36 protein-coding genes and 1 tRNA gene (1 of these 37 running past the window's edge) are annotated in these 57,671 nt (G+C 72.7%); 25 read left to right on the top strand and 12 right to left on the bottom strand.

What is annotated here, in order from left to right:
* Nucleotides 1-111 precede the first annotated feature (111 nt).
* Together AB0K18_RS47395 and AB0K18_RS47400 are read right to left on the bottom strand one after the other, a co-directional pair.
* Entirely contained in the window at nucleotides 112-1,698 is a 1,587-nt protein-coding gene (locus AB0K18_RS47395) for an MBL fold metallo-hydrolase (RefSeq protein WP_364928840.1), read from the bottom strand.
* A 30-nt stretch (nucleotides 1,699-1,728) separates the two neighbouring features.
* The gene (locus AB0K18_RS47400) at nucleotides 1,729-2,472 is read right to left on the bottom strand and encodes an AfsR/SARP family transcriptional regulator (protein ID WP_364928842.1); all 744 of its coding nucleotides are present in this window, start codon (nucleotides 2,470-2,472) and stop codon (nucleotides 1,729-1,731) included.
* Nucleotides 2,473-2,913: 441 nt separating this feature from the next.
* Between AB0K18_RS47400 and sbnA the strand changes: the two genes are divergently transcribed.
* The 12 genes from sbnA to AB0K18_RS47460 all read left to right on the top strand — a co-directional run bounded on the left by sbnA (nucleotide 2,914) and on the right by AB0K18_RS47460 (nucleotide 27,777).
* Nucleotides 2,914-3,951 (top strand): 2,3-diaminopropionate biosynthesis protein SbnA, encoded by a 1,038-nt coding sequence (gene sbnA, locus AB0K18_RS47405; protein ID WP_364928845.1) that lies wholly within the window; start codon nucleotides 2,914-2,916, stop codon nucleotides 3,949-3,951.
* On the top strand, nucleotides 3,939-4,859 hold the full coding sequence (locus AB0K18_RS47410; RefSeq protein WP_364928848.1) for an ornithine carbamoyltransferase: 921 nt from the start codon (nucleotides 3,939-3,941) through the stop codon (nucleotides 4,857-4,859). Before sbnA ends, AB0K18_RS47410 begins: the two co-directional genes overlap by 13 nt.
* Nucleotides 4,856-6,085, top strand: coding sequence for an MFS transporter (locus tag AB0K18_RS47415; RefSeq protein WP_364928851.1), 1,230 nt, complete (start codon nucleotides 4,856-4,858; stop codon nucleotides 6,083-6,085). Before AB0K18_RS47410 ends, AB0K18_RS47415 begins: the two co-directional genes overlap by 4 nt.
* Complete coding sequence (locus AB0K18_RS47420; protein WP_364928854.1) at nucleotides 6,085-7,308, top strand: FAD-dependent monooxygenase; 1,224 nt, start codon at nucleotides 6,085-6,087, stop codon at nucleotides 7,306-7,308. The genes AB0K18_RS47415 and AB0K18_RS47420 overlap by 1 nt, the downstream gene beginning before the upstream one ends.
* A gap of 86 nt (nucleotides 7,309-7,394) precedes the next feature.
* Nucleotides 7,395-8,087: a hypothetical protein gene (locus tag AB0K18_RS47425; protein WP_364928856.1), complete on the top strand. Its 693-nt coding sequence runs from the start codon at nucleotides 7,395-7,397 to the stop codon at nucleotides 8,085-8,087.
* Complete coding sequence (locus tag AB0K18_RS47430) at nucleotides 8,084-9,409, top strand: hypothetical protein (RefSeq protein WP_364928859.1); 1,326 nt, start codon at nucleotides 8,084-8,086, stop codon at nucleotides 9,407-9,409. The genes AB0K18_RS47425 and AB0K18_RS47430 overlap by 4 nt, the downstream gene beginning before the upstream one ends.
* 44 nt (nucleotides 9,410-9,453) lie before the next feature.
* Nucleotides 9,454-10,284 carry a hypothetical protein gene (locus AB0K18_RS47435; RefSeq protein ID WP_364928862.1) on the top strand — a complete coding sequence of 277 codons (831 nt, stop codon included), beginning with the start codon at nucleotides 9,454-9,456 and terminating at the stop codon, nucleotides 10,282-10,284.
* A 155-nt stretch (nucleotides 10,285-10,439) separates the two neighbouring features.
* Complete coding sequence (locus AB0K18_RS47440; RefSeq protein WP_364928865.1) at nucleotides 10,440-11,717, top strand: histidine kinase; 1,278 nt, start codon at nucleotides 10,440-10,442, stop codon at nucleotides 11,715-11,717.
* Nucleotides 11,702-12,346, top strand: a complete 645-nt coding sequence (locus AB0K18_RS47445) for a response regulator transcription factor (protein ID WP_364928868.1) — start codon at nucleotides 11,702-11,704, stop codon at nucleotides 12,344-12,346. The genes AB0K18_RS47440 and AB0K18_RS47445 overlap by 16 nt, the downstream gene beginning before the upstream one ends.
* Before the next feature lie 88 nt (nucleotides 12,347-12,434).
* Nucleotides 12,435-12,647, top strand: coding sequence for an MbtH family NRPS accessory protein (locus AB0K18_RS47450; RefSeq protein WP_364365569.1), 213 nt, complete (start codon nucleotides 12,435-12,437; stop codon nucleotides 12,645-12,647).
* Nucleotides 12,644-16,111, top strand: a complete 3,468-nt coding sequence (locus AB0K18_RS47455; RefSeq protein ID WP_364928872.1) for an amino acid adenylation domain-containing protein — start codon at nucleotides 12,644-12,646, stop codon at nucleotides 16,109-16,111. Before AB0K18_RS47450 ends, AB0K18_RS47455 begins: the two co-directional genes overlap by 4 nt.
* Nucleotides 16,108-27,777 carry an amino acid adenylation domain-containing protein gene (locus AB0K18_RS47460; RefSeq protein WP_364928874.1) on the top strand — a complete coding sequence of 3,890 codons (11,670 nt, stop codon included), beginning with the start codon at nucleotides 16,108-16,110 and terminating at the stop codon, nucleotides 27,775-27,777. Before AB0K18_RS47455 ends, AB0K18_RS47460 begins: the two co-directional genes overlap by 4 nt.
* Nucleotides 27,778-27,820: 43 nt before the next feature.
* On the opposite strand, the gene AB0K18_RS47465 is transcribed toward AB0K18_RS47460, so the two are convergent.
* On the bottom strand, nucleotides 27,821-28,822 hold the full coding sequence (locus AB0K18_RS47465; protein ID WP_364928877.1) for a methyltransferase: 1,002 nt from the start codon (nucleotides 28,820-28,822) through the stop codon (nucleotides 27,821-27,823).
* A 167-nt stretch (nucleotides 28,823-28,989) separates the two neighbouring features.
* Here AB0K18_RS47465 and AB0K18_RS47470 point away from each other — a divergent pair, with 167 nt between their 5' ends.
* From AB0K18_RS47470 to AB0K18_RS47505, 8 genes are all read left to right on the top strand, one after another.
* Nucleotides 28,990-30,003, top strand: coding sequence for a 3-oxoacyl-[acyl-carrier-protein] synthase III C-terminal domain-containing protein (locus tag AB0K18_RS47470; protein ID WP_364928880.1), 1,014 nt, complete (start codon nucleotides 28,990-28,992; stop codon nucleotides 30,001-30,003).
* Nucleotides 30,004-30,028: 25 nt separating this feature from the next.
* Entirely contained in the window at nucleotides 30,029-31,918 is a 1,890-nt protein-coding gene (locus AB0K18_RS47475; protein WP_364928882.1) for an HAD-IIIC family phosphatase, read from the top strand.
* Entirely contained in the window at nucleotides 31,911-32,150 is a 240-nt protein-coding gene (locus AB0K18_RS47480) for an acyl carrier protein (RefSeq protein WP_345397000.1), read from the top strand. Before AB0K18_RS47475 ends, AB0K18_RS47480 begins: the two co-directional genes overlap by 8 nt.
* The gene (locus AB0K18_RS47485) at nucleotides 32,147-32,575 is read left to right on the top strand and encodes a VOC family protein (RefSeq protein WP_364928884.1); all 429 of its coding nucleotides are present in this window, start codon (nucleotides 32,147-32,149) and stop codon (nucleotides 32,573-32,575) included. Before AB0K18_RS47480 ends, AB0K18_RS47485 begins: the two co-directional genes overlap by 4 nt.
* A 66-nt stretch (nucleotides 32,576-32,641) precedes the next feature.
* The gene (locus tag AB0K18_RS47490) at nucleotides 32,642-39,175 is read left to right on the top strand and encodes an SDR family NAD(P)-dependent oxidoreductase (RefSeq protein ID WP_364928885.1); all 6,534 of its coding nucleotides are present in this window, start codon (nucleotides 32,642-32,644) and stop codon (nucleotides 39,173-39,175) included.
* Complete coding sequence (locus tag AB0K18_RS47495; RefSeq protein ID WP_364928887.1) at nucleotides 39,172-40,680, top strand: condensation domain-containing protein; 1,509 nt, start codon at nucleotides 39,172-39,174, stop codon at nucleotides 40,678-40,680. The genes AB0K18_RS47490 and AB0K18_RS47495 overlap by 4 nt, the downstream gene beginning before the upstream one ends.
* Nucleotides 40,681-41,054: 374 nt before the next feature.
* A complete protein-coding gene (locus AB0K18_RS47500; RefSeq protein WP_364928890.1) occupies nucleotides 41,055-41,831 on the top strand; it encodes an AfsR/SARP family transcriptional regulator in 777 nt (258 codons plus the stop codon).
* A gap of 91 nt (nucleotides 41,832-41,922) precedes the next feature.
* Complete coding sequence (locus tag AB0K18_RS47505) at nucleotides 41,923-43,077, top strand: inositol-3-phosphate synthase (RefSeq protein ID WP_364928893.1); 1,155 nt, start codon at nucleotides 41,923-41,925, stop codon at nucleotides 43,075-43,077.
* On the opposite strand, the gene AB0K18_RS47510 is transcribed toward AB0K18_RS47505, so the two are convergent.
* On the bottom strand, nucleotides 43,050-43,982 hold the full coding sequence (locus tag AB0K18_RS47510; protein WP_364928896.1) for an aminoglycoside phosphotransferase family protein: 933 nt from the start codon (nucleotides 43,980-43,982) through the stop codon (nucleotides 43,050-43,052). The two genes, AB0K18_RS47505 and AB0K18_RS47510, sit on opposite strands and share 28 nt — an antisense overlap.
* Nucleotides 43,983-43,991: 9 nt before the next feature.
* Nucleotides 43,992-44,468 carry a carboxymuconolactone decarboxylase family protein gene (locus AB0K18_RS47515; protein ID WP_364928899.1) on the bottom strand — a complete coding sequence of 159 codons (477 nt, stop codon included), beginning with the start codon at nucleotides 44,466-44,468 and terminating at the stop codon, nucleotides 43,992-43,994.
* A 135-nt stretch (nucleotides 44,469-44,603) separates the two neighbouring features.
* Here AB0K18_RS47515 and sigJ point away from each other — a divergent pair, with 135 nt between their 5' ends.
* Nucleotides 44,604-45,506 (top strand): RNA polymerase sigma factor SigJ, encoded by a 903-nt coding sequence (gene sigJ / locus AB0K18_RS47520; protein WP_364928902.1) that lies wholly within the window; start codon nucleotides 44,604-44,606, stop codon nucleotides 45,504-45,506.
* Nucleotides 45,507-45,510: 4 nt separating this feature from the next.
* Here sigJ and AB0K18_RS47525 read toward each other — a convergent pair whose 3' ends face one another.
* Nucleotides 45,511-46,071: a TetR/AcrR family transcriptional regulator gene (locus tag AB0K18_RS47525; protein WP_364928905.1), complete on the bottom strand. Its 561-nt coding sequence runs from the start codon at nucleotides 46,069-46,071 to the stop codon at nucleotides 45,511-45,513.
* A gap of 81 nt (nucleotides 46,072-46,152) precedes the next feature.
* On the opposite strand from AB0K18_RS47525, the gene AB0K18_RS47530 reads away from it, so the two are divergent.
* The gene (locus AB0K18_RS47530) at nucleotides 46,153-46,923 is read left to right on the top strand and encodes an oxidoreductase (protein WP_364928907.1); all 771 of its coding nucleotides are present in this window, start codon (nucleotides 46,153-46,155) and stop codon (nucleotides 46,921-46,923) included.
* Between the two features lie 2 nt (nucleotides 46,924-46,925).
* Nucleotides 46,926-47,261: a VOC family protein gene (locus tag AB0K18_RS47535; RefSeq protein WP_364928910.1), complete on the top strand. Its 336-nt coding sequence runs from the start codon at nucleotides 46,926-46,928 to the stop codon at nucleotides 47,259-47,261.
* A 59-nt stretch (nucleotides 47,262-47,320) separates the two neighbouring features.
* On the opposite strand, the gene AB0K18_RS47540 is transcribed toward AB0K18_RS47535, so the two are convergent.
* On the bottom strand, nucleotides 47,321-47,713 hold the full coding sequence (locus tag AB0K18_RS47540; RefSeq protein ID WP_364365612.1) for a response regulator: 393 nt from the start codon (nucleotides 47,711-47,713) through the stop codon (nucleotides 47,321-47,323).
* A gap of 116 nt (nucleotides 47,714-47,829) precedes the next feature.
* On the opposite strand from AB0K18_RS47540, the gene AB0K18_RS47545 reads away from it, so the two are divergent.
* Nucleotides 47,830-47,901, top strand: a tRNA-Arg gene (locus tag AB0K18_RS47545).
* Nucleotides 47,902-48,018: 117 nt separating this feature from the next.
* Here AB0K18_RS47545 and drmC read toward each other — a convergent pair.
* From drmC to AB0K18_RS47565, 4 genes are all read right to left on the bottom strand, one after another.
* Entirely contained in the window at nucleotides 48,019-48,786 is a 768-nt protein-coding gene (gene drmC, locus AB0K18_RS47550; RefSeq protein ID WP_364928915.1) for a DISARM system phospholipase D-like protein DrmC, read from the bottom strand.
* Nucleotides 48,783-50,696: a DUF1998 domain-containing protein gene (locus tag AB0K18_RS47555; protein WP_364928916.1), complete on the bottom strand. Its 1,914-nt coding sequence runs from the start codon at nucleotides 50,694-50,696 to the stop codon at nucleotides 48,783-48,785. Before AB0K18_RS47555 ends, drmC begins: the two co-directional genes overlap by 4 nt.
* On the bottom strand, nucleotides 50,696-54,646 hold the full coding sequence (gene drmA, locus AB0K18_RS47560) for a DISARM system helicase DrmA (RefSeq protein WP_364928918.1): 3,951 nt from the start codon (nucleotides 54,644-54,646) through the stop codon (nucleotides 50,696-50,698). Before drmA ends, AB0K18_RS47555 begins: the two co-directional genes overlap by 1 nt.
* Nucleotides 54,647-54,821: 175 nt before the next feature.
* Nucleotides 54,822-55,166 (bottom strand): hypothetical protein, encoded by a 345-nt coding sequence (locus AB0K18_RS47565; RefSeq protein ID WP_364928921.1) that lies wholly within the window; start codon nucleotides 55,164-55,166, stop codon nucleotides 54,822-54,824.
* Between the two features lie 522 nt (nucleotides 55,167-55,688).
* On the opposite strand from AB0K18_RS47565, the gene AB0K18_RS47570 reads away from it, so the two are divergent.
* Complete coding sequence (locus AB0K18_RS47570) at nucleotides 55,689-56,816, top strand: hypothetical protein (protein ID WP_364928924.1); 1,128 nt, start codon at nucleotides 55,689-55,691, stop codon at nucleotides 56,814-56,816.
* 182 nt (nucleotides 56,817-56,998) lie between these two features.
* On the opposite strand, the gene AB0K18_RS47575 is transcribed toward AB0K18_RS47570, so the two are convergent.
* Nucleotides 56,999-57,671, bottom strand: partial view of a winged helix DNA-binding domain-containing protein gene (locus AB0K18_RS47575; protein WP_364928927.1) — the 3' portion only. Its footprint extends 440 nt past the window's final position; the window shows 673 of its 1,113 coding nt (coding positions 441-1,113); the start codon falls outside the window, past its right edge; the stop codon is at nucleotides 56,999-57,001.

Genomic DNA, 57,671 nt, shown 5'->3' on the forward strand with positions numbered 1-57,671 from the left:
CCGCCCCCGCGCCCCGCCCGCACCCCGGGGGCGCACAGGCGGGGCGCCCCGGCCCGCCGGGCGCCCGCCCGGGGGGCGCCCGCCGGCCGTCCGGCCGGCGGACCACACCGGTCACCAGCGCCATTCGCGCTGGTCGAGCAGGTGCTCGGCGGTGACGCCGTGCGCCTTCGCCCAGGTCAGGAACTCGTCGATCTGCTGCAGCTGGTAGGAGCTCTCGTTGTAGCTGGTCGCCATGACGTGCCCCAGCCAGCTCTCCTCGCCCATGGCGTAGATGTACGCCTCGCGGGTGCCCAGCTCGGTCACGATGTCGGCCGCCTGCGCGGCGTCGGAGCCGGAGAGCTTGCGCGAGTCGCTCATCCGCTTGGGCACCGGCCGGGTCAGCAGCGCCTGGTAGAGCCAGGTCAGCGGCGCGCCGTCGCACTCCATGCCGAGGAAGGCCATGTCGGCCGTCCCCAGGTGGGAGCGGACGTGCCGGTAGAGCGCCGGGTCCACGCCGGAGGAGTCGGCTCCGACGAAGACGGACCGGCCAGCCAGGCGGATCCAGTAGGTGGACTTGGCGCGGATGTCGAGGCTGGCGTGCTCGCCGAGGAACGGCGCGGCCACCACCTCGCCGCCGGGGAAGGCCACCTCGTCGAAGGTGTCGACCTCGGTGACGTCCATGCCGAGCTGCCGCAGGTAGAGCGCGAGCGAGGGGTCGGACAGGTTGCCGCCGGAGGAGCGCGGCACCACGACCGTGCCGATGCGGCCGCGCAGCTGCAGCAGCGACTCCAGCACGATGTGGTCCTGGTGGCCGTGCGTGATCAGCGCGAGGTCGATGTGGTCGGGCAGGTCGTCGTAGGTGTAGCGGCCGGACGCCGTGGAGTCGCCGCTGATGAACGGGTCGGTGATGATCGCCGCCTCCGGCGACTGCAGCACCAGGCAGGCGTGACCGAAGTAGCGGACCCGGCCGCCCGACTCGATGTGCCGCTCCGGCCGTCCGGGGGGCTCGGGCGCGAGCAGCCGGGCGAGGCCCGCCGCGGTCTCGTCGTCGGAGATCTCCAGCGCCTCGCGCAGCGCGGCCGGCGTGGTGGGCCGCAGCCGGGCGTCGAACAGCGCGTCGATGCCCCGGTGCCGGAACGGCAGCGGCAGGTCCACCACGCCCGGGTTCGGCAGGCGCGGCGTGCTGAGGATGAACGGCCGCTCGATCCCGGTCTCCAGCGACAGCTGCACCGACTGGCGCGCCTCGATGAAGGCCGGGCTGTGGTAGATCAGCGGCTCCAGGAAGCGCAGCGACGGCTGGTTGTAGGTGTCGTAGACCAGCTCGACCAGGCCCGACAGGGCGGGCGGCAGCTTGGCGTAGAGCGGGGTGAGGTCGAAGCCGGTGGCGTTCTCCTCCAGCAGCTGCTCGGCCTGCGCGATCGACTCGGCGAAGTCCAGCATCGCCGCGCGCTCCGACCTGATCGCCGCGACCAGCGCCTTCACCTCGTCCGCCCGGCTCTCCGGCACGTTGACGAAGTAACCGCCGCGCAGCTCAGGGTTGGCGCAGGCGGCGACGTGCGCGGGAGGCGACTCCAGGTACGACTCCAGCAGCGGCACCTGGAGGAAGGCCAGGTTCATCGACGCCTGGACCGGCGTGAACGTGTGCATCCAGGCGTAGAAGCGGTCCACCAGCGGTTCGATGATGGCGTTGGCGTGCAGATAGCGTAATTCGTGATCCATGTTGGCTCCTGGGTGACGTGTGATGATCCGTTAGGAGACTTCCGCGCCGGTGGGGACGGCGACCTTCGGGCTCTCCCCGGACAGCAGCGCCTGGTAGACCGAGCGCAGGGTGGGGCTCGGGTCCACGCCGAGCTCCTCGGCGAGCAGCCGCCGGCCCTCCTGATAGACCGACAGCGCCTCCTCGCGGCAGCCCTCCTGGTCGAGGGCCATCATGAGCTGGGCGCGGAAGCGTTCCTGCAAGGGGTGCTGGATGACCAGGTCGACGAGTTCGGGGATGAGCCGGGCGTGCCGGCCGAGCGCCAGCTCCGCGTCGATGAGCGAAGACAGCGCAGTCAGGCGGGCCTCTTCGAGGCGCGGGCGTTCGATCTGGATGAGGTGTTCCGTGACGTTCGACAGAGCGGGGCCGTGCCACAGGCGCAACGCCGAGCGGAACCAGTTGACGCTCTCCTCGTAGCCGCCCAGGCGCAGCGCGCTGTGCCCGAACCTGACCCTGGACTCGAACAGCTCCAGATCGAGGTGACCGTGACAAACCTGCAGCAGATAGCCGGGGTGGTGCCGCCGGATCGTCACGGCGGGCGAGAGTTGCTTGCGCAGCCGCGACGCGTAGGTATGGATCTGGGCGCTGGCGGTGGCCGGCGGCCGGTCACCCCACAGCAGCTCACCGAGCCGCAGATCCGACACCACCTGGCCCCGCTGGAACAGCAGGGCCGCGAACATCGTGCGTTGCTTCGACCCCTGCAGTGCGATCTCGCGATCCCCTTGCCACGCGGTCACGGGACCGAGAACCCTGAACTCCAGTCGTGAATTTTCCATGTCATGCAACCCACGTCGATTCGTGAACATGGATCCCCCTTGTCGTGGGTGGATGTACGGGCGGCCGCCGGTCTTGCGCGCGAACTCTGTTACGGTCTGCACGACCGCGATCGCGGGTTGTTTTTGACCGGCGCGACGCCCGGGCACCGGCAGTCGCCCCCGTTCGCCGCCCATGGCTTCCGAGACTAGGTGTGCGGCTCTGGCCTGTCCAGGGTCGCCGCAAATATAGACGCCATATAGCGGCGTGTCACATAATGTCGCTGCCATTTATCACATCCGGTTCTTTCCGAATCTGCCGGCGACGCGTCACCCCAGCTCGGCGCGGGGATCGCGCCGGAGATATAAGCCGCGTATAGCTCGCCCCGGCACGATGGAATTGTGCTGAGAGAGCAGAGTCGCGGGGTGAACGGAATACTCGGAACCATCGGGAACACGCCGCTGATCAGACTGGACCGATTGTCCGCGGACACGGGGGTGAACCTGTTCGCCAAACTCGAACGGTTCAATCCGGGCGGCAGCATCAAGGACCGCACCGCGCTCAACATGGTCGTCGGGAAGATATACAACGGAGAAATCGTGCCGGGCCGGTCGGTGGTCGTCGAATCCAGTTCGGGAAATCTCGGCATCGGGCTGGCGCAGATCTGCCGCTATTTCGGCCTGCGTTTCGTGTGCGTGGTCGATCCGAAGACGACCCGGCAGAACATCGAGATACTCAAGGCGTACGAGGCGTGCGTCGAGGTGGTCACCGAGCGCGACCGCGAGACCGGCGAGTACCTGCCCACGCGGCTGCGCAGGGTGCGCGAGATCATGGCCGCCGAGCAGCACGCCTTCTGGCCCAACCAGTACGCCAACCCGCTCAACCCGCAGGCTCACGCGACGACCATGCGGGAGATCGCCGAGGCGCTGGACGGGCGGGTCGACTACCTGTTCTGCTCGGTCAGCACCTTCGGCACGCTGCGCGGCTGCGCCGAGTACGCCCGCGGCAACGCGCTGGGCACCACCGTCGTCGGCGTGGACGCGGTCGGCAGCGCCATCTTCGACGGCGAGCCCGAGCCCCGGCTGATCTCGGGCCACGGCGCGTCCGTCGCGCCCGCGCTGCTGGACCGGCGGCTCGCCGACGAGGTCGTGCACGTCTCCGACCTCGAATGCGTGGTCGGCTGCCGACGGCTGATCCTGCGGGAGGCGATCCTGGCCGGCGGCTCGTCGGGGGCGACGGTCGCGGCGCTGGAGAAGCGCGGCCCGCACCTGCCGCGCGGGGCCAACTGCGTGCTGATCTTCCCGGACGGCGGCGACCGCTACCTGGACACCGTCTATTCGGACGAGTGGGTCACCGAGCACTTCGGCGAGGTGTCCCACCTGTGGAAGAGCCCAGACCGGGCGACCCCGGGCGCGGACGACGCGGTCGCCCCCGAAGGAGGGGAGGCCGCATGCGGCATCTGATCTCGATCGACGACCTCACCGACGACCAGCTGCGGCACATCGTCGAGCGCGGCGCCGGCTTCGCGTCCGGCCGCAACGGCGCCGCCCGGCCGCTGGCGGGCCAGGTGGTCGGCGTGTACTTCCGCCGCACCTCCACCAGGACCAGGACCGCGTTCTCCAGCGGCGCCCTGCGCCTCGGCGCGCACATCATCGCGTACGGGCCGGACGACCTGCAGACCAACACCGGCGAGACCACGCAGGACACCGGCAAGGTGTTCGCCCTGATGCTGGACGCCCTGGTGGCGCGCACGGCGGACGACCCGGCCGAGATGCGCGGCTGGGCCGACCAGGACCGCATGTCGGTGATCAACGCGATGAGCTCCGACGAGCACCCCACGCAGGCGCTGGCCGACCTGGTCACGCTGCAGCGCCGCTTCGGCGCCGTGGACGGCCTGCGCGTGCTGTACGTCGGCGAGGGCAACAACACCGCCACCGCCCTGGCGCTCGCGCTGGCCCGCTTCTCTGACGTCGAGCTGGAGTTCCGCACCCCGCCCGGCTACGGCCTGCCGGAGGAGCTGCTCGGCCGCGCGGCCGAGCGGGCGCGGCGCACGGGCTCGTCGGTGACCGAGCGGCACGACATGGACGAGGGCACCGCCAAGGGCTTCGACGTCGTCTACACCACGCGCTGGCAGACGACGGGGACCAGCAAGCCCGACCCCGACTGGCGGCGGATCTTCCAGCCGTTCCAGGTGACGGAACGCCTGTGGGAGGGCAACCCGGAGGCCGTCTTCATGCACGACCTGCCGGCGCACCGCGGCGAGGAGGTCACCGCCGAGGTGCTCGACGGCCCCGCCTCCATCGCCTTCGAGCAGGCCGCGGGCAAGCTGCACAGCGCGATGGCGGTGCTGGAGTGGTGTCGGGCGGGGTGAGCGCCCGCGGCGGCGTGCGCAACCCCGACTTCCTGAAGCTGTGGGCCGGAGCGGGCCTGAACCACCTGGCGGTGCGGGTGGGCGCCATCACGTATCCGCTGCTGGCGCTCTGGCACTCGGGCTCGTCCGGCGTGGCCGGGCTGGTGATGGCCGCCGTGCTGCTGCCCAACCTGGTCGTCCAGCTGCCCGCCGGGGTGCTGGTGGACCGGCTCGACCGGCGCCGGCTGATGCTCTGGTGCGACGTGGGCTGCGTCCTCGTGACCGGCTCCGTCAGCGGGGCGCTGCTGGCGGGCGCGTACTGGACGGCGCACCTCGCGGTGGCGGGTTTCCTGCACGGCGCGCTCTGTGTCGTCCACGCGCTGGCCGAGCAGGCGGCGGTGCGTCACGTGGTCAGCGCGGATGAGCTGCCCGTCGCGCTCGGCAGGAACGAGGCCAGGTCACGCGGCGCCGCGCTGCTCGGCCAGCCCGTCGGCAGCGTGCTGCTCGCGGCCGGGCGCACGCTGCCGTTCCTGTTCGCCGCCGCCGCTCATCTGGTCTCGCTCCTGCTGCTGCTGATGATCAGGCGGGACCTTCAGGAGAGCCGCGGCCCGGCGGCCGAGCCGCCGCTGCGCGCGGTGCGGGCGGGCGCCGCTTGGCTGTTCGCCCGGCCGTTCCTGCGCACGCTGGTGCTGCTGCTGTCGGCGTCCAACGTCGTCTTCCAGGCCGTCACGCTGGCGCTGATGGAGATCGTGGTGCGCGGGCACGGCTCGGTCGCGCTCGTCGGCGTGATCACCGCGCTGAGCGGGCTCGGCGGCATGGCGGGCGCGCTCACCGGAAGCTGGTGGGCGCGCAGGGCGGGCCTGCGCCCGCTGGTGATCGGCGCCTTCGCGCTGTGGTCCCTGGTGATCGCCGCGCTCGCCGTCAGCACGTCGCCGCCCGTGCTCGCGCTGCTCTACACGCTCATCGGGTACGCGGGCGGCGCGATCAACGTCTCCGGCCACGTCCGGCTGGTCCAGGTCACCCCCGACGCGCTGCTCGGGCGGGTGACCAGCGTCGCCCTGCTGGTCGGGATGGGCCCGGCCGCCGCCGGCTCGCTGGCGGCCGGCCTGCTCCTGGACGCGGCGGGGACCACGCGCACCGTGCTCGGCATGAGCGCGGTCATGGCGCTGCTCGCGGCGGTGGCCGCGCTGAGCCCTGCGCTACGCGGCGAGCCCACGGCTCGCGCACAGAACAGAAGGGGAAAGTGATGTCGGTAAGAACACCACGCGTCGCCGTCCTGGGGGCCGGGATCGGCGGGCTCACCGCCGCCGCGACCCTCCTGCGGCAGGGCTTCGACGTGGACGTCTACGAGCAGGCGATCACGCTGCGGGAGGCGGGCGTGGGCCTGCACCTGGGCTCCAACGGCAGCCGCATCCTGCACAGGCTCGGCCTGGCCGCCGGGCTTGACGCGGTCGCGGTGCGGCCGGCCGCGCTGGAGGTGCGCGGCTTCGACGACGGCCGGGTCTTCGCCAGGCAGCCGATGGGGGCGGCGTGGGCGGATGAGCACGGGGCCCCGTACTACACCGTCCAGCGCTCCGACCTGCTCGGGCTGCTCGCGGGGCTGGTCCCCGAGCGGCACCTGCACCTCGGGCGGCGCTGCACCGGCTTCACCGAGGACGCGGACGGCGTGCGGCTGAGCTTCGAGCGGGGGCCGGCCGCCGAGGCGGACGTGCTCATCGGCGCGGACGGCGTGCACTCGGTCGTCAGGCGCGCCGTCGCCGGGCGTGAGACGCCGGTCTCGTCGGGATCCGTCGCCTATCGCGGGGTCGTGCCGTTCGACGCGCTGCCCGGGCTGGCCCGCGACACCATGTTCGTCTGGCTCGGACCGTCCTCGCGGCTGCTCGGCTATCCCGTGGCCGGCGGGCGGCTGCTCACGTTCGTCTCGATCGTGCCCGAGGAGGGGGACGGCGAGGCCGAGTCGTGGAGCGCGTACGGCGACGCGCGGGCCGTGGCCCGGGCACTGACCGGCTGGGAGCCCGACGTGCGGCGCATCGTGAGCGCCATCGACGCGGTCGGCCGGTGGGTGCTGCGCGACAGGGCGCCGCTGGAGCGGTGGAGCACGGCGCGTACGACGCTGCTCGGCGACGCCGCCCACCCGATGCTGCCGCACCACGGTCAGGGCGCCAACCAGGCCATCGAGGACGCCGCCGCGCTCGCGCTCTGCCTCGGCCAGGCGCCGCGCGGCCCCGGCTGGCCCGAGACGGCCCTGCGCCGCTACGAGCAGGTACGCCGCCCGCACACCACCCGGGTGCAGCTCGGCTCGCGCGGCGGCGGCTCCCTGCGGCTGCACGCGCCCGAACCGGCCAGGGTGCCCTGCTCCACCCCGCTGCCCAGGCCCGCCGCGCCGCGCGGCGACGGGCTCGGCTCGATGGTCGAGGACGTCGGCTGGATCCAGAGCTACGACGTCGAGGCCGCGCTGACCGGGTCCTGACGAGATCCGGACGTATAGGGCAGGTATGGGGGTCCTTCCTATCGTTCCTGCGAGATTGACGGATCGGCCGTCGGAGGGCGGGAGACGTGGAAGAGCCGTGGGCAGGGCGGTCAGCGGAGTCGGCGCGGTCAGCGCAGCCGGCACGTGACGGCGACGGTGACCCTGGGCAGCCGCCGGCCGCGCACCAGCGGCGCTTCCTGGTGCGGGCCGACCCGGACGCCCGCGCGCTGGCCGGGCACTGCGCCCGGTGGCAGGAGGCGTACATCGGCGCGGTGTTCGTGTCGGTGGGGGCGAAAGGGGAGCCGGCCGGGCTGGTCGAGATGTTCCTCGCGGCCGGATGCGTCGGGCGGCTGGTCACCTTCTACCAGCCGCATCTGGTGCCCGAGCTGGCCGAGCTGGCCAGGCTCGCAGAAACGACCTGGCGCACCGCCCGCCCGGACGGCGCCGCCTCGGAGGCGTACTGGATGGAGGTGGCGGAGGTGCTCGCGGTGGGGGCGACCGAGACGGCCGGGTTCGGCCAGGACGTCATCGAGAGGGCCGCCGCGACCGCGACCCTGCTGAACGGCGCGCTGGGCCGCGGCGAGCTGCCCACCCCGAGACCGCTGCCCGCCCCGCCCGCGAACGGCGCACCCGTGGGGCCGCCGCCCGCAGGGGGGACGGCGGCGCGGCTGCTGCGCGAGGGGGCCCGGCTGGTGTCGCTCGAATGCGAGCAGCGCATCGAGGCCTTCCACGACCTCGGCGACACTCACCCCGCTTCTCCTGCTCCGGAGGCTTCGTGAAGACTTCCACGATCGTCAGGACCGTCCTCGACTTCGACGTGGCCGAGTACGTCACCGCCGCCCGCGTCGCGGGACGCCGCCACCTGGACCCCGCGCTGCGCGGCCGGATGGCCGACCTGTACGTCGACCTGCACGCCCTGCTGAGCGGCTCGCCGGCCACGCTGGACCGCCGGGAGCTGCGCGTGCTCAGGCTGGCCGAGCTGGCCCTGCAGAGCGAGTGGAAGCTGGCCGCGCGGACGGGCGAAGGCGTCGAGCCGGGCGGCCCCGAGGGTCCCAGAGGCACCCGCTACCAGCCGTACAGCAACGTCAGGCTGCTCAACCACGCGCTCGGCACCCGCAGGCACGCCAGCGACGCGGTGGTGGAGCGGCACTGCCGCCAGGCGCTGAAGTACCTGGTGGACTCCTGGCTCGGCTACGAGCGCCGCACGGTGCGCGGCGAGGAGACGTGGGGGCAGCTCGACCTGCCGACGCCACGCGAGTCGGAGGAGCGGCTGCACCGGCTGGAGGCGCTGCGCGCGGCCATGCGGCCGTGGCCCGCGCTGCTCGAACCCGGGCCCGCGCCGCCGTCGCGCTGGGAGGACTACCTGGGCGAGGCGGGCCGGGCGCGGATCCTCGAATACCTCATCAACCTGCCGCAGAGCAGCAAGCACGAGGAGAACGTCTTCCTGCGCGTCATCCACCTCACGGAGGCGGCCACGTCGGGCATCCTCGCGCGTACGGTCGCCGCCAACACCTGGCTGGAGTCCGGCGGCTACGGGGCCGCCGTGCGCTGCCTGGCGCTCGCGACGGAGCTGGCCCTGCTGCAGATCGACATCATGCTGGTGCTGCGGCGCACGATGTCGGTGGAGAGCTTCCTCGGCTTCCGCAAGGACACCGAGAACGCCAGCGCCATCCAGATGGCCTCCGCCCAGACGCTGCAGATCCACCTGCTCGGCGTGCACCCGCGCAAGGTCGAGGCGCTCGGCGGCATCGAGGAGAACGCCTTCCTGCTGCTCTACCTCAACCGCCACTTCCAGCCGCTCAGGTCGCTGCTGCAGCGGCTGGAGGAGACGGACGAGACGCGGCCGGTGTTCGCCGCCGCGCGGGAGCTCGACGAGGCGTTGTTCCGGTGGCGGCGGCTGCACCTCGGGCTCGCGCACCGCTATCTCCCCAAGGACGTGATGGGGTCCGGCGGCACGGTGGGGGCGCCGTACCTGTCGGGGTTCTACCACGATCGGATCTTCGACGCGGAGGGCCGGCTGTTCCCGCATCCCGTGCCGCTCGCGATGCCGCCGATCGACGAGCGGGTCAGGGCCCGCTCCGTCTTCTCCCCGCTCAACTGAGCGATCAGACGGCCCACGGGCCGACATACCGAAAGGAAACCTCCATGGCAGGCATGATGGACAGGCGGCGCATGCTGGGCGTGTCGGCGGGCGCTGCGGCGGCCACCGTGATCGGCGCGGCGACCGCCGGGCAGGCGGCGGCCACCCCCGGGCACCGGCTGCCGCCGGTCCCCGGCATGAAGGGCGACCGGTGGGCCAACGAGTTCTGGTACGCCTTCGACCAGGCCACCTGGCACGAGGCGAGCCAGGAGTTCAAGGACGCCTGGGCGGCGGTGAAGGCGTACTTCGACGGCGGCGACGCCGAGCTGGCCATGGTGCTGGCGTGGATGGAGGACATGCAGTCCCCGTCGTACCCGGCCGGCTACGTCAACCTCGTCACGCCCATCAAGGAGCCGCTGCGCGTCGTCTCCCGCATCCAGCTCGAGGTCTTCGACCGCTTCTACCCGCTGCACCACCCGCACAGCCGCGACCGGCTGGCGACCGCGTTCGCCGACTTCGGGCAGGGCGTCCTGTACGACCCGCGCATCGAGGGAGTGCACTCCATGAACGGCCAGCCCGCGCCGGCCGGCTACCACATCTGGCACGCGATCCTGCGGGCGCAGACGTTCCTCGGCATCGACGCGTGGAAGTGGCAGATCATCGACCCCATGGTGGGGCTCGGCTGGGGGCTGCAGTCGATCGCGAAGCCTTCGCAGAAGGAGTGGAACCCGCCGCTGCCGCGCCACGTCGTGCGCGAGCAGAGCCGCAAGTGGCTCAGGCGGAGCCCGAGGGAGCTCGACCGGGCCTTCCTGTCGCAGCCGTACCCGGAGGACAACCCGGGCGGCAACCCGGCGGAGGCGCAGGCGCAGCTCTTCACCGGGAAGACCGTGCGGTAGGGCTGGGCGGTAGGGCTGGGCGGTAGGGCTGGACGGTAGGACTGGACCCACCGGGAAAAGGGGCCTGCCCGGCCTGTGCGCGGCGGCCTCGCCGCGCAGACTGGTGTCAGGGACGGCGACGGCCGTCCTGCGACACGGGAACACACGGGAACGGGGTGAGCGCCGTGCGGGAGGCGTTACGTCACCGGTGGATCGAGGTGCGGCGGGCCGGGGTCCGCGCGCTGGCGGGACTGTCGGGGCTCATCCTGGCCGGCCTGTGTGTGGGCGCGTTCGCCGCCATCCTGGCGGGCGGGCTCGGGCTGCTGCTCGTCCCGCTCGTCATGATCGCCGTACGCGCGCTCGCCGGGTTCTTCCGCGGGTCCGCGGCCGAGCGGCTCGGGGTCACGGTGGAGAGCCCGTACCTGCCGCGTCCCGGTACGACCGGTGACTTCTGGCCGCTGCGCCAGGTCAGGCTGTTCGGCTGGATCGTCACCGACCGGGCGACGTGGCGCGACCTGGCGTGGCTGCCGCTGAACGTGCTGCTCGGCGTGCCGCTGGCCGCCCTGTCACCGCTGCTCGTCCTCTACGGCCTGTACGGCGTCCTGCTCCCCATCACCTACCCCCTGATCGACCAGCAGGTCGGCGCCGGGCCCGCGCACTTCCTGCTGCTGACCGTGGCCGATGTGCCGAGCGCGTTCCTCGCCGTCCCGCTCGGCCTGGCCGTGCTCGGAGCCGGGCTCTGGGCGGCCCCCTGGACGCTCGACGCGCACGCCCGCCTCACCGCCGCGCTGCTCGGCCCCACCCGCGGGCAGCTGGAACGGCGGCTGGCGGCGGTGACCGAGTCGCGCAGCGAGGCCGTCGACTTCAACGCCGCCGACCTGCGCCGCATCGAGCGCGACCTGCACGACGGCGTCCAGGTCAGGCTGCTCGCGCTGGGCATGAACCTGACCGCGATCCAGCGGCTCATCCGCGAGGACCCCGAGGCCGCCGAGGCGCTGCTGATGGAGACCCGCGAGAGCTCCGGGAAGGCGCTCACCGAGCTGCGCGACCTCGTCCGCGGCATCCACCCGCCGGTGCTGGCCGACCGCGGGCTCGCCGACGCCGTCCGCGCGCTCGCCATGGACCTGCCGCTGCGCGCCGAGACCGACGTCGAGCTGCCCGGCCGCGCCCCCGCGCCGGTCGAGTCGGCCGTCTACTTCGCGGTCTCCGAGGCGCTCACCAACGTGATCAAACATGCCGTGGCGAGCCGGGTCGCCGTTCGGATACGGTACGACCGCGGCGTGTTGCGCGCCGAGATCACCGATGACGGCATCGGCGGGGCCGACGCCTCGGCGGGGTCGGGGCTGCGCGGGGTGGAGAGACGGCTGTCGGCGTTCGACGGCATCGTGGTCGTGAGCAGCCCCCCGGGTGGTCCCACGATCGTGGTGCTGGAGGTTCCGTGCGTGTTGTCGTAGCCGAGGATCAGTTCCTGTTACGCGACGGCCTGACCCGGTTGCTGACGGCCCACGGCTTCGACGTCGTCGAGGTCGTCGACAACGGCCCCGGCACGCTCAGGGCGCTGACCGAGCTGCGGCCCGACGTCGCCATCGTCGACGTGCGGCTGCCGCCGTCCTTCACCGACGAGGGGCTGCGCGCCGCCATCGAGGCCAGACGGCGGGTGCCGGGCCTGCCCGTCCTCGTCCTGTCCCAGTACGTCGAGCAGCTCTACGCCCGCGAACTGCTCGCCGACCAGGCGGGCGGCGTCGGCTACCTGCTCAAGGACCAGGTGTTCGACGAGGCCCAGTTCGTCGAGGCCATCCGCAGGGTCGCCGCCGGCGGCACCGCGCTCGACCCCGAGGTGGTCGCCAAGCTGCTCGGCGGCCGGGGCGCCGACACGCCCGTCGCCCGGCTGACCGCCCGCGAGCGCGAGATCCTCTCCCTGATGGCCGAGGGCCGCTCCAACAGCGCGATCGCGCAGCGGCTGTTCATCAGCGAGAAGGCCATCAGCAAATACACCACCAGCATCTTCGCCAAGCTGGACCTGCCGGTGTCGGAGGACGACAACCGCCGGGTGCTGGCCGTGCTCGCCTACCTCAACGCCTGAGCCGCCCCGCGTATAGGGCAGATATTGGGTCGTACCCGATCGTGACGCCATTGGGCTGACATCCGTCACGATCGGAAGAGGTGAGCCGGTGTCCGGCGAGCAGAACGACACCTACCTCGTCGTCGTCAACGACGAGGAGCAGTACTCGATCTGGTGGGCCGACCGTGAGGTGCCCGCCGGGTGGCGTCAGGAAGGCACGCGGGGGCCCCGCGAGGAGTGCCTGGCCCACATCGAGCGCGTATGGACCGACATGCGCCCGCTCAGCCTGCGTACCCGCATGGACGAGGCCGAGGTGAAATGAGCGACGTCGAGCCGCGCCTGTCTCCTGGCCTGTCTCCGGACCTGTCTCCTGGCCTGTCTCCGCGCCCGTTCTCGGGCCTGCTTCCCGGCCTGTTCGCCGCCCAGGCGGCGCGGACCCCCGGGGCCGTGGCCGTCGTGGACGGCGGGCGGGAGCTGGACTACGCGACGCTGGAGCGCCGTGCCAACCAGGTCGCCAACGGGCTGCTGGCCAGGGGCGTACGGCCGGAGACGCCGGTCGGCGTCTGCCTGCGGCGCGGTGCCGGCCTGGTGGCCGCCCTGCTCGGCGTGTGGAAGGCGGGGGCGGCGTACGTCCCCCTCGACCCCGACCACCCCGCCGACCGCACGCACTGGATCCTGACCGACACCGCCACCCCGCTCGTCCTGACCGACCCCGACCCCGACTGGGACCTGGTGCTGCCGGACGGTGTGGTGCGGGTCGCCATGGACGCCTTCGACGGCGAGTCCGCCACGGCGCCGGACGTCGCCGCCGACCCAGACCGGCTCGCCTACGTGATCTACACCTCCGGCTCGACCGGCCGGCCCAAGGGGGTGCTGATCGGGCACGGCGCCATCGCCAACCGGGTCAGGTGGACGGTGCGGGAGCACGGGCTCGGCCCGGCCGACCGGGTGTTGCAGAAGACGACGCTGACGTTCGACGCGGCCGGGTGGGAGATCTTCGCGCCGCTCATCAGCGGCGGCGCCGTGGTGCTCGCCCCGCACGGCGCCGAGCGCGACCCGGCGGCGCTGCTGCGCGCGGTCGCCGCGTACGACGTGTCCGTGCTCCAGGTCGTGCCCTCGCTGCTGCGGCTGCTGGTGGACGAGCCGGGCTGGCGGGAGTGCGGGTCGCTGCGGCTGCTGTTCTCGGCCGGTGAGCCGCTGGACGCCGAGCTGTGCGAGCTCGTACGCAAGCGGCTCCCCGTGACGATCTGGAACACCTACGGCCCCACCGAGTGCGCCATCGACGTGACCGCCCACCCGGCCGACCCGGGGCAGAGCGCGGGCCGGGTGCCGATCGGACGGCCGATCGACGGCATCAGGCTGCGCGTGCTCGACGAGGGCGGCGCGCTCACGCCACTCGGAGCCCCGGGAGAGCTGCACGCGGGCGGCGCCGGCCTGGCCCGCGGCTACCTGGGCAGGCCCGCCCTGACCGCCGAACGTTTCCTGCCCGACCCGTACGGCCCGCCCGGCAGCCGCATGTACCGCACCGGCGACCTGGTCAGGTGGCGGCCCGACGGCACGCTCGACTACGACGGCCGCATCGACGCGCAGGTCAAGGTCAACGGCGTGCGGATCGAGCCGGGCGAGGTGGAGTCGGTCCTGCTGACGCATCCCGGGCTGCGCGGGGCCGCCGTGACGGCCGGTCCGGGGGCCGACGGCGCGGCCCGGCTGGTCGCGTACGTCGTGGGCCGGGACGGCGAGCCGCCGCAGGCCGCCGCGCTGCGCGCGTACCTGCGTGACCGGCTGCCGGACGCGCTGGTGCCGTCCCTGTTCGTGCCGCTCGCCGCGCTGCCGGTGACGACCAGCGGCAAGGTGGACAGGGCCGCGCTGCCCGCGCCTGACTTCGACGCGACGTCCGATGGCCCGGCCAGGCCGCTCACGGACGCCGAGCAGACCGTGGCCCGCGTCTGGCAGGACCTGCTCGGCGTCACCGGCGTGCGCGCCGACGACGACTTCTTCCAGCGCGGCGGCTCCTCGCTGCTGCTGGCCAGGCTGGCGGCCAGGCTGAGCGCCGCCGTGGGCCGCGAGGTGGCCGTGCACCGGCTGTTCGCCGCCGGCACGGTGGCCGAGCAGGCGCGGCTCGTCGAGGAGGCCGCCGAGCCGGTCGCCACGGTGCCGCGCGCGCCCAGGGACCGGCCGCTGCCGCTCTCCGTCGAGCAGCACCAGCTCTGGTTCCTCGACAGGATGGACCCGGGCAACCCCGAGTGGGTGACGCCGCTGCTGGTCCCGCTGCCCGCCGGTCTCGGCACGGCGACGGTCGAACGCGCCATGACGGCGCTTCTCGCCCGGCACGAGGTGCTGCGCACCCGCTACCACATGGAGGGCGGCGAGCCCCGGCAGGTCGTCGACGACCCCGCCCCGGTCACCCTCCCCGTGGCCGACCGCCCGGACGACCCCGCCGCGCTGGCCGAGCTGCTCGCCGGCGTGTTCCGCGAGGGCTTCGACCTGGTCCGCGGCCCCGTCTGGCGCGCCCTCCTGGTCGGCGGCCAGGGCGCCGCCCCGGACGGAGAGGCCGCATCGCCGGGGGATCAGGGCAGCGGGGGCCACATGCTGGCGCTGGCCGTGCATCACATCGCCTCGGACGGACAGTCGTCGGTGCTGCTCGGCGCCGAGATCAGGGAGCTGTGCGCCGCACTGGCGGCCGGCCGGGAGCCCGAGCTGGCGCCGCTGCCCGTCCAGTACGCCGACTACGCCGTCTGGCAGCGCGACCGCATGACGGAGGCGTTCCTGGAGCCGCAGCTCGCCTTCTGGCGGGAGGAGCTGGCCGACCTGCCCAGGCTCGACCTGCCTGTGGACCACCCGCGCCCGGCCGTCCGCGACCCGCGCGGCGCCACGCTCACCTTCGAGGTGCCGCGCTCCTGCTCGGACGGCCTCGCGGAGCTGAGCCGCCGCAGGGGCACGACCCCGCTGGCGGCGTACCTGACGGCGTTCTGCACGCTGCTGGCCCGCTGGAGCGGCCAGTGGGACGTGCCGCTCGGCGTGCCCACGGCGGGCAGGACCAGGCCGGAGCTGGCCGGGGTCGCGGGCCCGTTCCACAACACGCTCGTCGTGCGGTGCGCGCTGGAGCCCGAGATGAGCTTCGAGTCCGCGATGGACGCCGTATGGGAGCGCAACAGGCGCGCGCTGGCCCACCGAGACGTGCCGTTCGAGCGGGTCGTGGAGGCGCTGGCCCCGGCGCGCGACCTGTCGCGGACCCCGCTCTACCAGGTGATGTTCAACTTCATGGAGGAGGGCGTCACCGTATCGGGCGGCGGCGACCTCGACCCGCTGCGGGACGTCTGGGGAGTTGCCAAGACCGACCTGACCCTGTTCCTGCACACCGCTCCCGACGGGAGCGTGAAAGGCATCATCGAGTACGCCACCTCCCTGTTCGACGAGCCCACGATCGCCAGGATGGCCGAGCACTACCTGCGCCTGCTGGCGGCGGCACCGGGCGGAGCGACGCTGCGTGAGCTGGGCGCGCACGCCGACGCGCCGCGCGGCCCCATCGAGCGGCTGCTCGCCGAGCGCTGCTCGGAGCTGCTCGGCCGCGAGGTCGGCGTGATGCAGAACTTCTTCCACCTGGGCGGCACGTCCCGGCTGGCGCTCACGCTGATGGCGCAGGTGCAGGAGGACTTCGATCTCGACCTGCCGGTCCGGCTGATCTTCGAGCGCCCCTCGGTCGCGCGGCTGGCCGAGGCCGTCCGCGCGCTCGCCGGCGCGGGACCGGACCAGCAACCGACGGTAGTAGAGGAGCAGCGGGCATGACGCAGATCGACATCGAGCGCGAGGAGGCCCTGCTGCGCCGCCGGGCCGGCGGCCGGTCGCGGATCCCGCGGGCCGACCGCGGGGCGCCGCTGCCGCTGTCGTACGGGCAGCAGCAGATGTGGTTCCTCAACCGCCTCGAACCGGACAGCCCCGAATACCTCGTCCCCATGATCCTGCGGCTGACCGGCCCGGTGGACGTGGCGGCGCTGCGCCGCGCGATCGACGAGATCGCCGCCCGGCACGAGATCCTGCGCACCCGCTACGCGGTGGCGGGGGCCGAGCCGGTGCAGCTCGTCGACCCGCCGGGCGAGGTCCCCTTCCGGGTGGACGACCTGCGCGGCGGCGACGAGGAAAGGGCCCTGCGGATCGCCGAGGACGAGGTGGCCCGCGGTATGGACCTGGCCGAGGAGTGGCCGGTCAGGGTCCGCCTGGTGCGCGTCGCCGACGAGCTGAGCCTGCTGGTGGTGGTCTTCCACCACATCGCGTGCGACGAGTGGTCGCTGCGCCTGTTCGAGGAGGAGCTGAGCGCCCTCTACCGCGCTCCCGGCGCGCTGCCGCAGCCGCCGCTCCAGTACGCCGACTACGCCGCCCACCAGCGGGCCAGGGCCGCCGACGGCGCCTTCGACGGCACCTTGAGCTACTGGCGCGAGCAGCTGGCCGACCTCGTCCCGACCGAGCCGCCCGCCGACCGGCCGCGCCCCGACGTACGGGACTGGCGCGGCGCGGCGGTCCCCATCGAGGTGGACGCCCGGCTCGGCGCGGCGCTGCGCGAGATCGCCAGGGGCCGCGAGACGACGCTGTTCACCGTCCTGCTGGCCGGCTTCCAGGCGCTGCTCGCCCGCTACACCGGCAGGACCGACGTCACCGTCGGCACCGTGGTCTCCGACCGCAACAGGCCGGAGCTGCAGGGCATGTTCGGCTACGGCATCAACAGCCTCGTCATGCGCGGCCGGTGGCGGCCGGGCGAGACGTTCGCGGGCCTGCTGGCCGGCACGCAGGCGGCCGTGCTCGACGCGCTCGACCACCAGGACATGCCGTTCTCCCGGCTCGTGGACGAGCTGGAGCCGGCCCGCGACCGCTCGCGCACGCCGCTGTTCCGGGTGGCGTTCACCATGCACGAGCCCAAGGCCGCCGCGCTCGACCTGCCGGGCGTGCGGGCCGAGTCGCTGGAGGCGCCCTGGCGGATCTCCAAGTTCGACCTCACGCTCCAGCTCCAGGAGGCGCCCGACGGGTCGCTGATCGGGCAGGTCGAGTACGCCACCGCGCTGTTCGACCGGGAGACGATCGAGCGCACGGCCGCGAACCTGGTGCGCCTGCTGGCCGGCATCGCCGCCGCGCCCGACACCCCGGTCGACCGCCTGGACCTGCTCGGTCCTGACGAGCTGGCGCTCGCCACCGGCCCGGTGCGGCCTCGGCCCGCCGACCCGCGTACGCTGCCCGAGGCGTTCCTTGAGCAGGTCAGAGCCACGCCGGGTGCGGTCGCGGTCACCGACGGCGGCCGTCATCTGACCTACGCCGAGCTGAACGCGCGGGCCAACCGGCTGGCGCACCGGCTGCGCGGCGCCGGCGTCGGCGCGGGGTCGCTCGTGGGCGTCTGCCTCGACCGCAGCGCCGAGCTGGTGGTGACGCTGCTGGCGGTGCTGAAGGCGGGCGGGGCGTACCTGCCGCTGGATCCGGCGTACCCGGCGGACCGGCTGGCGTTCATGGTGTCGGACGCGGGCGTGCCCGTCGTCGTCACCCGCTCGGAGCACCTGGAGCTGGTCGAGCGGGTGCACGGCGGCGAGGTGATCGTCCTCGACCGGGACGCCGCCGCCATCGAGAGCCACCCGGACACCGACCTCGGCCCCGCCTCCGTCCCGGGCGACCTCATCTACGTGATCTACACCTCGGGGTCCACGGGCCGGCCGAAGGGCATGTGCCTGACGCACGCCAACGTGCTGCGCCTGCTGACGGCCACCCGCGAGCGGTTCGGGTCCGGCCCTGACGACGTGTGGCCGATGTTCCACTCCTACGCCTTCGACGTGTCGGTGTGGGAGCTGTGGGGCGCGCTGCTGCACGGCGGCCGGCTGGTGATCGTGCCGTTCGACACGGCGAGATCGCCGGACGACCTGATGGACCTGCTGGTCGAGCAGCGGGTGACGGTGCTGAACCAGACGCCTGGAGCCTTCTACCGGCTGGTGCGCCTCGCCGCGCAGGGCGACCCCCGCGTGGACCGGCTCGCGCTGCGCCTGGTGATCTTCGCCGGCGAGCGGCTGGAGATGCCCGACCTGCGCCCGTGGACCGACCGGCGCGGCCTCACCGCGCCCGCCCTGGTCAACATGTACGGCATCACCGAGACGACCGTGCACGTCACCCACTACGAGGTGGCGGAACGTGACCTCGAACCCGCCGAGGCGTCCCCCGTCGGGCGGCCCATCGACGACCTGTGGGTGGTGCTGCTCGACGAGCGCGGCAACGTCGTGCCGCTCGGCGCGACCGGCGAGATCTGCGTGGGCGGCGCGGGCGTCGGCCGCGGCTACCTCGACCGGCCAGGGCTGACCGCGCAGCGGTTCGTGCCCGACCCGTACGGCCCGCCCGGCTCGCGGCTCTACCGCAGCGGCGACCTCGCGCGGCGGCGGCCGGATGGCGGCCTCGAATACCTGGGCCGCATCGACGACCAGGTCAAGATCCGCGGCTACCGGGTCGAGCCGGGCGAGATCCAGGCCCGGCTGCGGGCCGACGACCGGCTGCGCGACGCCGTGGTCGTGGCCCGCGAGGACGTGCCGGGCGCCGCCAGGCTCATCGCGTACGTCGTGCCGGCCGACCCCGCCGCCTTCGACCCGGGCGAGCTGCGCGCGACGCTGGCCGGGTCGCTGCCCGACTACATGGTTCCCGCCGCGTTCGTGCCGGTGGCCGAGATCCCGCTGACCGCGCAGGGCAAGGTGGACCGCCGCGCCCTGCCCGCGCCGGGCGACGCGGCACTGCCCGCCGGAGCCGGCTACGTGGCGCCGCGCACCGCGATCGAGGAGCTCATCGCCACCGTGTGGACGGAGACGCTGCCCACCGGTCGCGTCGGCGTGCACGACGACTTCTTCGAGCTGGGCGGCGACTCCATCCTGGCCGTCGTGCTGGCGGGCGGCCTGCGCGACGCGGGCCTGGACGTCCGGGTCGCCGACCTGTTCGAGACGCGGACCGTGGCCACGCTGGCGGCCCGGCTGGACGAGCGCGGCGGTGAGGAGGAGAGCCGGTCCGGTGGCCTGACGCCGGTGCGGCCGTTCGCGCTGCTCACGGAGCAGGACCGGGCCAAGGTGCCCGGCGGGGTGCTGGACGCGTACCCGATGTCGCGGCTGCAGACCGGCATGGTCGTCGAGATGCTCTCCGACGGAGACCTTAACCTCTACCTCAACGCCACCGCCTTCCGCGTGCTCGACGACCGTCCCCTGGAGCCCGACCTGCTGCGCGAGGCGACCCGCACGGTCGTCGGCCGGCACGAGGCGCTGCGCACCTCGCTCGCGCTCACCGGCTACTCGGCGCCGATGCAGCTCGTGCACCGCCCGGAGGACGTCGAGGTGAACGTGCCGGTCGCCGACCTCGGCGACCTCGACCTGGACGGGCAGCGCGTGGCCGTGCGCGCGTTCGTCACCAGCGAGCGGACCCGGCTGTTCGACCTGGCGAAACCGCCGCTGATCCGGGTCTCCGCGCACCGCTGCGCCGCCGAGGGCTGGTGGATCACCATCACCGAGTGCCACGCCGTCCTGGAGGGCTGGAGCTACCACTCGCTGCTCATGGAGATCCTCACCGTCTACCGGGCGCTGCGCGACGGGACCGAGGCGACGCTCGCCGACCTGCCCGCCATCAGGTACGCCGACTTCATCGCCGCCGAGCAGGCCGTGCTCGCCGACGACGCGGAACGGGCGTACTGGCGCTCGATCGTCACCTCCGTCCCCAAGTTCGCGCTGCCCGCCGGGCTCGGCGCGGGCCAGGACGCGCCCAGGCGGGAGTACCGCATCCGCATCCCGCTGGCCGGCTACGAGGAGGGGCTGCGGGCTGCGGCGAGCGCGGCGGGCGTCCCGCTGAAGAGCATGCTGCTCGCCGCGCACATGAAGGTCATGAGCACGCTCACCGACCAGCGCGCCTTCTTCACCGGCCTGGTCTTCCACGCCAGGCTGGAGGCGCCGGGCGCGGACCGGGTGCACGGCCTCTACCTCAACACGCTGCCCTTCCCGTACGAGCGGGGCGCCCGCACCTGGGGCGAGCTGGCGCGCCGGCTGTTCGAGCAGGAGACCGAGCTCTGGTCCCACCAGCGCTTCCCCATGCCGGAGATCCAGCGCGACGCGGGCCCCGAGCGGCTCATCGACACCCGCTTCGTCTACCTGGACTTCCACCAGGTGGACACCGACCTGTTCGACGGCGACTCGGTCATCGACGACAGCCCGACGGAGTTCGGCCTGGGCGTGCACATCCTGGCCGGCCACCTCATGGTCACCGCCAACGTGCAGCACGTCTCGGAGGAGGCGGTGGACCGGCTCGGCGCGATGTACCGGGCCGCGCTGGAGTCCATCGCCGAGGGTCCCGACGGGGACGCCGACGCGGTGCTGCTGCCGCCCGGCGAGTACGACCGGCTCGTCACCGAGCTGAACGTCACCCGCACCCGTCCCGTGGACGCGAGCGTGCTCGACCTGTTCGAGCGGCAGGCGGCCGGCGACCCGGGCGCGGTGGCGGCGGCCTTCGACGGCGGCTCGTGGACGTACGCCGAGCTGGACGCCAGGGCCAACCGCGTGGCGCACCGGCTGCGCGCGCTCGGCGCCGGGCCGGAGAGCGCGGTCGGCGTGCTCGCCGCCCGCGGCCCCGACCTGCTGGCGAGCCTCATCGGGGTGTGGAAGTCGGGCGCCGCGTTCGTGCCGCTCGACCCGTCGTTCCCGGCGGGGCGCATGGCGACGATGCTGGCCGACGCCGGCGCGCGGGCGGTCGTCACCGACACGCCCGACGCGTTCATCGATGTCGATGTCGATGCCGAGGTCGAGATCGAGATCGTGAACCTCGCCGACGCGAGCCTCGACGGGCTGCCCGCCACCTCGCCCGGCGTCCGCACGGACCTGGACGGCGTCGCGCAGATCATCTTCACCTCCGGCTCGACCGGCCGGCCCAAGGGCGTGCTCGTCACCCACCGCGGCCTGGCCAACCACGTGCGCTGGGCGGCGGAGGAGCTGGCCGCGCAGGGCACCACGGGCGCGCCGCTGTTCTCCTCGGTGGCCTTCGACCTCGTCGTCCCGAACGTCTGGGCGCCGCTCGCCACCGGCCAGCCGGTCCGGCTGCTGCCCGCCGACCTCGACCTGTCCAGGCTCGGCCGCGAGCTGGCCGAGCACGGCCCCTACAGCTTCATCAAGCTCACGCCAGGCCACCTCGACGTGCTCGCCGGCCAGCTAAAGGGCGCCCAGGCGGCCAGGCTGGCCGAGATGATCGTGGTGGCGGGCGAGGCGCTGCCGGGCAGCACCGCCCAGCACTGGCTGCGCGTGCTCGGTCCCGGCGGCCTGGTCAACGAGTACGGGCCCACCGAGGCGACGGTCGGCACCTGCACCTATCCGATCATGAAGCGAGAGCGGGACGAGATCGTCCCCATCGGCCGCCCGCTGCCCGGCATGACCATGTACGTCCTCGACGAGCACATGCGGCCGGCGCCCTTCGGCGTCACCGGCGAGCTGTACGTCGGCGGCACCGGCGTCGCCCGCGGCTACGCGGGACGACCTGGGCTGACCGCCGACAGGTTCGTGCCCGACCCGTTCGGGCCGCCAGGGGGCCGCCTCTACCGCACCGGCGACCGGGCCTGGGTGCGCGGCGACGGCGCGGTCTGCTTCGCCGGGCGGGTGGACGACCAGGTCAAGGTGCGCGGCTACCGGGTCGAGCCGGGCGAGATCCGCGTCGTGCTGCTCGACCATCCCGGCGTCAGGGACGCCGTGGTCGTCGTCCGCGCGGGCGAGGCGGGGGACCGGTCGCTGGTCGCGTACTGCGTGCCCGCCGACGCCGCCCTGCCGCCCGCCGCCGAGCTGGCCGCGCACTGCGGCACCCGGCTGCCCGACTACATGGTGCCCGCGCTGTTCGTGCCGCTCGACCGCATCCCGCTCAACGCCAACGGCAAGGTGGACAGGACCGCGCTGCCCGACCCCGACCCGCGCGGCCAGAGCGGCTCCGCCCACGTCGAGCCGCGCAACGAGCTGGAGACGCTGGTCGCCGAGGTGTGGCGCACGGTGCTCGGGCACGAGCGCATCGGCGTGCACGACAACTTCTTCGAGCGCGGCGGCCACTCGATCAGGGCCGTCACCGTGGTGGGCGCGCTGCAGGAGGAGGGCCTGGACGTCTCCGTCCAGGACGTCTTCGAGCACCGCACGGTCGCCGAGCTGGCCGCCACGCTGGCCGGGCGCGAGAAGGCCGGCGAGGAGCGGCGCGCGGTCGAGCCGTTCGCGCTGGTGCCCGCCGCGGACCTGGCCACGCTCCCGGGCGGTATCACCGACGCCTACCCGCTGTCCGAGGTGCAGCGCGGCATGATCGTGGAGATGCTGGCCGGGCAGGAGCACGGCTACTACCACAACACCATGTCGTTCCTCGTCCGCGACCCGCACCCGTTCTCGCTCGACGCGCTGCGCGCCGCCGCCGGAATCGCCGCCGCCCGCCACGAGGCGCTGCGGACCTCCATCAGGCTGTCCGGGCACTCCGTGCCCATGCAGCTCGTCCACGAGAGCGCCGAGATCCCGGTCCGCGTGCTCGACCTGCGTGGCCTCGACGACGGCGGTCGCGAGCTGGCCATGCGGAACTTCCGCGCCCAGGAGCGCGCCCACCGGTTCGACCTGGAACGGCCGCCGCTGATCAGGATCACCGCGCTGCTCAAGGACGACGCGTCGTGGTGGCTGTCGTTCACCGTGCTGCACGCGGTCAGCGAGGGCTGGAGCTTCCATGGCCTGCTCATGGAGCTGCTCGACGACTACCGCGCGCTCAGAGACGGCGCCGGGCCGCCCCGCGTCGAGCCGCCGTCCGTCCGCTACGCCGACTTCATCGCCGCCGAGCTGCGCGCGCTCGAATCGGCCGACGACCGCGCCTACTGGCGCGAGGTCGTCACCGGCAGGCCCGGCTTCGCGCTGCCCGCCGCCTGGGGCGAGCCGCATCTGCCGCGCGAGGACTACCACGTCGTCCTCATGTACGCCGACCTCGAGGAGCGCCTGCGCGCCCTGGCCGCCCAGGCCGGCGCCTCGCTGAAGAGCGTGCTGCTCGCCGCCCACCTCAAGGTGCTCGGCATGCTCACCTCGGAGCCCGAGTTCGTCACCGGCCTGGTGTGCAACGGGCGGCTGGAGGCCCAGGGCGGCGAGCGCGTCTACGGCATGCACCTCAACACGCTGCCGTTCGCGTACGACAGGGGCGCCAGGACCTGGCTCGACCTCATCCGGCGGACCTTCGACGGCGAGCTGGCCCTGTGGCCGCACCGCAGGTTCCCCATGCCGGTCATCCAGCGGGAGCTGGGCGACGGGCGCAGGCTCATCGGCACGGCGTTCAGCTACCAGGACTTCGACCAGGTGGACACCGGCCTGATCGACGTCACCGCCACCGAGGGCGAGGACCCGACGGAGTTCGCGCTCGGGGTGCCGGCCACGCCGACGTACCTCATCCTGCGCTCCAACACGCACGCCATGAGCCGGCGCAACGCCGACCGGCTGGCCGCGATGCACCGCGCGGTGCTGGAGGCCATGGTGGCCGACCCGGACGGCGACGCCCGCGCCACCTGCCTGCCGCCGTCCGAGCGCACCTCGCGCGAGAGCGTCCCGGCGGTCGAGCACCCGCTGCCCCGCAGCCTGCACGAGGTGTTCGAGCGGCGCGCCCGCGAGACCCCGGACGCCGTCGCGGTCGTGCACCGTGAAGACCCCGGCGGGCGGCTGACCTATGGGGAGCTGGACGTGCGGGCCAACCGGCTCGCGCACCGGCTGCGTGAGCTGGGCGCGGGCCCGGAGACGCTGGTCGGCGTCTGTCTCGAACCCGGCACCGACCTGGTGGTCACGCTGCTGGCCGTGCTCAAGGCCGGCGCCGCGTACCTGCCGCTGCCGCCCACGTCGCCGGCCGACCGGTTGCGGTTCATGCTGGCCGACTCCGGGGCGGCCGTGGCCGTCACCACCGCCGTCCTCGCGCCGTCGGTGACCGCCGAAGGCATCGAGCAGGTGTTGCTCGACACCGGGGCCGCCCGCATCGCCGCACTCCCCGCGACGCCGCCGGAGAGCGGGACGGAGCCGGGTCACCTGGCGTACGTGTGCTACACCTCGGGCTCGACCGGCCGTCCCAAGGGCGTCGCCGTCACCCACGCCAACGTGCTGCGCCTCTACGCGGCCCTGTCGGGGCAGGTCGCCCTCGGCTCCGACAGGACCTGGGCGCTGCTGCACTCCTACGCCTTCGACGTGTCGGTGTGGGAGCTGTGGGGCGCGCTGCTGCACGGCGGCCGGCTGGTGATCGTCCCGACGGAGACCGCCCGCTCGCCCCGCGACCTGCTCGACCTGCTCATCGCCGAGCGGGTGACGACGCTGTCGCTGTCGCCGGTGGCGTTCCGCTCGATGATCGGGGCGGCGGACGGCGACGAGGCCACGCTGGCGCGGCTGTCGCTGCGCGAGGTCGTGTTCGGCGGCGACCGGCTCGAACCGTCCGACCTCGACGCCTGGGGGCTCGACCGGTGCGACCTGGCGCACGCGTACGGGCCGACCGAGTGCACGATCCACGTCACCTACCAGCCGCTCACCCCTGCAGACCTGGGCGCCGGCCTGGGGACAGTGGACGGCGTGCCGATCGGGCGGCCGCTCGACGACGTCCGCACGTACGTGCTGGACCCGTACGGCCACGAGGTCCCGGAAGGGGCGCCTGGCGAGCTGTACGTCGGCGGCGCCGGCGTGGCCCGCGGCTACCTCGGCCGTCCCGGCCTGACCGCGGAACGCTTCGTGCCCGACCCGTTCGGGCCGCCCGGCGCCCGCTACTACCGCACCGGCGACCTGGTACGCCGCAGGGCCGACGGCGCGCTGCACTTCCTCGGCCGGGTGGACGACCAGGTCAAGGTGCGCGGGCACCGCATCGAGCCCGGGGAGATCCAGGCCGTGCTGGCCGCCCATCCCGCCGTGCGGGAGAGCGTGGTCGTGGCGCGCGGCGACGGGCCCGCGCGGCGGCTGGTGGCGTACTGCGTGCCCGACGGCGGGAAGCTGCCGCCGGCCGCCGACCTGGCCGCGTACTGCGGGGAGCGGCTGCCCGACTACATGGTTCCGGCCGCGTTCGTGCCGCTGGAGGCGGTCCCGCTGACCGTGAACGGCAAGCTCGACCAGCGCGCGCTGCCCGCCCCCGACCGGGCCGCCCTGTGGTCGTCGGAACGGGACTTCGTGGCCCCGCGCACCCCGGCCGAGCGCACGCTGGCCGGGATCTGGTCGCGGCTGCTGGGCGTGGACCCCGTGGGGGCGCACGACCGGTTCTTCGACCTCGGCGGCGACTCGCTGACGATACTCAAGGCCATGACCCAGGCCAGGGAGGCCGGCCTGCCGGTGACACTGCGCCTGCTCTACCAGCACGGCTCCATCGCCGAGCTGGCCACCGCCCTCGACGGCGCCGGCGAGCCGGGGGCAGGTCCCGCCCTGACCCCGGCACAGCGCCGGGTCCTGGCCAGGCCGGGCGGGCACCGCTACGACCACTGGCAGCTCCGCGTCCCCGTCCCCGAGCAGATCGACGCGGCGACGCTGGCGGACGCCCTGCACGCCGTCGCCGCCCACCACGCGATCCCGGTGTCGTTCCGCCGGGTCGAGGCCGACGACCGGGCGGCGGCGGCCGCGTACGAGCGGCTCGACCCGGAGCACGGGCCGCTGCTCAGCGCCGTGCTCGCCACGACGGGAGCGGACCGGCCGGTGCTGATCCTCGCCGTCCACGAGCTCGCCGCCGACCGCGCCTCCCTGCCCATCCTCCTGCGCGACCTGGAGACCGCCTGCCGCGGCTCCGCGCTGCCGGAAGGGGACGGCGGGACGCTGCGGCGGTGGGCCGCCGCGCTGCCGGAGCCTGAGGACCTGATGGCCCAGGCCCACCACTGGCTCACCAGGACGCCCGCGCCCCCGCTCCCGCTGGACCACCCGTCCGGCACGGGGACCGTGCGGTCGCTGAGCGTGCCGCTGCCCGAGCCGGTGCCGTCGCGGGAGGAGGTGCTGGCCGCGCTGGCGGTCGTGCTCGCCCGCTGGAGCGGCGGCGACCGCGTGCTGCTCGACGTGGAGACCAGGGCGGGCCACGCGCCGCAGGACGCGGCCGGGCCGTTCGCGCACCGGTTCCCGGTGAGCCTGTGGGTGCCGCCGCAGCGCGCGTCGGTGCTCGCGTCGGTGGCGGGCCAGCTCGCCGCCGTCCCGGACGAGGGCCTGGGGTACGAGCTGCTGCGCCAGGCGGGCCCGGTCGCCGACGCGCTCGCCGCACTGCCCGCACCCCAGATCAGGTTCGGGTACGAGCCGGGCACACCGGGCGCCTTCGTCCCGGAGCGGATCACGGCGGTCCGCGACCCGCTCGCCCCCCGCGAGTACGTCCTGGAGATCGACGTCATGGGTCCCCGGCTGACGTGGACGTACGCGCTCCACGACGAGGCGACGATCCGCTCCCTGGCCGAGCAGGTCGTCGCGGAGCTCGGCGGGGTGGCGATCCCGTCGCCGGTGCCGACCATGGAGCGGCATCACGTGCCCGGTGTCAGCCTGGCGGTGATCAGGGACGGCAGGATCGCCGGGATCAGCGCGTACGGCCGCCTCGACGCGAGGCGCGGCGACCCCGTGACGCCTGACACGGTGTTCCGGGTGGCGTCGGTGAGCAAGCAGGTGACGTCGCTGGTCACGCTCACGCTGGCCGTGCGCGGCCGGCTGGACCTGGACGCCGACGTCAACGACCTCCTCACCTCCTGGCGGGTGCCGGGGGCGGAGGGCGCGCCGATCACCGTACGGCACCTGCTGGCCAACACCTCGGGCCTGGCCAGGGATCCCGAGTATCCGCCGTACCGCGACGGCGAGCCGGTCCCCACGGTGCTGGACGCGCTGCTGGGCCGGGCACCGGCGCGCACCCCGGCGGTCCGCCGGACCCGCCCGGTGGGGACGTTCGAGAAGAACGTGGTCAACTACCTGGTGCTGGAGCAGCTCCTGACGGACGTCACCGGCGCCGACTTCCCGTCCCTGGCACGGGAGACGGTGCTCGACCCGCTGGGCATGACGGGCAGCGGCTTCGAGGCCGGCTTCCCGCACGGCTCAGGACGCCCGATCGCGCACGGCCACGACGCGTTCGGCACGCCGATCGACGGCTTCGGCCTGATCCACCCGGCGACGGCCGCGGGCGGGCTGTGGACGACGGCGGCGGACCTGGCCCGGGTGCAGCTGGAGATCCGGCGCGCGTACCTTGGCGAGCCTGCCCTGATCACGCGGGAGCTGGCCGGGCAGATGCTCACGGCCACGCCGGGCAGCCTCTACGGCCTGTCCATGGTGGTGGACCGGTCGGAGAAGGAGCTGGACTTCGGCGCGGTGGGCGAGTTCACCGGCTACTGGGCGATGACGATGTGCCGGGTCACCGGCGGCGACGGCTTCGTCCTGCTGGCGAACGGCGACGGCGGTCGCGGGGTGGCGACGTTCATCACGGAGCTGTCCGGCACCCAGCGCTTCGGCGCCGAGTAGCCTTCGGCGGGAACGGCCGGCCCTTCGGGGCCGGCCGTTCCTGTCACTTGCGGTGGCCGATGACGAGGTGTTTCTCGCCGCCGGTTCTGTGCACCTCGCAGTTGGTGAACCCGGCCGCCTCCAGCAGCGCGCAGTACTCGGCGGCGGTGCGGTGCCGGCCCTCGGTCTCGACGTGCATGGTCAGGTTCATGACGGACGTGGGCAGCGGCCCCGTACGGGCGTCGTCGAAGAGCCGTTCCATGATGAGCACCCGCCCAGGCGGCGTGCACGCCCGGTACGCCTTCTCCAGCAGCATCGCGCACGTCGCGTCCGTCCAGTCCGACAGCACGTACCCGAAGGCGATGCAGTCGCCCTGGGGCAGCTCGTCGGCGAAGAAGTCACCCCCCTTGAACGCCAGCCGCCCGATCAGCCCGTGCCGCTGAGCCGATTCGCGCAGGTACGGCTCGACCTGCGGCAGGTCGAAGATCACGGCGTGCAGCGCGGGCGCGTGCTGCAGCGCCGCCGTGGCGAACGGCCCCGTCGCGCCGCCCACGTCCACCAGCCGCGTGACGTCACCGAGCCCGGCCAGCGCGGCGATCTCCTGCGAGGGCGCGTAACTGAGGTCCCACATGGCTCGCAGGAAGTCGCGGGTGGCGGCCTCGTCGCGGTAGAGGGTCTCGAACGGCGAAGGCAGGTCCCGGTCGACCGCCGCCTTGCCCTCGCGCAGGTAGGCGTCGAGCCGCCCCATCCGCTCCACGGTCTCGGTGGCCAGGTGCTCCACGAACCCGCCCAGATAGCGCGGGTCGTCCCTGTCGAGGTACGGCCGCATCGGCTCGGGCACGACGTACCGCTCGTCCGGGGTCTTGCCGAGGACGCCGAAGGCCACGAGGACCAGCAGCACCCGTTCGAGGGTGTCGGCGTCGACGCCCAGGGCGGCGGCCAGCTCAGGGGCCGTGGCGCCGCCGTGGCGGATCAGGTGGGTGAAGACGCCGTGCCGGTCGGCCACGTGGAGGGCCGGGGTCGCGACGACCCCGTATACGGCGCGTTCGAGCTCGCTCGGCAACATGATGCCATCCGTTTCCCGGTGTCGAAAAAAACAATTCCGGCTGGAAAGCCTAACTTCGTTCCCGGAAATCGTCAGGGTGCGGTGACCGCGTATGGCGCCGATTTATCGGAGATGTATAGACGCATTTCCCATAATCGGCGGCGACGGCACGAGCGCGCGGGAGGAAGATGTTCGGGATCGCCGGTTTCGGTTACGCGTTCGGAGCGGACGAGGACGTGCGGGAGGTCGCCGCCGACTACGTGCCCGACCCCGAGCGCATTCTGCGCATGGGTTACCGCACCTTCCACCGGGCCGAGGACGGCGTCACGGGCACCGAGCTCGCCGCGCGGGCCGGCCGGGCGGCGCTCGACCGGGTCGGGCTCGCCCCCGCCGACCTCGACCTGCTCGTGGTGGCGGTGTCGGAGCTGCCCGAATACCTGCACTGGGACTCCTCTGCGGCGCTGGCCAGAGAGCTGAAGATCGACCGCGTCCAGACGCTGCTGCTCACCGAGGGCTGCGCGTGCGGCGTGACCGGCCTCGGCACGGTGGCGGGCACGCTGGCCGTCCAGCCGGAGATCGAGACCGCGCTGTTCGTCGCGGTGAACCGGGTGAGCGAGTTCCACCGCAACCGGATGACGGTCAACACGGCCGTGCACAGCGACGGGGCGGTCGCGGCGGTGCTGCGGCGCGGCCATCCCCGCAACCGGTGGCTGGCCACCCACCAGTTCACCGACCCGGAGTTCTGCGACTGGTTCCGTACGGACTACGGCGGCGCGGTCGCCCCCGTGCCGCCGCCCGGCTGGTCGGCCGCCACGGCCCCGGCCGGCACCGAGCGGGTGCACGCCCACTTCGACAAGAGCCCGCGCCGGCTGCGCGCCTTCGTGGACGCGCTGGCCGCCCGCTCGGCAGAGGTGATCGAGCGGGCCTGCGAGCGGGCCGGCGTGGACCCGGGTGAGCTGACGCACGTCTTCGCGCTGAACGAGAGCGAGGACGCCATCGCCGACGTCGCCCGCCCGTTCGGCATCCCGCCCGAGCGCACCAACGCCGGCCTGGCCGCCGCGCACGGGCACATGGGCGCCGCCGACCAGCTCCTCGCCCTGGGGCGGTGCTGGGACGAGGGCGAGCTGGCGCCCGGCGACCTCGCCGCGCTGACCGGCACCTCGATCGGCATGCGCTGGTACTGCAGCCTCATCAGGGTCTGACCGGACGTCCGGGGAAAGGTTGATCATGGACGCACTGCTGCAGGAGCTGCGGACGGCCGTCGCCGAGCGCCGCATGCCGCCGCCGCGCACCCGCCTGGCGCTGCTGGAGACGGCCGACCCCGCACTGGCCCGCCGCGCGGGACGCCTGCTGGCGGCACTGCCCTCGGCACTGACCTCGACACGGACCTCGACACTGCCCTCCACACCGGCCTCGCCGCAGCCGGGCGCCGAGGACGCGCCCGTCGTGCCGGTGACCGTGCTGGCGACGGCCACGATCGGCCCGTACGAGCAGATCCTGCGGGCCCAGCTCGTGGCCGCCGGCGTGCTGCCCGAGCTGACCGTGGGGGAGCACGGCTCGCTGGACAGGGAGCTGGCGACGGGATCGTTCGCCCGCTCGTCGCCGCGGTTCGTCAGCGCGCTCATGGACGAGTCCTTCTTCCTGCCGCGCGACTGGTCGGCCGTCGGCGTCACGGCCCTGGAGGAGCACGTACGCGCCAGGCTGGCCGCACTCACCCGGAGCCTGCCCACCGGCGGCCCGACGCTGATCCTGCACACCGTCCCCATGCCCGCCGAGCTGCGCGACGGCCTGGTGAGCCGCCAGGCCCGCACCCAGGTCACGAAACTCTGGTACGAGCTGAACGCCGCCCTCCTCGCCCTCGCCGAGCAGCACGCCGCCGTCGAGGTCGTGGACCTGGCCGGGCTGCTGGCCGAGGAGCCGTACGCGGCCCGCGACGACCGCACGCACCGCTACGGCGACCTGCCCTACACCGACGGCGCGCTGCTGGTGCTGGCCCGCGAGGTGCGCCGCGTCGTCCAGGCCGGACTCGGCTTGTCGCGCAAGGTGCTCGCCCTCGACCTGGACGGCACGCTGTGGGGCGGCGTGCTCGGCGAGGCCGGCGCCGGCGGCGTGCAGCTGGGCGGCCTCTACCCGGGCAACTGCTACAGCGCGTTCCAGCGGGCCGTGCTGCGGCTGCGCGAGCAGGGCGTCATCCTCGTCCTGGCCAGCAAGAACGACGCCGAGCCCGTCGAGGAGGCGCTGAGCGGGCACCCCGAGATGCTGCTGCGCGCCGACGCGTTCGCGGCGCGGGCGGTCAACTGGTCGTCGAAGGCGGAGAACCTGAGCAGGGTGGCCGACGCGCTCGGCCTGCCGCCGTCCGCGTTCGTCTTCGTGGACGACACCGATGTCGAACGCGCCGAGGTGGCCGACCGCTTTCCCGAGATCGGCGTCGTCTCGGCCGCCGGCGACCCCGCCCACCTGGTCAGGAGGCTGCTGCGGACCGGCTGGTTCGACGCGCCGTCCCTCACCGACGCCGACCTGCGGCGCGCCGACCTCTACCGGGCGCGGGCGGAGCGGGCCGAGTTCTCCGACGGGTTCGAGGCGGCCGCCGACTACCTGCGGGCGCTGAAGATCGAGGTGGAGATCGCGCCGGTCACGCCGTACACGGTGGCGCGGGCGGCGCAGCTCGCCGCGCGGACGAACCAGTTCAACCTCACCGGCGTCAGGTTCGGCGAGGCCGAGACGGCCGAGCTGGCCGCGCGCCCCGACCACCTGGTGGCGACCGTGACGGTGTCCGACAGGTTCGGCTCCGACGGCGTCGTGGGCGCGCTGTGGGCGGAGTGCGGCGCGCGTACGTGGCGGGTGCTCAACCTGGTGCTGAGCTGCCGGGTGCTGGGACGCGGCATCGAGACGGCGATCGCCGCCTGGCTGTCCGAGCAGGCCGCCGAGAGCGGCGCGCGGACCCTGATCGGCCGGTACGTCCCCACCAAGCGCAACCGGGTCGCCGCCGCCTTCTGGACGCAGGCCGGCTTCACCAGGGACGGGGACGGCGACGGCTCGTTCGTCCTCGACCTGACCACCGGCACGGTGGACCTGCCCGGCTGGATCACGATGAGCGAGCGGAGCGGACATGAGTGAGCAGGTCAGCAGGGTCGTGACCGAGGTGCTCGCCGAGATACTCGGCGAGGACGCCGGGCGGCTGCGCCACGAGGACGTCCTGGCCGAGCGCGACTGGGACAGCATCAGCTCCCTGGAGGCGCTGGCCCAGCTCGAAAGCCGGCTGCGGGTCACGCTCGACCTGCGCGAGTTCCACGCCGTACGGACCGTCGGCGACCTCACCGAGCTGGTCGGCCGGACGACGGCCGCATGATCCTCGGCATCGACCACATCGGCCTGGCCACCCCGGAACCGCTGCGGAGCGGCGCGTTCCTGGAGGCGCTCGGCCTGTCCCCGGTGGACGGCGGCGTCGCCGACGACTACGGCGTCAGCTGTGAGTTCTGGCGCCTGCCCGGCCAGGGCCCCGACATCGAGCTGGTCTCACCGGCCCGCCCGAACTCGGCGATCGAGGGCAGGCTCGCCGGTCAGGGCCCAGGGCTCTACCACGTCGCGTTCGTCGTGGACGACGTCGAGGCCGAGCTGCGCCGGCTGCGCGGGAGCGGGCTGTCCCCGGTGGACGCCTCCCCGTGCAGGGGCGCCCGGCCCGGAATGACCGTGGCCTTCATGTACGTCCCCCGCCCCGCCGCGTTCCTCGTCGAGCTGGTGGCGTACCAGGAAAGCGCGGAACGGCGCGTATAGGCGGCATATTGCGGGCCCGCACAGAATGCCGAGCGGACCTCGATAACGACGGAAAAGGGGCACCCGGTGCGTTCCAACGAAGAATTCGTCGCGATCATCGGAATCGGCTGCAGGCTTCCCGGCGCGCGCGGACCGGAGGAATTCTGGCGGCTGCTCCACGACGGTCGCGACGCCATCGGCGAGGTACCCGCCGACCGCTGGGACGCCGGCGCCTACTACGACCCGACGCCCGCCACACCGGGCCGGATCAACAACCGGCTGGGCGGCTTCATCGACGGCGTGGACGAGTTCGACGCCGAGTTCTTCCGGCACTCGCCGCGCGAGGCCGCGCGTACCGACCCGCAGCAGCGCGTCCTCCTGGAGGTCGCCTGGGAGGCGCTCGAAGACGCGGGGCTGCCCGCGCACCTGCTGGCCGGCTCGCGTACGGGCGTCTTCGCCGGCGTGCACTTCAGCGACTACGAGTGCATGGAGTCGGCCGACTCCCACGACAACGACCTCTACTCGATGCGCGGCACCGCCCGCAGCGTCATCGCCGGCCGCCTGTCGCACGCGCTGGCCCTCCAGGGCCCCAGCATGGTCATCGACGCCGCCTGCTGCTCCTCGCTGGTGGCGCTGCACCTCGCCTGCCAGAGCATCCGGCGCGGCGAGGCCGACCTGGCGCTGGCCGCCGGCGCGAACGTGCTGCTCGACCCCGGCATCAGCGTGTCGTTCTCGCGGGGCAACATGCTGGCGCCCGACGGGCGCTGCAAGGCGTTCGACGCCTCGGCCAACGGGTTCGTGCGCAGCGACGGGTTCGGCGTGGTCGTGCTCAAGCCGCTGTCGGCGGCCCTGGCCGACGGCGACCGCGTCTACGCCGTGGTACGCGGCGGCGCGGTCAACAACGACGGCCAGACCGGCGCCTCCGCCGGCACGCCCAGCCAGTCGGGGCAGGAGCAGGTGCTGCGCGCCGCGTACGCCGACGCGGGCCTGACCCCCGACCGGGTGCACTACGTGGAGGCGCACGGCACCGGCACGGCGGTCGGCGACCCGGTCGAGCTGTCCGCCATCGCGGCGGTCTTCGCGGCGGGCCGCCCGGCGGACCGGCCGGTCAAGGTGGGCTCGGTCAAGACCAACATCGGGCACACCGAGGGCACCGCGGGCATCGCCGGCGTCATCAAGGCCGCGCTCAGCCTGCACCACAGGACGCTGCCGCCGTCCCTGCACTGCGCCGAGCCCACCCCTGCCTTCGCCTGGGACCGGCACGCCGTCCGGGTGCAGCGCGAGCTGGAGCCGTGGCCAGACGACGCGCCCACCGCGGCCGGGGTCAGCTCGTTCGGCATCACCGGCACGAACGCCCACGTCGTCCTGGAAGCCGCCCCCGCCGCTGAACCCGCCCCGCCAGAGCCGCCGGTCACCTCACGCGGGCTGCTGCTCGCCCTGTCCACGCGGTCCAAGCAGGCGCTGGCCGACACGGCGAGCGCGTACGAGGAACTGCTGGCCAGGCCGGACGCCCCCGCCGCGCAGGACGTGTGCCGGGCGGCGGCCACCCGCCGCAGCCACGAGCCGCACCGGCTGGTCGTGCACGCCGGGTCGGCCGCCGAGCTGCGCGAGGCGCTGGCCGCGTTCAAGGAGGGCCGATCCAAGGCGGGCACGGTCACCGGCCGGGTGCCCGCGCGGCCGGGCAAGGTGGCGTTCGTCTTCCCCGGGCAGGGCTCCGAGTGGCCCGGCATGGGCGCGGAGCTGCTCGCGTCCGAGCCGGTCTTCCGCGCCGCGATCGAGCGGTGCGACGCGGCCGTGCGGCGGTGGAGCGGCTGGTCGGTGCTGGAGCTGCTGTCCGGCCCGCCGGAGCGGATGACGGCGCTGCCGATCGACGTGGTGCAGCCGGTGCTGTTCTCCGTGCAGGTGGCGCTGGCCGCGCTCTGGCGGTCGTGGGGCATCGTGCCCGACACCGTGATCGGGCACAGCATGGGCGAGCTGGCGGCGGCCTGCGCGGCCGGCCGGCTCTCCCTGGACGACGGCGCCCGCGTCATCTGCGCCCGCAGCCGGCTGATGGCCACCACGGCGGGCCGGGGCGGCATGGCCGTCGTGGGCCTGGCGCACGAGGAGGCCCGCGCGCTGGTGGAGCCGTACGCGGGGCAGGTCTCGGTGGCGGCGCTCAACGGCCCGTCCACCACGGTCGTCTCCGGTGACCGGGCCGCGATCGACAAGATCGTGGGCGAGCTGGAGGGCGGCGAGGTCTTCTGCCGCCGCATCGACATCGACGTCGCCGCCCACAGCCCGCACATGGATGCCCTGCGCGACCTGCTGCGCACGGAGATCACCGGCGTCGGCGGCGAGGCCGCCACGGACGGCCCTGCGTTCCACTCGACCGCCGACCCCGAGGCGGAGCGGCTCGACGCCGCCTACTGGGTGCGCAACCTGCGCGAGCCGGTGCGGTTCTGGCCGGCCGTCGAGCGGCTGGTGGCCGAGGGACACGACACGTTCGTGGAGCTCAGCCCGCACCCGGTGGTGCTCGGCGCGATCGGCCGCGGCATCGAGGCCGACCTGCTCCTGCTGCCGTCGATGCGGCGCGACGAGGGCGTGGAGGTGGCGCTCGGCTCGCTCGCCCACCTGTACGTGGCGGGCCACGAGCCCGACTGGCGCGCCCTCTTCCCCGGCCGGGGCCCACACGTGGACCTGCCGCGCTACCCGTGGCAGCACATCGGCTTCCCGTGGAAGGACTCGGCCAAGGCCGGGCGTCCCCGGCACGGCACGGCCGGTCACCCGCTCCTCGGCGCCCGCATGCAGCTCGCGGCGCATCCCGGCACCGAGTTCTGGGAGTCGTGGCAGGACGTCCGCACCACGCCGTACCTCGCCGAGCACCGGGTGGACGACATGGCCGTCTTCCCCGCGGCCGGCTACGCGGAGATGGCGCTCGCGGCATCGGGCGGCGAGCCGGTGGAGCTGACCGACCTGATCTTCGCCGCCGCCCTGACCCTGCCCGACCAGCGCACCACCCAGGTCCAGCTGGCACTGGCCGGCACGGGGGAGCAGCGCGCCTTCCAGATCTACAGCGACCAGGGCGACGGTGCCTGGACCCTGCACGCGAAGGGCCGCCTCCGCCCAACTCCGGCCACAGAACCGGCCACAGAACCGGCCACAGAAGCGCCCACGCAGCCGGTGGTGCCCGAGGGCTGGGCGGTCATCGGCGCGGACGACTTCTACCGGGAGTGCGCCGCGCGCGGCCTGCGCTACGGGCCGAGGTTCCAGCGGATCCAGCGCGTGCACCGTGCTCCTGGCGGGAGCGAGGCGTGGGCGGAGCTGTCCGGCTTCGACACGGTGACCGCCCCCGGCGACCCGCACGTGGTGCACCCGGCGATCCTCGACGCCTGCCTGCAGACCGTCCTCGCCACGCTGCCGGACGGCACGGACACGTACCTGCCGGTCAGCCTCACACGCCTGCGCCTGCACGGCGCGCCCGCCGACGGCTGCCTCGCCCACGCGAGCCTCGGCGCCGACGGCCGCGCCGACCTCAAGGTGTGGAACCCGGACGGCACGCTCATCCTGGAGGTGGACGGCCTGGCGATGCGCCGCCTGGGCGGCACGGACGACGCCACGGAGAAGATGACCGAGGCCCGCTACGAGATCGCCTGGCAGCCGCTGCCCGCCCCGCCCCGCATGGAGACCACCCGCCGCCTCCTGCTCCTCGACGCCCCCGGCGGCACGCTGCACGAGACGCTGACCGCCCGCGGCCACACCTGCGTCAGGGTGCACCCCGGCCAGACGTACGAGCGGGTGGCCCCCGACCACTACGTCATCGACCCGGCCGCCCCCGCCGACTTCGCCCGCCTGCTCACGGACACCGCCGCCGACTACGGTCTGGACGGCGTCATCCACGCCTGGGGCGTGCTTCCCGGCGACACGGGGAGGACGGGGGAGCAGGACCGCGCCCCGGACACGGGAGCGGCCACCGCCCAGGACGCGGCGACGTCGGACGCGGACGTGCTGGCCGGGGCGCTCGCCCTGGCCTGCGGCGGCGCGCTGCACCTGGTGCGGGCCCTGGCCGGCGCATCGACCCGGCTGTGGATCGTCACCACGGGAGCCGTCGCGGTCAGGCAGGGCGAGCTGCCCGACATCGTGCCGGCGTCCCTGTGGGGCTTCGGCAGGACCGTCGCCCACGAGCACCCCGAGCTGCGCTGCACCCTCGTGGACCTCGAACAGGGCCGCCCCGACGCGCTCGCCGACGAGCTGGCGGCCGAGGACGAGGACCAGGTGGCCTGGCGGCACGGCGAGCGGTACGCGGCCAGGATGCGCCGCCTGCCGTACCCCGTACAGGAGGACGACGAGACCGTGCGCGGCGCCGAGCTGCTGCGCGGCGGCGGCAGGTTCCGGCTGGAGATGCCCGCGCCGGGCCCGCTCGACCGGCTCCGCGTCACCCCCGCGGAGGCGGAGCCGCCCGCGCCCGGCGAGGTCGAGGTCGAGGTCGAGGTCGCGGCGCTGAACTTCAAGGACGTGCTGCGCGCCATGGGCGTGCTGCCCGCCGCCACGACGGCCGCCCTGCCGCTCGGCATCGAGTGCGCGGGCCGCGTCACCGCGCTCGGCCAGGGCGTCGAAGGGCTGTCGGTGGGGCAGCGGGTGGTCGCCATCACCGACTCCTCGCGCGGCTGCGTGGCCTCCCACGTGCACGCCGACGCCCGCGTGGTCGTGCCGCTGCCCGACACGCTGAGCTTCGAGGACGCCGTGACGGCGCCGATCGTCTTCCTGACCGCGTACTTCGGGCTGGAGCGGCTGGCCGGCATGGGCGCGGACGACAGGGTGCTGATCCACTCGGCGAGCGGCGGCGTGGGCCTCGCGGCCGTGCAGCTCGCCCGCGCGGCCGGCGCCGAGGTGTTCGCCACCGCCGGGAGTGAGGAGAAGCGCGCCTACCTGCGCGACGAGCTGGGCATCGAGCACGTCATGGACTCCCGTTCCGTGGACTTCGCGGCGCAGGTTCGGGAGCTGACCGGCGGCGAGGGCGTGGACATCGTGCTGAACTCGCTGTCCGGCGACGCCATCGAGGCGGGCCTGGCGGCGCTGCGCCCCGGCGGCAGGTTCGTGGAGCTGGGCAAGCGCGACATCGAGGAGAACACCCAGCTCGGGCTCGCACACTTCGGCAGGGGTCTGTCGTTCTGCTCGCTCGACGTCGAGGCGCTGTTCCTGCACCGGCCCGAGCAGGTCGGCGCGGCGCTGCGGGAGCTGATGGGCCGCCTCGCGGACGGCCGGCTGAGCCCGCTGCCCAGGGAGGTGCACCCCGTACGGGCGGCCGGCGCCGCGTTCCGCCGCCTCGCCAGGGCCAGGCACGTCGGCAAGGTGCTGGTGTCCATGGAGCAGGAGCCGTCGGGCGACCTGCCGGTCCGCGCGGACGGCAGCTACCTGGTCACCGGCGGCCTGGGCGCGCTCGGCCTCGGCACCGCGCGGGCCCTGGCCCGCGAGGGCGCCGGACACCTGATCCTGCTCGGCAGGCGCGCGCCGAACCCGGAGACGGCCGCCGAGCTGAACGGACTGCGCGCGGCCGGCACCGCCGTCACCGTGGTACGCGCCGACGTCGCCAGGCACGCCGACCTGGCCCGCGCCGTCACCTCGGCCCTGGCGGGCGCGCCCCCGCTGCGCGGCGTCGTGCACGCGGCAGGCGTGCTGGCCGACCGCACGCTGGCCCAGCTCACCTGGGAGGACTTCACGACCGTGCTCGGCCCGAAGGCGCTCGGCTCCTGGAACCTGCACCGGCTCGCGGCCGGCGCGCCGCTCGACTTCTTCGTGCTGTTCTCCTCCGTCGCGGCCCTGCTCGGCAACCCGGGCCAAGCCAACTACGCGGCGGGCAACACCGCCATGGACGCGCTCGCCCACCACCGGCGCGCCCACGGCATGCCCGCCACCACGATCAACTGGGGCCCCTGGTCGGACATCGGGCTCGCGGCCCGCCCCGACCGCGGCGGCCGGCTGGAGGACCGCGGCCTGCCGAGCTGCACCCCCGACGAGGGCTATGACGCGCTCATGCGGGAGCTGGCGGCGGGCGGGCCCGCGCAGGTGGCGATCACCCGGTTCGAGCCGGGCCGCTGGGCGGAGCTGCTGCCCTCGGCCGGGCGCGGCTCGCTGCTGCGCGACCTGCTGGCCGTCCCCGACGACTCCGGCGCGGACCGGGCCGGCCACGACGGCAAGGGGCTCAAGGACGAGCTGCTCGCCGCCGCGCCGGACCGCCGCGCCGGCCTGCTCGTCGAGCACGTCACCCGGCAGATCGCCAAGATCACCAGGACGGACCCCGCGCTGCTCGACCCGGAGGCGTCGGCCACGTCGCTGGGCGTGGACTCGCTCATGGCGATGGAGCTGCGCCAGGCCATCGAGTCCAGCACGGGCGTGGTCGTCTCGACGGCCCGGCTGCTCGGCGGCGCGACCATCGTGGAGATCGCGAGGTACGTCGAGTCAGGTCTGGCCGAGGCGCACGCTCCCGCCCAGGCCGCCGGGTCCGGTCGTGCCGAGGCGCACGCCCAGGCCGCCCGGCCGGTGACCGTGCCCGAGCTGCGCCCCGAGCAGGTCGACGACCTGTCGGACGGCGACCTCGACGCCGTGCTCGGTCAGTTGCTGGCCGGCGGGGAGAGCACCGCGTGACGGGCATCGCGGACCTGCTCGACCGGCTCGCGCCGGAGGAGAAACGCGCGCTCGTACGCGACCTGCTGCTGCGCCGTGCGAAGGGCGACGAGCTGTTCCCGCTCTCGCACGGCCAGCAGGCCATGTGGTTCATGCACCACGTCGATCCCGGCAATCCCGCCTACAACGTCCCGTCCGCGTGGCGGGTGCTGACCCGGCTGGACCGGGCGGCCTTCGACGGCGCGCTCGCCGACCTGGCAGCCCGGCACCCGATGCTGCGGACGACGTACGTGGCGCTGGAGGGCATCCCGTTCCAGCGCGTGCACCCGCCGGCCGGGCAGGTGCGGCTGGAGTCGTACGACGCCCGCGACCTCGGCGAGGACGCCTTCGCCGCGCTGCTCACCCGCGAGGCGATGCACCCGTTCGACCTCGCGGAGGGCCCGGTGCTGCGCTGGCACCTGTACGACCGCGGCGACGGCGGGCAGGTCCTGCTGCTCAACGGCCACCACATCGCCCTGGACGCCTGGTCGGCCTTCCAGTGCCTGGACGAGCTGGGCGTGCTCTACACCGCCAGGCTGCGCGGCGAGCCGCCGGACCTGCCGGAGGTGGGCGCCCGCTACACCGAATACGTCCGCCGGCAGGCGGCCCTGCTGGGCGGTCCCGAGGGCGAGCGGCTGGCCGCGTACTGGCGGAGCCGGCTCGCCGGGCCGCTGCCCGACCTCGGGCTGCGTACGGACCGGCCGCGTCCCCGCGTCCGCCGCCAGCGCGGCGACCGGTGCCCGGTGTCGTTCGACGCCGAGCTGTCGGCGGCGCTGCGCCGCCTGGCCGACGCCGAGGCGGCGACGCTGTTCGTGGTGCTGCTGGCCGGCTTCTACACCCTGCTCTACCGGCACACCGGGCAGGCCGACCTGCGGGTGGCGACCCCGACCGCGCACCGGGAGCAGGCCGCCTTCAGCCAGGTCGTCGGCTATTTCGCGGACTCGGTGGTGCTGCGCGCCGACCTCGCGGGGCCGCCGTCGTTCCGCCTGCTCGTGCGGCGCGTACGCGACGGCGTGCTCGACGCGCTCGACCATCAGGACCTGCCGTTCGCGGTGCTGGTTGACCTGCTCAACCCCGAGCGTGACCCGAGCCGCCCGCCGCTGTGCGAGGTCAGCTTCGGCATGCAGAAGTCGCACCGCGTCAGGTTCCGTCAGGCGCGCGGGCCGGAAGGGGTGTCGCTGTTCGGGCTGCGCTCGGCGGACGCGCTCGTGCTCGACCTCGGCGACCTCGTGCTGGCGCCGCATCCGCTGTCGCACCCGACCTCCCGCTACGACCTCGACCTGCAGCTGCACGAGACGGACGGGACGATCGCGGGCGCGCTGACGTACGACACCGACCTGTTCGACCGGGCGACCGTCGAACGCCTGGTGAGCAACCTGCGGGTGCTGCTGGCCGCGGCCGTCGCCGACCCCGACGCGCCGCTGTCCCGGCTGCCCATGCTGACCGAGGAGGAGCAGCGGCTCATGCTCGGGTGGGGCGCCGGCTGAGCGGCTCCGTGCGCGCAGAACGGGGGCCTAGACCTACCCCCGGCGTAGGTAGATGCCCCCGAATTCGGGTGGCGGTTTCACCACCGTCACCCTCCTGACTTCACCTGTCAGGAAGCCGCGGGTCATCGCCGGAGATGAGTCAACGTCATATTCTCCGATGGCCTGCGGTTTCACCACCTCTGCCGGAACATCATTCCGGTATATTTCAAATATGCCGGTCACGCTTATCCGATGGGCCGTCGCTCCCTGTGATGACGGCCTTTTCTCGCGATTTTCAGTTGTCAAGTAAAAGGTTGTCCGCGATTACAGCTTTCCTTATCGGAAGATGGCAATCTGGGAGTGTTCGAGCATTCCGGTAAACAAGGGGGTGCCACATGGAGTTCCGGCTCCTGGGGCCGGTCGAGGCCTGGAGTGGCAGGCGTACCGTTCCGCTGGACGGGGCCAAGTTACGCACCGTGCTGGCTGCGTTGCTGTTCGCCGAGGGCAGGCCGCTTTCTGACCAGAGAATGAGCTACCTGCTGTGGGGTGAGCAGCCGCCCACGACACCGGGCGCGCAGATCTGCACGTACGTGTCCCGGCTCCGGCACCGGCTGCAGAAAGGCAGCCTGGAAATCACTCGTGAAGGAAGTGGTTATCAACTGGTCACCGGACAATGGGAAGTGGACCACCGGAAATTCCAGACCCTGGCCGACCAGGGCGCCCGCCAGCTCGGCGCCGGAGAATTCATCCAGGCGGAGAGCACGCTCAGGAGGGCGCTCGCGCTGTGGCGCGGCCCCGCCCTCTGCGACGTGACCGGGCAGCTGTCGGCCGCGGAGCTCCCCGGCTTGGAGGAGAGCCGCAGGACGGTGCTGGAGCGGCACATCGACGCCAGGCTGGCCCTGGGCATGCACGTGGAGCTCGTACCCGAGCTGACCGGCCTCGTCAGCGAGGACGCGCTCAGGGAGGGGCTCAGGACCCAGCTCATGATCGCGCTCTACCGCTGCGGCCGACCGGCTGACGCGCTCCAGGTCTACCAGCAGGGACGGGAGATCCTCGCCGAGCACCTGGGCGTCGCGCCGGGGGAGGAACTGCAGCGCGTGCACCAGGCGATCCTGACCGGAGACTCCGGGCTCGACCACCCGGACGTGCTCAACCTGCGAGGCGCCGCCTGACGGGGGCGGAGCCGCTGGACATATAGCTGAGGTATGGCCGCGCCGTCTAGGTTCCCCCTGACAAGCCACACGGGGGGACGGGAGACGGACGGTGCGGACGGGGATCTGGCTCATAGGAGCACGGGGGTCGGTGGGCACGACGGCGACGCTGGGAGCCGCCGCCATGCGCGCGGGTCTGGTGGCGCCCACGGGGTGCGTCACCGCGCGGCCCGACTTCGCCTCCGTGCCCCTCACGGAATTCGGCGACCTGGTGTTCGGCGGGCACGAGCTGGTGGACACTCCGCTGCTCAAGCGCGCCGAACAGCTGGTCGACGCCCGCGTGGTGCCCGCGGGGCTGCCCGCGCTGGTCGAGCGCGACCTGCGGGCGGCGGAGGAGGAGATCCGGCCCAGCCCGCTCGCCACCGCGCCCGACCAGCGGACCGCCGTCGAGGAGGCGGCCGCTCACCTGGCCGGCTTCCGCCGCAGGAACGGCCTGGACACCGTCGTCGTGGTCAACGTCTCCTCGACCGAGGCGCCGCTGCCGTACGAGCTGCCGCAGCACGCCACCCTCGACGCCCTGCGCCACGCGCTCGGCACGGACACCGCGGAGCTGCCCGCCAGCTCGCTGTACGCCATGGCGGCGTTCACGGCCGGCTGCCCCTACGTCGACTTCACGCCCTCCACGGGAGCCAGGCTGCCCGCCCTGGCCCAGCTCGCCGAGGAGCGGCGGGTGCCGTACGCGGGCCACGACGGCAAGACCGGCGAAACCCTGGTGAAGTCGGTGCTCGCACCGATGTTCGCCAGGCGGGCGCTGCGCCCGCTGTCCTGGTCGGGCACCAACCTGCTCGGCGGCGGCGACGGCGCCACCCTGGCCGAGCCTGACCGCGCCGACAGCAAGATCCGCTCCAAGCGCCGCATGCTCGCCGAGACCCTCGGCGAGGACGTCCACGACGCCGTGCACATCCATCACGTGCCCGACCTCGGCGACTGGAAGACGGCGTGGGACCACGTCACGTTCGAGGGCTTTCTGGGCGTGCGGATGACCCTGCAGTTCACCTGGCAGGGCTGCGACTCCGCGCTGGCCGCCCCGCTGGTGCTCGACCTCGCCCGCCTCACCGCCGCCGCCCACCGCGCCGGCCGGCACGGGCCGCTCGCGGAGCTGGCGTTCTTCTTCAAGGACCCGCTGGGGACGCGCGAGCACGGCCTGGAACGTCAGTACGACACCCTGGTGACCTGGGCTCACTCCGTGAGCAGCGCCGCCAGCTGATCGGCCAGATCGAGGAGCGGCGCCAGATCGTCCACCTCGCCCGCCCTGGACGCCCTGAAGCCGTGCCTGCGCCCGTGGAACGCCCCCTGCACCGCGTGGAACTGGGCCCACCGGCGCACCCGCTCGCGGTCCAGCTCGGCCGTCTCGGCGAAGACGTCCAGCGTACGGAGCAGCGCCTTGCCCAGGTCGCCCGACTCAAGCAGCTTCAGCACCAGCGACTTGACCAGCGGCCCCACGTCATAGGCGGGGTCACCGGCGTAGCCCTTGGGATCGACGGCCAGCCACGGCTCCCGCTCGGCCCGCAGGATGTTGCCCGGATGCAGGTCACCGTGGATGAGGATGCCGGGCTGCGCCGCCCCCACCTCGCGGACGGTGGCCACGGCGGCGTCCACCACGTACGCCGGCATGGTGTGCGGCAGCTCGGCCGCGTCCCTGCGCAGCTCCTCCACCCAGGCGCCGGCCCGGTCGTGCAGACGCGGCAGGTGATCCGGCGCGGGGACGGCGAGGCGGCGGCTCAGCACCCCCGCCACCGTCACCATCTCCTCCACGTCCCCGGCCGTCGCCAGGGTCCTGGTGTCGGCACGTTCGAGCAGCATGGCGTAGCGGTCGTCGGCCCGCTCGTACAGCATGACCGCGCCCCGCCCGCCCCACGCCGCGAACGCGTCCGGCTCGTGCACGTTGCCCGGATGCGGGAACGACACCTTCATCACCGCGGCCCCGCCGCCGGAACGCCGCACAGGCACGATCACACCGACCCCGCCGTGCAGCACCTCACCGTCCGGCACACAGCTCCATCGGTGGAGAAGCCCGTCGACGATGGCGGGCAGCTCGGCGATCCACGCCGCCCCAGCCTCACCCTCACGCGCGACGGTGCCCTGCGCCAACCCCTCCGGAATACGGATCATCCGGGCACACTATCGCGTGTAGTTCTGCCCCAAGGGTTTTCCGGGCACCGGCTTGGCGATGAGCGCGACCGGGATGAAGAAGCACATCTGGGCGATCGCCATGGTCAGCGTCCACAGCGCCTTCTCGTCGTAGTGGACGGCCGCCCTCGCGAACAGCTCGTCGGGGACGCGCTCCCCGTACGGGTTCGGGGTCAGCACGGCCTCCACCAGCTCCAGCGCCGCCCGTTCCGCGTCCGTGAAATGGGGGGCGTCCCGCCACGACGCCACCGCCGTGATCCGCTCCTCCGCCTCCCCGGCCGCCCGCAGCTCGCCGGTCTGCCGCACCGTGTGGTAGGTGTTGCCGACCAGCTGCCCGGCGCGCAGCTGCACCAGGTGCACGGTGGTCTGGGGGATGGTTCCGTTCATGACGGCCTTCGCCATCGCGCCGGCGATCTCGCCCACCTCGGGGATGAACCGGGCGGGATCGGGCAGTCGCGACTCGGACATCACAGAATTCCTCTCCTCGGATGTTCGTACGGGAGTCCGACGACGCAGCCGGGCGAAATGTGAGCCTCACATCTCCGCGCCCTACGTCGTCATCCTTGGTGAAGACCCACGGCACACGAGGGGACCGGCCACGACATGACCACGCCCGACCCGAGCCTGATCGGCGAACGACGCCAGCTCATCAGCCTCGCCTACCGCCTGCTCGGCTCCCTGGCCGACGCCGAGGACGTCGTCCAGGAGACCTACGCCCGCTGGTACGCCATGCCGGACGAGGAACGGCAGGCCATCGAGGTGCCGGCCGCGTGGCTGACCAAGGTCGCCGGGCGCATCTGCCTCGACCTGCTCGGCTCGGCCAGGGCCAGGCGCGAGCGCTACGTGGGGGAGTGGATCCCCGAGCCGCTGCCCGAACGTACGGACTGGATCACCGCCGGCTCCGCCGGCTCCGCCGACCCAGCTGATCGCGTCACCCTCGACGAGTCGCTCAGCATGGCCTTCCTCGTCGTGGTCGAGTCGATGACCCCGGCCGAGCGCGTGGCGTTCATCCTGCACGACGTCTTCCGCTACCCCTTCGCCGAGGTGGCCGAGATCGTCGGCCGCACCCCCGCCGCCTGCCGCCAGCTCGCCTCCTCCGCCCGCCGCCGCATCACCGCCGCCCAGCCGCCCGAGACCACGAACGCGCGGCGCGCCGGCGTCGTCAGGACCTTCAAGCGGGCCTGGGAGTCCCAGGACATCGCCGCCCTCATCGGCATCCTCGACCCCGCCGCCACGCTCACCGCCGACGGCGGCGGCCTGGTGCCCGCCGTCCTCGAACCGATCCGCGGCGCCGCCGCGATCGCCCGCTACGCCCTGGAGATCACGGAGATGATCCCCGCGCTCTCGCTCACGGAACGGATGGTCAACGGCCGGCCCGGGCTGGTGACCGAGCGAGAGGGCCGGACGGTGGCGGTGATGGCGTTCGAGGTGGCGGGCGACCGCATCACGAACATCTGGGCCGTACGCAACCCCCACAAACTCCGCGCCTGGACCCCCGCGACCTGATGGGTCAGCGGCGTAGGCCGTCGAAGAAGATCGTGGTGATGCGTACGGCCTCGTCCTTCCACCCCGCCGTGGCCCGCATCCCGCAGACCCCGCCGAGCGCGCGCAGCACCGTACGCCCGCCGACCCCCTCACGCAGCGTCCCCGCCGCCACCCCCGCCGCAAGCAGCCGATCGAGAGCCTGCGCCATCTGCGTACGAGCCTCGTCGAAGACCGGCGAATCGGTCGCCATGATGCTCTCCAGCGCCACGGCCATGCCCTTGCCCACCCCCGCGTGCTCCACGAGCAGCAGCAGGAACCGCCGCAGGGCCTCCTCGGGGGCGTACCGGCCGAGGTGCTCGTCGGCCGCGCCGCACAGCTTGGCGACCTCGTCGCGATAGACCTCCTCCACCAGGGCCTCGCGGGTCTCGAAGTGGCGGTAGAGCGTACCGACCGCCACCCCGGCCCGCCGCGCGATCTCCTCGACCTGGATCTCGGCCTCCCCACCGAGGAACGCCTCGCGCGCCGCGGCCAGGAGCGCCTCGCGGTTGCGCCGCGCATCCGCGCGCATCGGACGTGAGGACGTCACCAGCACCTCCCTAAGGTGAATCAGACTCCGTTTGCTGTAGTGTTACCGGAGTCCGATTCACTTTAGCTGAGGAGCAACCCCATGACCGTCGACGAGGGCCTGCACGGCCTGCGCGTCCTGATCACCGGCGGCAGCCGCGGCCTGGGCGCCGCCACCGCCCGCCGCTTCGCCGCCGCGGGCGCGACCGTCCTCACCGCCTCCCGCACCGAACCCACCGAGGGCCTCCCCGCCACCTTCATCCGCGCCGACCTCGCCACGGAACAGGGCGTGGCCGCCCTCGCCCAGCAGGTCATCGACACCGTGGGCGGCGTGGACGTCCTGGTGAACAACGCCGGCGCCACCACCCCGCTGACGCCCACGTTGGAGCGCCCCGACGAGTACTGGCGCAAAGACCTGGACATCAACCTGCTCAGCGCCGTCCGCCTCGACCGCGCCCTCGTCCCGGGCATGGCGGAACGCGGCTCGGGCGTGGTGGTGCACGTCTCCTCCATCGCCAGCCGCACACCCCAGGACGGCGACATCTCGTACGCGGCCGCGAAGGCCGCACTCAACGCCTACAGCCGCGGCCTCGCCGCCGAGGTGGGCCGGAGCGGCGTACGGGTGGTGTGCGTCCTGCCCGGCTTCATCGCCACAGAAGGCGCCATCGCCCACCACCAGGAGATCGCCGACGCACAGGGCATCACCCTGAAGCAGGTGCAGCAACAGATGGCCGACCACCTCGACATCCCCATGGGCCGCCCCGGCGCCCCCGAGGACGCCGCCGAACTGATCGCCTTCCTCGCCTCCCGCCGCGCGAAATGGCTGACGGGCGCCCAGTTCCGCGTCGACGGCGGCATCATCCCGGTGGTGTGACCATGCCCTTCACCCTGGCCTCGATCGTCATCGACACGGCGGACCTGGAGGGGGAGAGCACGTTCTGGCACCACCTGCTGGGCGGCACCCTGACTCGCACCCCCACCCACCACTTCCTCCAGGCAGAGGGCTTCCCGGTGCTCGTCCTCCAACTGGCCCCCGACCACGTACCACCGACCTGGCCGACCCCGGCGATCCCCCAGCAACTACACCTGGACCTCAGGACAGACGACCTCGGTGCGGCCACCCAACGGGCCCTCGACGCCGGCGCCCACCACGTGACGTCCAACGTCTATATGAGCCCCTCCGGCCACCCCTTCTGCCTACGCGAGGGCTGACAAGGAAGGCGGCCACCCCTTCCCGACCCAGCGACTTCGGAGACTGGGGGGCACCGCGCTCAGAACGTCTTAGCCGCCCCAGCCGCCAGATCCCGCACCACCTGGATCAACTCGGCCGGATCAAACGGCTTGGTCAGGTACGCATCCACCCCGATCCCCCGACCCCGCACCTTGTCATCATCCTGCGCCCGAGCCGTGATCAGCACCACCTTGATGTGCCGGGTGGCATCATCCGTCCGCAGCCGCTGCGCCGCGGTCCAACCGTCCAGGCGCGGCATCATCACATCGAGCGTGATGACATCCGGCATGACATCCAGCACCCGATCAAGGCAGTCCTGCCCGTCGGTGGCGGTCACCACCTCGAACCCCTCCAGGTCGAGGTTGACCGCGATCAGCTGCCTGATGACCTCGTCATCGTCTACGACCAGTACTTTCCCAAGAGCCTCACCCACGGCCGCCAAGCTAACCCGTAGCTGGGCGGTCACGGGTGGTTTTCACGGGATGCGTTCATGGAGTGTTATCTGGTGCGTAGTGGTCCCGGGATACTGGTAGCCTTGTCACCTGTTGAGCCCCCTTAGCTCAGGGGATAGAGCACCGGCCTCCGGAGCCGGGTGCGCAGGTTCGAATCCTGCAGGGGGCACACTGTGATGTCGCACGACATCGGAAACCCTCGAACCTGCGGTAGGGCCATAGGTTCGAGGGTTTTCCTTTACCTTCTGGCCTCGCTCTCCGCGGAAGTATCAACGTCAGCCACAGCTCAACTCAGGCGTCGCAACACGCCGCGGGCGCGCAGGCGGGCGACGTGCTCAGCCGCCCGTCGCGGCGCTGGGCCGCCCCTGACAAGCAGTCCGGCCTCGATGTTCTTGGAGACTCCCGACTGGGTCAGGTTGGCACTGGACACCAGCAGCACCCGCTGGTCGGCGACTGCTAACTTTGCGTGCATCTTCGCGCCCTGTTCCGCGCGCTCGCCCACCGGCCAGTGCCACAACTGGACACCCGGCAATGCTGCGAACGCGTGCGCCGGCTCGGCACCGTTGAGAGCCGACCCCGCACCTTGCAGGGTCTCGACGACCACGATCACCGACACGCCGCGTTCGAGCGCCCGAACCAGCGCGTCGAGCAGCGGCTGGTAGGCCGTTGCCGAGTAGGTCATGAGGATCAGCTCGTGCGTTGCCTCGCCGGCCACGTCGACGAGCACCTGCGCGGTGGATCGGACGGGCACGGCATGCGTGGCCGGCCCGGTCCACACCGGCTCGACCGTGGTGGTGGCCCGGTGCCGCTCATAGCCGGAAGCCACACCGTGAAGGTAGATCGCCGTCTCTTCGTTCGTCATGCGCGACGCCAGCTGCGCGGACAGAACGCTCCGCGCGACAGCGGAGAAGTCAGGCAGCGGCACCGCGTTGATGATCCCGGACGCCGGGCCGCCTTCGGCGATCCGGTCGGCCAGGGTGCGCAGATGCACCGGGCCGAGGCGCTCCACCGCGTCCGCCGCGGTCTTTTCGAAACTGGAGTGGACCCCGCTCACGGCAGATCGCGATAGAGGGCCAGGGCCGGATCATCGATCGGCACCACGAACCTGCGGTCGAGGAACCGGTTGCCACGCTCGCAGGTGGTCTCCGAGACGAACAGGCAGACATGGCAGGCCGCGCCGTGGAGGAAGTCCTCCGGCTTGCGGGGCAGCCGCTCAGCGCACAGAGGGTCGGAGGAGCAGCTCCTGGCCTCCGTGAGCGCGCGGCGGGTGAGCCGTACGAGTTCGTCGGGCTCAGCGAGGGACACCAGGCCGCCCAGGGTGCCCTCGGCGTCCGGCACGGCCGTGTAGATCAGTATCCCGCTGCGCGGGTCGTCCTCCGTGCCCGCGTAGATCCGCTCGGCCAGGCTGGCCGAGTTGTAGCCGCATTCGAGGGCGATCGTACGGATCAGCAGGTGCGACAGCGTGTGCAGCGCGTAGTAGCGGGGCACCGGCCAGTAGTTGTATCGAGTCTCCTCGTTGAACGGCTGGCCGGTGCGAGCCGAGTGGCGGTATTCGCGGAACCGGCCGTACGCCTCCTTGTGCAGCCTCATGGCCTCCGAGCTCTCCACCTGCTTCTCCCAGCGGGCGAGGAGATCCTCGGGCAGCCGAAGGAAGATGCCTTCACCGCGCACCTCGCTCGCGGGCACCCAGGTGGGCTTGGACCGGGCGAGTGGCACCCGCTTCACGGCCTTCGGGTCTTCCTGGTCGGGTGCGTCGAGCCTGGTGAAGCCTGTCATCGCGCGCACTTCCCGCAGCCGCGCGACCTGGAGGACGTCCGAGTAGAAGCTCTTGAGCAGCGGCGGCACCGGCTCGTCCGGGTTGCGAAAGGCGGTGAAGTCGTCGGTCGGCGGCGGCAGGTGCGCGCTGGAGAAGACCTCCCATTCCGGAGTGAGCAGGTCGGGGTACTCGTCAGCCCCTTGATCCTGCTCGGCGGCCTCCTCGCCACGGTGCCGCTCGATGGCCGCCCACAGCTCCTCGTCGCCCCACTTCTCGAACTCGAAGGACAGCGGCGGCATCGAGCGCACAAGCGGCAGCATGTCGAGCCCTTTGACGTGCTGAAGGTTGGCCCAGAACTTCGCCACCTGGCCGTCGAGTTCGCTGCCCCCGGCCTTCGGCAGGGCGAGGGCTGAGAGGGTCTGCGCGAACCACTGGTTGGACGCGCCCACCACGAGCATGTGCGGCTGCTCCGGGCAGCCGGTGAACGTGCCGAGGTGCGGATGGCGTCCCCGGCACCCGGGGAGCCGCTCTCGGCCGCGCTTGCCCATCGCCTCCCTGATGTTGCGCTCGGCCCTGCAACGCTGGCAGACGATGCGCACGTTCGCACCGATGTTCCCGCCCCGGTCTTCCATCAGCAGGTTCGGCTTGGCCGCGACGGAGCAGGGCGCACCGTGGTGCACGAACTCCAGGTACGGGAAGTCGTCCAGGTGTCCGTCCGTGCAAGCGAGGACGAAGCGGGCACCGACCACGAGGCGTTTCCGGTTTCCCTTGCCGCACTGGTGGTAGAACCGCGCCTCGTGCGGCTTGTTCGGCTTGTCGTTCTCGAACTCGAACGCTTTGGAGTCGACGCGGGCCAGCAGATTGCAGGCAGTGCACCGCATCCACCCCGGAAAGGGGACGACGGGCACGCCGGTCCTCGCAGCCTCGCCGTTCGGATGGGAGTCGGTGCCGGGCAGCCAGGGCGCGGGCCGCAGCTCACGGACCGTCTTGCCCAGCAGCCTCTGTACGGCCGCCAGCAGCCGCGGCTCGGTGATGAGCGCGGAGTTCCGCTCCGGGTCCTCTGACCCCTTGTACTGCCAGTCGTCGAGGCCCTTCACCAGGACGGAGAAGTTGGGCAGGTCGACGAGGGACCCGACGCCGGAGGTGAACATCAGGTGGCTGGGCCGGACCGCGCCGACCCGGCGGCGGTAGAGGGAGAACTCCGCCATCACTTGCCCTTTCCGTCCATGGTGGACACGCCCATCTCGTCGCCCACCGGCTCGTCGGTGTCGCCGTCAGCCGACTCGGCCATGAAGCTCCACTCCGGCGCGTTCACTGGTCCGAGGAAGATCTCCCCGCCGCCTGGCAGCAGCAGGTTCACCTCGTTCTCCGTCTCCCGCATCGAGTTGCCGACCGTCAGGGTGTCCCACGGGCCGTTGCCCGCCCGGTGGATGAGGCCGTCCACGATCTCCTTGGAGTTGCCCTTCTTCCGCTCGTAGCCGAGCCGTGCCGGCCCGTCCTTGGCGTCGTTCCACTTGTCGATCAGGGTCTTGAGCCGCTCGTCGAGGGCCTGCCTGCCACGCGGGCCGCCGGCCACCTCCGCCCGTCGCAGGAAACGTTCGATGATCCGGCCGACGGTGTCGCCGTCGAGCGCCACGTCCTCCGCGTCGCGGTTGCGCGAGTGAGTCTCCTCAAGGTTCCGTACGGCCGCGACGAACGCGCCGGTCGTGCCCCGGTCGAGTGCACGGGCGGTGTACGGAGTGACCGACAGCGCCTCCACCTGCCGGTAGAACGTGGCGTGGTAGTGCTCGAAGTCCTCGTAATGGGCGAGGTCACGCGGCCGGGACCAGTTGTAGAGCGTGACGACGAGACCGGGGCGGGACGCGTCGCGGCCGACCCGGGAGGACGCCTGGATGTACTCGGCCGTGTTCTTCGGCTGGCCCGTCACCACCATCAGCCCGAACCGGGACACGTCGACGCCCACCTGGAGCATCGACGTGGCGAGCACGACGTCGACGGGCGGCCTGGCGGTACGCCGCAGGCTGCGCAGCGCGCGATACCGCTCGGCGAGAGGGTGCGCCCGCCGGCGCTTCGCCTCGTCCTTCTCCTTCATGACGTCGGCGATCTCCGCCCGGCACTCCCGCAGGCGGCGTGAGGTGTCCAGCTCCGGGTCGAATCCGATCTCGAGCTGCTTGAGCACGTCGCTGATGTCTCCGGAGGAGATGCGTGAGGTGAGCTCGACGATGTTCAGCAGGTCCGTACGGCTGAGGAGCCGATCGGACAGGCCCTTGCTCCTGCCGTGCGTCCTGATCCGGGTGGTGACGTCGTCGTCCAGGTAGCGCCGCATGCCCGCGAGCTCGCGCGTCGCGTTGAAGTAGCCGACGAGCGTCATGTAGGGGTCGGCGGGCTCGCCGTGCCGGTCGAACAGCGTCTTCCCGGCCAGCAGCAGGATCTCGGCGAGCCGGATCTCGGCGGACTTCAGACGCACGCCGTGGGCGCACACGCCGAGGTAGCGCCGCCCGGGATTCTCCCGGGTGATCGGGACCTGCCGGGAGAAGAACGTGTCGGTCACGTCGATGACCTGCGGCGGGAACACGGCGAGCTCGCGGCCGAAGATGCCGAGCACCTGCCGGTCCGCCCGCTTGGTCGTCGCGGTGGACGCGATGATCTTCGGCCCGGTCTGCCCGCCGGCGGCGTTCCAGGTGCACAGCTCGTCCACCGCCGCCTCGAAGAGGCCGACCACGGTGCCGAGCGCGCCGGAGATCAGGTGCAGCTCGTCCTGAATGATCAGATCCGGCGGACGGAGCCGGACGACCGGGCGGCTGTCCACCTTCGGCAGCCGGCCCTTGGCGTGGTGCCTGCCGCCGCAGCTGATCAGGTCGTCCATGTCGTCGTGCCGGTAGCCGTGCCGGGGGCAGCGCCGGCTCACCCGTCCGAACAGGTGACCGGCGAAGCCGCGCCAGGGGAGCTGCGCCAGCTTGTCGACGGTCGCGATGACGAGGCTCGGCACCAGCCGGTAGATCTCCTCGTCCACGGTGAGGATCGGCAGCCCCTCGCGCCGTGCGTACGCCTCGTCGTCCGTGGCCACGCCGGGCAACGCGCGCAGCATGCGGTCCTCGCCGATGCGCGAGAACGGGCACGGCTCGGCGTCGCCCTCGTTGCCGCGCCCGCAGTAGAGCAGCACGCGGCGGCGTTCCTCGTCGATGTCCAGATTGGCGCCCGCGACCAGCTTCTCCCCGCACCATGGGCAGGACAGCGTCTGCAGGACGTTGGTCTTGCGGCTGTCGGGAGCCTCCCTGGCCTCCTGGATCTGGTCTCTGGCCTCGATGAACCAGTTCGGCGAGACGGCACTGCCCACCCACAGGCCGATGCGGAACGGCTCCTCGCCCCACGTCTCCGGGGCCTCGCGGCGCAGCACCTCGCAGGCGCACACCAGCGCGGCGGCCCGCTGGAACTGCTGGGCGGTGAGCAGCCGAAGCGTGTAGCGCATCAGCACCGCCACGCCGTCCAGGCCGCTGCGCGCGTCCTCTCCTGCGCCGACCACCTTCTGCAGGCGCCGGATCGCGAAGGTGTACGCGGTCAGCCCGAGATAGGCCTCCGTCTTTCCGCCGCCGGTCGGGAAGAACAGCAGGTCGACCGTGGCCGTGTGGTCGGCGGCCCGCTCCGGGTGGGCGGGGTCGGTCAGCGAGGGCAGGTTGAGCAGCATGAACGCGAGCTGGAAGGGCCGCCACTTCGCCGCGTCCGCTCCTTGCGCCTCCACCGCCGCCATGGCCTGGTGGAAGGTGAGCCCCTGCTCGTCGCGGAGCCTGCCCACGGCCGTACGGCGCCGCTGCAGCGCCATGGCCTCGTTGGCGAACCTGAACGCCGCGAGCGCCTGCTCATGCCCTTCCGACGTGCTGTCGGCGATCAGGCTGATGCCGGCCCGGATGCGCTCGGCGGCTCCCCGCGCCTTCCCCACCGCGACGACGGCCGCCTCGCGCAGCGGCTCGGGCAGCTTGGGTATCTCCCGCTCCTGCTCGTCCAGCCAGGCCGAGTAGCCGTCCGCCAGCGGCGCCAGCCCGCTCGCGAGCGCCTCCCGAGAGGCTTGCGCCAGCGCGTCCATGGAGAGTTCGACGCCGTCGAGTCGCGTACCTTTTCCCACCGGTGCGACCGTCGCCGGCACGTCGTGGAACGGCAGCCAGGTGGTCCGCAACCGCGTGGCCCGGCGCTCATCGGGAGCCACCTCGGCGTGCACCGCCACGTTGCGGCCGACCGCGTACCTGCGCTCGTCGCGGTAGAGCAGCCGCAGGTGCTTGTCCTCCAGGTCGTCCTCGTCACCCTCGCCGCTCTCCCGAGTGCCGTCCAGCGGGTCGTCGATCGGAAGGAAGACGTGTTCGGGGCCGCCGGGCGGGGCCGTCACGACGAGCTCGGTCTGGAACAGCCATGCGGTGTCCGAGATGCTGTCGGGCTCGACCTGCTGGTTGATCAAGGTCAGTTCGACGACGCGCCGGCCGTCGCCCTGGGGCCGCACGGTCACGGCCAGCAGGACGCCGGGGTCATCGGCACGTTCCATGGTGAGGGGGATCTTCTGGGTCGGCTGGTCGAGCCGGACGGGCTCGGGGTGCTCGACCTGTTTCCGGCCCCAGACCCGGGTGGTCTGCTGCCGGCCCTTGGCGTCCTCCACCTGGGTCTCCAGCCTGGCGTACTCGCCCCAGCGAGCGGTGACCACGAGTGCGTCGAGATCGGCCGGGACGGCGAACGACAGGCCCATGGAAGACGCCCACAGGCGGCCGAGGTTCTGCGGGGTGAGCACCTGCGGCAGCTCGCTCTCGCCGCCGTCGCCCTCCGCGCCGATCTCGGTCTCCGGCAGCTCGCCGGCGTCCTCGGCGACCCGCTTCGGCGACGGCTTCGGGCCCAGCATGCCGACCAGATAGCGGTCGCGCGGACCGTTCGACCCCCGTGGCAGCTCCTCGAGGTCGCCCTCGTACGGCCCGAGCAGGTCACGCTCGACCAGTTTCTGGAACGCGTCCCTGACCTCGAACGACGTGACCGGCCGGAAGTCCTGCGGCACGTCGAGCGGATGTCGCGCCGCACTCACCGGCGGGCCGGCGGCCTGCCCCACCTCAACCTCGGTGCCCCCGCCGAACAGGTCGCCCTGGTCGGCTCCCGCTGTGAACAGCTTCTCCTGCCGATCGAACACGTGGCGGTGTCCTTCCTCGACTGACCGATGAAACCACGCTAGTTGTTCTTGATGAGCTTCTGAATGAGCTGTGGCCGGATCGTGAGGTCAGCGCCGGCTCCGTCTTAGCCGGCTGACACTTATGTTTCCTCAGGTCAGCGACACGCCGTGATCCGCTACCTGCCGACCGGATAGGTCATCGCGGGACAAAGTGCGCGTTACCCTTCCGCGTGTAGAGCAGGATGACCCCGATGGTGCCCGCGCTCATGCCGAGCAGACCGAGCATGGCGTACTCGAGTGCGTAGACCTCGTTCATGGACGCCGAGAAGGCCCTCCAAAGGATGGGCGCGAGCATGATCCAGGCCACTGCCGTTGTGATCGTCACCCCGATCCGGCTGCCTTGCCGGCCTCTGGCAGCGCGGACCGCGAACCAAAGGTGGAGCAGGAGGTACAGGCCGGCGAACGCGGCTTGGTAAAAGTGCACGATAGTCAGCCCAGCGAACAGGGCTGAGACGACGAACAGGACCAAGGCCAGGGTCACTTCCCTAGGGCGAGTGGGCGCCGACTCGTCGCGCTTGTGGGGGGCTCCGGTCACGACTTCTCCGATGCTCGTTCTTGACGTGGATGTACGTACTTCATAACCCTGTCACTGATCGACGTCAGCGGATCATCCGCAACCGACACTTTTGGTCAGCGCCGCGGCGCGGCCCCTGTCCGCCGTATTTCGCGCCGCCCCCTTCCATTCCCGGGCCCTGTCGTCGCGCCGGGACCGGTCCCGGCCATGCAGGAATAAGATCGGCGGGCGACGGAATCCACCCTGCGGACGGGTCGGCGAGATCGGCATCACCGTCCTGTCGCTGTCATCGCGCAAGGCGGTCCTTCGCCTCGCCATCGAGGAAGAGCCTCGTCGCTACCGCTGACAGGTAGGAAGGTCAATTCTGAAGAAGTGATCGATTTTCGGACCAGGAGCGGATTGGAGATCCTCGCGCTGCATGGCCGAGGACTGTCCGCTCGGGCAGCAACCAGATGGATCTGTGCTCACCGGCGGATGTATTCATGCGAGGTGCTTGTCTGGATCATGTGCTCGGCCAGGGACGAACGGGTCGCCCAGCACGCGCGCAGAACCATGGAGGCTTTGGCCGCCGACCCGGGCTACCGCTACGAGACGTTGTACGCCATCTGGCGAGTCAGTCAGAGCAAGGAGAGCGAATGGGACGGGCGGCGCCTGATTTGGAATCATGACGCGAGGCCTGACCTTCCACCGGCCGCGAAAGCGTTCCTGCTTGCCCCTGTGCAGGAATGTGCGTACGTGCCGGCCGTACGGTTGGTGTGTCTACTCGGCTCGGCCCGTTCCGCCGGTGGCAGGTGGCGGTACGCGGAGTATGTGGTGCAGGAGGCCCTGCACTCCACCGATGAACGTTTCCGCGCCCAACTACGCAGCCTGCTGTCCAGCACCGATCAGCCCGACCTTCTCGACGAGTTGCTGCGCTGCCTCCGCGACTGCCTGCACGATCGCGAGTACCGGCGACGGCTGTGGCACCGTGGGCGGCCGACTGCCCTCATGAAGATCCTGCTGACCAACCCACACCTCCTGAGCCGGTCGAGCGATCACTATGACCGGAGCGGGGAAGCAGCCCTGCTGTCGATCTTGCAGGACCGTCTCGAGATGCTGACCATGCATCTCGAACGTAACCCGATGGCCGCGTTGCCGGAGCTGTACAGGGCGCTACAGCTACCTCTCGGGCGCGAGCTCAAGGACCGGTGCCACCGGCTGCTCCGCGAACTGGAGCCAGGGCCTGTGCGCGAGGCCGTGTGCCAACACGCATTGCGGGGCAAGGCGGCTGCGGTGAAGGCGGCGGTCGAGGCCGGCTACCGGCCGGCCCACGAGAACGAACTGCTCGCGTTTCTGTTCGTCACCGAACAGTGGGAGGACTACGACCGCGCGGACCCCGACGGGAGCTTGTTGCGCGCTTACTGCGCGGAAAACGACACCCACAGGTGGAGAATCGTCCAAGTCGCCCGCCGCGCTCGCCGCCCCAACCCATTTCCGCCCATCCCGAAGCCACCCACACAGCCGAAGGTCAGCGGCGGCCGGTCAAGCCCGATCGGTTCGTGGCCGACAGATCCGGGCGTTACCGATCATGGTGGCGGCGACTACGGCGGCAGCTACGGCGGATTCAGCACCCACTGACTCCGCCCACCTGAAGGATGCGCTCGCTGTCCTCCATTGTGGGCAAGGGGAAAGCATGTGGAGTCGGGACGCGCGACGATCCCCAGGGCGCCCCTCGCTACCTTCGACGCCCCTGACTTGTCCGCCTTCCGCCGCAGACCGCGAAGCAGGTCAGCGGCGGCGGGAGGCGCTCGGCCGCCGGGTCACGGCCAGCGCACCTCCGAGGTGCGTTCCACGAACTGCGCGTACTGCTCGAACGCCCGCTCAACCTCCGCCCGGTCGCTTCCGCGGAGCGGTGAGAGCGGCTGCACTGCGACCCGTACCACGCTCTTCGTGAGGGTGCGTTTCCAGATGGCCACGACCCGGCCGGCGCGTACCACGGTGGACTGGAAGATCCCGTTGTTGCCGGGGATGATGGCCGCCTTGTGCTCGTCGGCGACCATGAGCGAGCGGTCTTTGTAGCCCAGCAGGTATTCGTCGAACCCCGGCAGCACGAGCAGCTCGTCGTCGCTGGCCGGGGGAGGGGCGGTGTCGAGGAGCGCGGCGTCGAGGTAGGTCTCCACCCCGCCGACGGTCACCCGGGCCAGCGCGTCGCCGGCCACGGCGATGCCGCGTTTGGCGTCGGCCGCGGTCAGGCCGGTCCAGCCCGCGAAGTCTTGCCTTGTGGTCGGTCCACGGCCGCGGAAGTAGCGCAGGGCGATGGTGCCCAGCGCCTCGTCGCGCTCCGGCCGGTGCGGGTCGGGAACCCATTCGTCGAGCAGGACGAAGCTCTGCTCGTTGCCGATGTTGGGGGCGATGCACAGCAGGCCGCGCTGGCTGGCGTACCACAGCAGGTGGTAGCCGCGCTGGCCGCCGGTGTCGATGCCCTTGTCGGCC

The sequence above is a fragment of the Nonomuraea sp. NPDC049421 genome (assembly GCF_040677005.1).
Classification (GTDB): domain Bacteria; phylum Actinomycetota; class Actinomycetes; order Streptosporangiales; family Streptosporangiaceae; genus Nonomuraea; species Nonomuraea salmonea.

Excerpts from the sequence above, each read along its gene's own strand:
- AB0K18_RS47395 (WP_364928840.1), bottom strand. The coding sequence starts at position 1,698 with ATGGATCACGAATTACGCTATCTGCACGCCAACGCCATCATCGAACCG.
- AB0K18_RS47410 (WP_364928848.1), top strand. The coding sequence starts at position 3,939 with ATGCGGCATCTGATCTCGATCGACGACCTCACCGACGACCAGCTGCGG.
- AB0K18_RS47420 (WP_364928854.1), top strand. The coding sequence starts at position 6,085 with ATGTCGGTAAGAACACCACGCGTCGCCGTCCTGGGGGCCGGGATCGGC.
- AB0K18_RS47435 (WP_364928862.1), top strand. The coding sequence starts at position 9,454 with ATGGCAGGCATGATGGACAGGCGGCGCATGCTGGGCGTGTCGGCGGGC.
- AB0K18_RS47455 (WP_364928872.1), top strand. The coding sequence starts at position 12,644 with ATGAGCGACGTCGAGCCGCGCCTGTCTCCTGGCCTGTCTCCGGACCTG.
- AB0K18_RS47460 (WP_364928874.1), top strand. The coding sequence starts at position 16,108 with ATGACGCAGATCGACATCGAGCGCGAGGAGGCCCTGCTGCGCCGCCGG.
- AB0K18_RS47465 (WP_364928877.1), bottom strand. The coding sequence starts at position 28,822 with ATGTTGCCGAGCGAGCTCGAACGCGCCGTATACGGGGTCGTCGCGACC.
- AB0K18_RS47470 (WP_364928880.1), top strand. The coding sequence starts at position 28,990 with ATGTTCGGGATCGCCGGTTTCGGTTACGCGTTCGGAGCGGACGAGGAC.
- AB0K18_RS47475 (WP_364928882.1), top strand. The coding sequence starts at position 30,029 with ATGGACGCACTGCTGCAGGAGCTGCGGACGGCCGTCGCCGAGCGCCGC.
- AB0K18_RS47480 (WP_345397000.1), top strand. The coding sequence starts at position 31,911 with ATGAGTGAGCAGGTCAGCAGGGTCGTGACCGAGGTGCTCGCCGAGATA.
- AB0K18_RS47485 (WP_364928884.1), top strand. The coding sequence starts at position 32,147 with ATGATCCTCGGCATCGACCACATCGGCCTGGCCACCCCGGAACCGCTG.
- AB0K18_RS47500 (WP_364928890.1), top strand. The coding sequence starts at position 41,055 with ATGGAGTTCCGGCTCCTGGGGCCGGTCGAGGCCTGGAGTGGCAGGCGT.
- AB0K18_RS47510 (WP_364928896.1), bottom strand. The coding sequence starts at position 43,982 with ATGATCCGTATTCCGGAGGGGTTGGCGCAGGGCACCGTCGCGCGTGAG.
- AB0K18_RS47515 (WP_364928899.1), bottom strand. The coding sequence starts at position 44,468 with ATGTCCGAGTCGCGACTGCCCGATCCCGCCCGGTTCATCCCCGAGGTG.
- sigJ (WP_364928902.1), top strand. The coding sequence starts at position 44,604 with ATGACCACGCCCGACCCGAGCCTGATCGGCGAACGACGCCAGCTCATC.
- AB0K18_RS47530 (WP_364928907.1), top strand. The coding sequence starts at position 46,153 with ATGACCGTCGACGAGGGCCTGCACGGCCTGCGCGTCCTGATCACCGGC.
- AB0K18_RS47535 (WP_364928910.1), top strand. The coding sequence starts at position 46,926 with ATGCCCTTCACCCTGGCCTCGATCGTCATCGACACGGCGGACCTGGAG.
- AB0K18_RS47555 (WP_364928916.1), bottom strand. The coding sequence starts at position 50,696 with ATGGCGGAGTTCTCCCTCTACCGCCGCCGGGTCGGCGCGGTCCGGCCC.